This window comes from Pseudomonas sp. B21-015, from assembly GCF_024749285.1.
Lineage (GTDB): Bacteria > Pseudomonadota > Gammaproteobacteria > Pseudomonadales > Pseudomonadaceae > Aquipseudomonas.
Map to the genome: position 1 here is coordinate 687,248 of NZ_CP087196.1, position 56,571 is coordinate 743,818.

General features: G+C 56.4%; 55 protein-coding genes, 6 tRNA genes and 3 rRNA genes (2 of these 64 only partly in view). 54 read left to right on the forward strand and 10 right to left on the reverse strand.

Going from position 1 to position 56,571, the window contains the following annotated elements; all coding sequences use genetic code 11:
• From LOY38_RS03065 to trpE, 5 genes are all read left to right on the forward strand, one after another.
• Nucleotides 1-578 carry the 3' portion of an ABC transporter permease gene (locus tag LOY38_RS03065; RefSeq protein ID WP_258698808.1) on the forward strand. 247 nt of this gene lie to the left of the window's left edge, so 578 of the gene's 825 nt are visible here — the last part of the coding sequence; the start codon falls outside the window, past its left edge; its stop codon occupies nt 576-578.
• 220 nt (nt 579-798) lie between these two features.
• Complete coding sequence (locus LOY38_RS03070) at nt 799-1,947, forward strand: iron-containing alcohol dehydrogenase (protein ID WP_258698809.1); 1,149 nt, start codon at nt 799-801, stop codon at nt 1,945-1,947.
• A 79-nt stretch (nt 1,948-2,026) separates the two neighbouring features.
• Nucleotides 2,027-2,701, forward strand: a complete 675-nt coding sequence (rpe, locus tag LOY38_RS03075; RefSeq protein WP_007941649.1) for a ribulose-phosphate 3-epimerase — start codon at nt 2,027-2,029, stop codon at nt 2,699-2,701.
• Nucleotides 2,698-3,516, forward strand: a complete 819-nt coding sequence (locus LOY38_RS03080) for a phosphoglycolate phosphatase (protein WP_258698810.1) — start codon at nt 2,698-2,700, stop codon at nt 3,514-3,516. Before rpe ends, LOY38_RS03080 begins: the two co-directional genes overlap by 4 nt.
• 70 nt (nt 3,517-3,586) lie before the next feature.
• Complete coding sequence (gene trpE / locus LOY38_RS03085) at nt 3,587-5,068, forward strand: anthranilate synthase component I (RefSeq protein ID WP_258698811.1); 1,482 nt, start codon at nt 3,587-3,589, stop codon at nt 5,066-5,068.
• Between the two features lie 183 nt (nt 5,069-5,251).
• Here the strand turns inward: trpE and estP are convergent, their stop codons facing one another.
• Nucleotides 5,252-7,159 (reverse strand): esterase EstP, encoded by a 1,908-nt coding sequence (gene estP, locus LOY38_RS03090; RefSeq protein WP_258698812.1) that lies wholly within the window; start codon nt 7,157-7,159, stop codon nt 5,252-5,254.
• Between the two features lie 409 nt (nt 7,160-7,568).
• On the opposite strand from estP, the gene LOY38_RS03095 reads away from it, so the two are divergent.
• The 4 genes from LOY38_RS03095 to LOY38_RS03110 all read left to right on the forward strand — a co-directional run bounded on the left by LOY38_RS03095 (nt 7,569) and on the right by LOY38_RS03110 (nt 10,898).
• Nucleotides 7,569-8,162 (forward strand): aminodeoxychorismate/anthranilate synthase component II, encoded by a 594-nt coding sequence (locus LOY38_RS03095; RefSeq protein ID WP_008067458.1) that lies wholly within the window; start codon nt 7,569-7,571, stop codon nt 8,160-8,162.
• A gap of 9 nt (nt 8,163-8,171) precedes the next feature.
• Nucleotides 8,172-9,221: an anthranilate phosphoribosyltransferase gene (trpD, locus tag LOY38_RS03100; protein ID WP_258698813.1), complete on the forward strand. Its 1,050-nt coding sequence runs from the start codon at nt 8,172-8,174 to the stop codon at nt 9,219-9,221.
• Nucleotides 9,218-10,054: an indole-3-glycerol phosphate synthase TrpC gene (trpC, locus tag LOY38_RS03105; RefSeq protein ID WP_258698814.1), complete on the forward strand. Its 837-nt coding sequence runs from the start codon at nt 9,218-9,220 to the stop codon at nt 10,052-10,054. The genes trpD and trpC overlap by 4 nt, the downstream gene beginning before the upstream one ends.
• A gap of 145 nt (nt 10,055-10,199) precedes the next feature.
• A complete protein-coding gene (locus LOY38_RS03110) occupies nt 10,200-10,898 on the forward strand; it encodes a lipoyl protein ligase domain-containing protein (RefSeq protein ID WP_258698815.1) in 699 nt (232 codons plus the stop codon).
• 48 nt (nt 10,899-10,946) lie between these two features.
• On the opposite strand, the gene crp is transcribed toward LOY38_RS03110, so the two are convergent.
• A complete protein-coding gene (gene crp / locus LOY38_RS03115; RefSeq protein ID WP_258698816.1) occupies nt 10,947-11,591 on the reverse strand; it encodes a cAMP-activated global transcriptional regulator CRP in 645 nt (214 codons plus the stop codon).
• A gap of 221 nt (nt 11,592-11,812) precedes the next feature.
• Here crp and LOY38_RS03120 point away from each other — a divergent pair, with 221 nt between their 5' ends.
• Both LOY38_RS03120 and speD read left to right on the forward strand, forming a co-directional pair.
• Nucleotides 11,813-12,235 carry an OsmC family protein gene (locus tag LOY38_RS03120; protein ID WP_007941657.1) on the forward strand — a complete coding sequence of 141 codons (423 nt, stop codon included), beginning with the start codon at nt 11,813-11,815 and terminating at the stop codon, nt 12,233-12,235.
• A gap of 237 nt (nt 12,236-12,472) precedes the next feature.
• Complete coding sequence (gene speD, locus LOY38_RS03125) at nt 12,473-13,267, forward strand: adenosylmethionine decarboxylase (protein WP_258698817.1); 795 nt, start codon at nt 12,473-12,475, stop codon at nt 13,265-13,267.
• Between the two features lie 104 nt (nt 13,268-13,371).
• Here the strand turns inward: speD and coq7 are convergent, their stop codons facing one another.
• The 6 genes from coq7 to hemJ form a co-directional block, all read right to left on the reverse strand.
• Nucleotides 13,372-14,019 (reverse strand): 2-polyprenyl-3-methyl-6-methoxy-1,4-benzoquinone monooxygenase, encoded by a 648-nt coding sequence (gene coq7, locus LOY38_RS03130; RefSeq protein WP_258698818.1) that lies wholly within the window; start codon nt 14,017-14,019, stop codon nt 13,372-13,374.
• 202 nt (nt 14,020-14,221) lie between these two features.
• Nucleotides 14,222-14,560: a histidine triad nucleotide-binding protein gene (locus tag LOY38_RS03135; RefSeq protein WP_007906873.1), complete on the reverse strand. Its 339-nt coding sequence runs from the start codon at nt 14,558-14,560 to the stop codon at nt 14,222-14,224.
• A gap of 79 nt (nt 14,561-14,639) precedes the next feature.
• A complete protein-coding gene (locus LOY38_RS03140; protein WP_258698819.1) occupies nt 14,640-15,428 on the reverse strand; it encodes an SDR family oxidoreductase in 789 nt (262 codons plus the stop codon).
• A gap of 62 nt (nt 15,429-15,490) precedes the next feature.
• A complete protein-coding gene (locus LOY38_RS03145) occupies nt 15,491-16,447 on the reverse strand; it encodes a DUF805 domain-containing protein (RefSeq protein ID WP_258698820.1) in 957 nt (318 codons plus the stop codon).
• A gap of 92 nt (nt 16,448-16,539) precedes the next feature.
• The gene (locus LOY38_RS03150) at nt 16,540-17,508 is read right to left on the reverse strand and encodes a nitronate monooxygenase family protein (protein ID WP_258698821.1); all 969 of its coding nucleotides are present in this window, start codon (nt 17,506-17,508) and stop codon (nt 16,540-16,542) included.
• A gap of 34 nt (nt 17,509-17,542) precedes the next feature.
• A complete protein-coding gene (gene hemJ / locus LOY38_RS03155; RefSeq protein ID WP_258698822.1) occupies nt 17,543-17,974 on the reverse strand; it encodes a protoporphyrinogen oxidase HemJ in 432 nt (143 codons plus the stop codon).
• Between the two features lie 136 nt (nt 17,975-18,110).
• On the opposite strand from hemJ, the gene argC reads away from it, so the two are divergent.
• Together argC and erpA are read left to right on the forward strand one after the other, a co-directional pair.
• Nucleotides 18,111-19,145 carry an N-acetyl-gamma-glutamyl-phosphate reductase gene (argC, locus tag LOY38_RS03160; protein WP_007941665.1) on the forward strand — a complete coding sequence of 345 codons (1,035 nt, stop codon included), beginning with the start codon at nt 18,111-18,113 and terminating at the stop codon, nt 19,143-19,145.
• 168 nt (nt 19,146-19,313) lie between these two features.
• Nucleotides 19,314-19,664: an iron-sulfur cluster insertion protein ErpA gene (erpA, locus tag LOY38_RS03165; RefSeq protein WP_007906865.1), complete on the forward strand. Its 351-nt coding sequence runs from the start codon at nt 19,314-19,316 to the stop codon at nt 19,662-19,664.
• Nucleotides 19,665-19,736: 72 nt separating this feature from the next.
• Here the strand turns inward: erpA and LOY38_RS03170 are convergent, their stop codons facing one another.
• Nucleotides 19,737-20,828 (reverse strand): anhydro-N-acetylmuramic acid kinase, encoded by a 1,092-nt coding sequence (locus LOY38_RS03170; protein ID WP_258698823.1) that lies wholly within the window; start codon nt 20,826-20,828, stop codon nt 19,737-19,739.
• A gap of 3 nt (nt 20,829-20,831) precedes the next feature.
• Entirely contained in the window at nt 20,832-22,250 is a 1,419-nt protein-coding gene (locus tag LOY38_RS03175) for a peptidoglycan DD-metalloendopeptidase family protein (RefSeq protein WP_258698824.1), read from the reverse strand.
• Between the two features lie 210 nt (nt 22,251-22,460).
• Between LOY38_RS03175 and tyrS the strand changes: the two genes are divergently transcribed.
• From tyrS to rpsN, 41 genes are all read left to right on the forward strand, one after another.
• A complete protein-coding gene (tyrS, locus tag LOY38_RS03180; protein WP_258698825.1) occupies nt 22,461-23,660 on the forward strand; it encodes a tyrosine--tRNA ligase in 1,200 nt (399 codons plus the stop codon).
• Between the two features lie 542 nt (nt 23,661-24,202).
• Nucleotides 24,203-25,741: ribosomal RNA gene (locus LOY38_RS03185) — 16S ribosomal RNA — on the forward strand.
• A gap of 163 nt (nt 25,742-25,904) precedes the next feature.
• Nucleotides 25,905-25,981: transfer RNA gene (locus LOY38_RS03190), tRNA-Ile, on the forward strand.
• A gap of 30 nt (nt 25,982-26,011) precedes the next feature.
• Nucleotides 26,012-26,087, forward strand: a tRNA-Ala gene (locus LOY38_RS03195).
• 236 nt (nt 26,088-26,323) lie between these two features.
• Nucleotides 26,324-29,215, forward strand: a 23S ribosomal RNA gene (locus LOY38_RS03200).
• 144 nt (nt 29,216-29,359) lie between these two features.
• Nucleotides 29,360-29,475: ribosomal RNA gene (rrf, locus tag LOY38_RS03205) — 5S ribosomal RNA — on the forward strand.
• The 16S, 23S and 5S rRNA genes sit together here with 2 tRNA genes alongside, the layout of an rRNA operon.
• A 135-nt stretch (nt 29,476-29,610) precedes the next feature.
• Nucleotides 29,611-30,570: a bifunctional biotin--[acetyl-CoA-carboxylase] ligase/biotin operon repressor BirA gene (birA, locus tag LOY38_RS03210; RefSeq protein ID WP_258698826.1), complete on the forward strand. Its 960-nt coding sequence runs from the start codon at nt 29,611-29,613 to the stop codon at nt 30,568-30,570.
• A complete protein-coding gene (locus LOY38_RS03215) occupies nt 30,560-31,309 on the forward strand; it encodes a pantothenate kinase (protein WP_258698827.1) in 750 nt (249 codons plus the stop codon). The genes birA and LOY38_RS03215 overlap by 11 nt, the downstream gene beginning before the upstream one ends.
• Nucleotides 31,310-31,316: 7 nt before the next feature.
• On the forward strand, nt 31,317-31,757 hold the full coding sequence (locus LOY38_RS03220) for a hypothetical protein (protein WP_258698828.1): 441 nt from the start codon (nt 31,317-31,319) through the stop codon (nt 31,755-31,757).
• 143 nt (nt 31,758-31,900) lie between these two features.
• A tRNA-Tyr gene (locus LOY38_RS03225) sits at nt 31,901-31,985 on the forward strand.
• Nucleotides 31,986-32,010: 25 nt separating this feature from the next.
• A tRNA-Gly gene (locus tag LOY38_RS03230) sits at nt 32,011-32,084 on the forward strand.
• 26 nt (nt 32,085-32,110) lie between these two features.
• A tRNA-Thr gene (locus LOY38_RS03235) sits at nt 32,111-32,186 on the forward strand.
• A gap of 84 nt (nt 32,187-32,270) precedes the next feature.
• Nucleotides 32,271-33,464 carry an elongation factor Tu gene (gene tuf / locus LOY38_RS03240; RefSeq protein WP_003186103.1) on the forward strand — a complete coding sequence of 398 codons (1,194 nt, stop codon included), beginning with the start codon at nt 32,271-32,273 and terminating at the stop codon, nt 33,462-33,464.
• Nucleotides 33,465-33,517: 53 nt separating this feature from the next.
• Nucleotides 33,518-33,593 (forward strand) — tRNA-Trp (locus LOY38_RS03245).
• 45 nt (nt 33,594-33,638) lie between these two features.
• Nucleotides 33,639-34,007 carry a preprotein translocase subunit SecE gene (gene secE / locus LOY38_RS03250; protein WP_007896620.1) on the forward strand — a complete coding sequence of 123 codons (369 nt, stop codon included), beginning with the start codon at nt 33,639-33,641 and terminating at the stop codon, nt 34,005-34,007.
• A 9-nt stretch (nt 34,008-34,016) separates the two neighbouring features.
• Entirely contained in the window at nt 34,017-34,550 is a 534-nt protein-coding gene (nusG, locus tag LOY38_RS03255) for a transcription termination/antitermination protein NusG (protein ID WP_007933727.1), read from the forward strand.
• Nucleotides 34,551-34,667: 117 nt separating this feature from the next.
• Complete coding sequence (gene rplK, locus LOY38_RS03260; protein WP_007933726.1) at nt 34,668-35,099, forward strand: 50S ribosomal protein L11; 432 nt, start codon at nt 34,668-34,670, stop codon at nt 35,097-35,099.
• Nucleotides 35,099-35,794: a 50S ribosomal protein L1 gene (rplA, locus tag LOY38_RS03265; RefSeq protein WP_007933725.1), complete on the forward strand. Its 696-nt coding sequence runs from the start codon at nt 35,099-35,101 to the stop codon at nt 35,792-35,794. The genes rplK and rplA overlap by 1 nt, the downstream gene beginning before the upstream one ends.
• Before the next feature lie 198 nt (nt 35,795-35,992).
• Nucleotides 35,993-36,493: a 50S ribosomal protein L10 gene (gene rplJ / locus LOY38_RS03270; protein WP_095147408.1), complete on the forward strand. Its 501-nt coding sequence runs from the start codon at nt 35,993-35,995 to the stop codon at nt 36,491-36,493.
• 77 nt (nt 36,494-36,570) lie between these two features.
• Nucleotides 36,571-36,936 (forward strand): 50S ribosomal protein L7/L12, encoded by a 366-nt coding sequence (gene rplL, locus LOY38_RS03275; RefSeq protein WP_258698829.1) that lies wholly within the window; start codon nt 36,571-36,573, stop codon nt 36,934-36,936.
• Between the two features lie 220 nt (nt 36,937-37,156).
• Nucleotides 37,157-41,230: a DNA-directed RNA polymerase subunit beta gene (rpoB, locus tag LOY38_RS03280; RefSeq protein ID WP_018925655.1), complete on the forward strand. Its 4,074-nt coding sequence runs from the start codon at nt 37,157-37,159 to the stop codon at nt 41,228-41,230.
• A 64-nt stretch (nt 41,231-41,294) separates the two neighbouring features.
• Nucleotides 41,295-45,494 (forward strand): DNA-directed RNA polymerase subunit beta', encoded by a 4,200-nt coding sequence (gene rpoC / locus LOY38_RS03285; protein ID WP_105349125.1) that lies wholly within the window; start codon nt 41,295-41,297, stop codon nt 45,492-45,494.
• 215 nt (nt 45,495-45,709) lie between these two features.
• A complete protein-coding gene (gene rpsL / locus LOY38_RS03290; protein ID WP_003186084.1) occupies nt 45,710-46,081 on the forward strand; it encodes a 30S ribosomal protein S12 in 372 nt (123 codons plus the stop codon).
• A 119-nt stretch (nt 46,082-46,200) separates the two neighbouring features.
• The gene (rpsG, locus tag LOY38_RS03295) at nt 46,201-46,671 is read left to right on the forward strand and encodes a 30S ribosomal protein S7 (protein WP_002555493.1); all 471 of its coding nucleotides are present in this window, start codon (nt 46,201-46,203) and stop codon (nt 46,669-46,671) included.
• A gap of 30 nt (nt 46,672-46,701) precedes the next feature.
• A complete protein-coding gene (gene fusA, locus LOY38_RS03300) occupies nt 46,702-48,804 on the forward strand; it encodes an elongation factor G (RefSeq protein ID WP_258698830.1) in 2,103 nt (700 codons plus the stop codon).
• A gap of 30 nt (nt 48,805-48,834) precedes the next feature.
• The gene (tuf, locus tag LOY38_RS03305; RefSeq protein WP_003186103.1) at nt 48,835-50,028 is read left to right on the forward strand and encodes an elongation factor Tu; all 1,194 of its coding nucleotides are present in this window, start codon (nt 48,835-48,837) and stop codon (nt 50,026-50,028) included.
• Nucleotides 50,029-50,169: 141 nt separating this feature from the next.
• Nucleotides 50,170-50,481 carry a 30S ribosomal protein S10 gene (rpsJ, locus tag LOY38_RS03310; RefSeq protein WP_003186070.1) on the forward strand — a complete coding sequence of 104 codons (312 nt, stop codon included), beginning with the start codon at nt 50,170-50,172 and terminating at the stop codon, nt 50,479-50,481.
• A gap of 80 nt (nt 50,482-50,561) precedes the next feature.
• Nucleotides 50,562-51,197 carry a 50S ribosomal protein L3 gene (gene rplC / locus LOY38_RS03315; RefSeq protein WP_003186059.1) on the forward strand — a complete coding sequence of 212 codons (636 nt, stop codon included), beginning with the start codon at nt 50,562-50,564 and terminating at the stop codon, nt 51,195-51,197.
• A gap of 12 nt (nt 51,198-51,209) precedes the next feature.
• On the forward strand, nt 51,210-51,812 hold the full coding sequence (gene rplD / locus LOY38_RS03320; protein ID WP_003228735.1) for a 50S ribosomal protein L4: 603 nt from the start codon (nt 51,210-51,212) through the stop codon (nt 51,810-51,812).
• Nucleotides 51,809-52,108: a 50S ribosomal protein L23 gene (rplW, locus tag LOY38_RS03325; RefSeq protein ID WP_002555488.1), complete on the forward strand. Its 300-nt coding sequence runs from the start codon at nt 51,809-51,811 to the stop codon at nt 52,106-52,108. Before rplD ends, rplW begins: the two co-directional genes overlap by 4 nt.
• Before the next feature lie 14 nt (nt 52,109-52,122).
• Nucleotides 52,123-52,947, forward strand: coding sequence for a 50S ribosomal protein L2 (gene rplB / locus LOY38_RS03330; RefSeq protein WP_003186055.1), 825 nt, complete (start codon nt 52,123-52,125; stop codon nt 52,945-52,947).
• Nucleotides 52,948-52,963: 16 nt separating this feature from the next.
• Nucleotides 52,964-53,239 (forward strand): 30S ribosomal protein S19, encoded by a 276-nt coding sequence (rpsS, locus tag LOY38_RS03335; RefSeq protein ID WP_002555486.1) that lies wholly within the window; start codon nt 52,964-52,966, stop codon nt 53,237-53,239.
• 13 nt (nt 53,240-53,252) lie between these two features.
• Nucleotides 53,253-53,585 (forward strand): 50S ribosomal protein L22, encoded by a 333-nt coding sequence (rplV, locus tag LOY38_RS03340; protein WP_003103908.1) that lies wholly within the window; start codon nt 53,253-53,255, stop codon nt 53,583-53,585.
• A gap of 13 nt (nt 53,586-53,598) precedes the next feature.
• Nucleotides 53,599-54,285 carry a 30S ribosomal protein S3 gene (rpsC, locus tag LOY38_RS03345; RefSeq protein ID WP_003176422.1) on the forward strand — a complete coding sequence of 229 codons (687 nt, stop codon included), beginning with the start codon at nt 53,599-53,601 and terminating at the stop codon, nt 54,283-54,285.
• 12 nt (nt 54,286-54,297) lie between these two features.
• Complete coding sequence (gene rplP / locus LOY38_RS03350; protein ID WP_003228729.1) at nt 54,298-54,711, forward strand: 50S ribosomal protein L16; 414 nt, start codon at nt 54,298-54,300, stop codon at nt 54,709-54,711.
• Complete coding sequence (rpmC, locus tag LOY38_RS03355) at nt 54,711-54,902, forward strand: 50S ribosomal protein L29 (RefSeq protein WP_002555481.1); 192 nt, start codon at nt 54,711-54,713, stop codon at nt 54,900-54,902. The genes rplP and rpmC overlap by 1 nt, the downstream gene beginning before the upstream one ends.
• A 2-nt stretch (nt 54,903-54,904) precedes the next feature.
• Nucleotides 54,905-55,171, forward strand: coding sequence for a 30S ribosomal protein S17 (rpsQ, locus tag LOY38_RS03360; protein ID WP_003176419.1), 267 nt, complete (start codon nt 54,905-54,907; stop codon nt 55,169-55,171).
• A gap of 23 nt (nt 55,172-55,194) precedes the next feature.
• Nucleotides 55,195-55,563, forward strand: a complete 369-nt coding sequence (gene rplN / locus LOY38_RS03365) for a 50S ribosomal protein L14 (protein ID WP_002555479.1) — start codon at nt 55,195-55,197, stop codon at nt 55,561-55,563.
• Between the two features lie 11 nt (nt 55,564-55,574).
• A complete protein-coding gene (rplX, locus tag LOY38_RS03370; RefSeq protein WP_007896770.1) occupies nt 55,575-55,889 on the forward strand; it encodes a 50S ribosomal protein L24 in 315 nt (104 codons plus the stop codon).
• Nucleotides 55,890-55,909: 20 nt separating this feature from the next.
• Nucleotides 55,910-56,449: a 50S ribosomal protein L5 gene (gene rplE / locus LOY38_RS03375; RefSeq protein ID WP_003210069.1), complete on the forward strand. Its 540-nt coding sequence runs from the start codon at nt 55,910-55,912 to the stop codon at nt 56,447-56,449.
• Nucleotides 56,450-56,462: 13 nt separating this feature from the next.
• Nucleotides 56,463-56,571, forward strand: the 5' end (the start) of a protein-coding gene (gene rpsN / locus LOY38_RS03380) for a 30S ribosomal protein S14 (RefSeq protein WP_003176414.1). 197 nt of this gene lie beyond the right edge of the window; only the first 109 of its 306 coding nucleotides appear in the window; the start codon lies at nt 56,463-56,465; the stop codon falls past the right edge of the window.

Below are 56,571 nucleotides of genomic sequence, written 5' to 3' on the forward strand. Positions count from 1 at the left end.
TACTGGCGATGATCTTCGGTACGCTGGCGGCCATCGGCCTGACCCGGGGGGACTTCCCGGGCAAGGCGCTGGTGATGGCGCTGGTGATTTCGCCGATGGTGGTGCCGGTGGTGATCATTGGTGTGGCCAGTTACCTGACCTTCGCTCCACTGGGGTTCGGCAACAGCTATATCTCGTTGATCGTTGTGCACGCCGTGCTGGGCGTGCCGTTCGTGATCATCACGGTATCGGCGACCTTGCAGGGGTTTAACCAGAATCTGGTGCGAGCCGCTGCAAGCCTGGGCGCTTCGCCACTGACGACGTTCCGTCGGGTGACTTTGCCGTTGATTGCGCCGGGCGTGATCTCTGGTGCGCTGTTTGCCTTCGCCACCTCGTTTGATGAAGTGGTGGTGACGCTGTTCCTCGCCGGCCCCGAACAAGCGACCTTGCCTCGGCAGATGTTCAGCGGCATCCGCGAAAACCTCAGCCCGACGATCGCCGCTGCCGCGACGTTGCTGATCGCATTCTCGGTGATCCTGTTGCTGACGCTGGAATGGCTGCGTGGGCGCAGCGAAAAACTGCGCACTGCGCAGGTCTGAAGCCATAGGCGGTGAAAATGTGGGAGCGGGCTTGCCCGCGATGACGGTGCATCAGTCAGCACTGATGTTGGATGTCATGACGCCATCGCGGGCAAGCCCGCTCCCACAGGGATTTAGGGTGATTTCGGAATCTGCGGTGATTCATGATTTGAATAACAGACAAACCCCAATCCCCAGCTACTATTGTGCCCAGCTCCCCTATCTATAAGAGGCTGCGCACATGAGTCTTTCCTCTTTCAAAATCGCTCACAAACTGATCACTGGTGCAGGGGCCATCGAGCAACTGGCGGCTGAGCTCACGCGTCTGGACATCGACAACCCACTGATCGTCACCGACGCCGCACTGGTCAAGTCGGGCACGGTAGAGTTGGCGCTGGCGCAGTTGGGTGAGCGCAGTTACGAGATTTTCGACCGGGTGCTGCCGGACCCGGAAATCGCCATCGTCGAAGATTGCATGCGGGTTTACCGCGAAGGCGGGCATGACGGGCTGATCGGCCTCGGTGGCGGCAGTGCCATCGACATCGCCAAGAGTGTTGCGGCCTACGCCGGTTACCACGGCGCACTGGAGGATTTGTTCGGCGTCGATCAGGTGCCGCGCAAAGGCCCGCCGCTGATCGCCATTCCGACCACTGCCGGCACCGGTTCGGAAGTGACCAATGTGGCGATTCTTTCCGACAGGGTCGCGCAGCTGAAGAAGGGCATTATCAGCGATTACCTGTTGCCGGACGTGGCGCTGGTCAGCCCGCAAATGACCCTGACCTGCCCGCGCAGTGTCACCGCCGCCAGTGGCGTCGATGCGCTGGTGCATGCCATCGAGTCCTACCTGTCGCTCAGTGCCTCGCCCATCACCGATGCCCTGGCCATTGGCGCGATCAAGCTGATTACCAAGGCGCTGCCCAAGGCCTACGCCAATCCTTCCCATCTGCAAGCCCGCGAAGACATGGCCACCGCCAGCCTGATGGCCGGCATGGCGTTCGGCAATGCCGGGGTTGGCGCGGTGCATGCGTTGGCGTATCCCCTGGGTGGGCGTTTCAACATTGCCCATGGCGTCAGCAATGCCTTGTTGCTGCCGTATGTCATGACCTGGAACAAGATGGCCTGCGTTGAACGCATGCAGGATATTGCCGAGGCCATGGGGGTGAAGACCGCTCATCTGAGCGCCAACGAAGCGGCGGACAAAGCCGTGGAGGCGATGACCGAGCTGTGTGCGGTGGTGGAAATCCCGCTGGGGTTGCGCAGTTTCGGAGTGCCCGAGGACGCGATCCCGGCCATGGCCGTGGAAGCCGCCGGCATCGAACGGCTGATGCGCAACAATCCGCGCAAATTGACGGCCGTCGATATCGAGAAGATCTACCGAGCGGCCTACTGATCATCGCAGCACGGTGCGCGCGTCAAAGCATGAGGTATACAATGCGCGCCATCGTGATTCTGCTCAAAAAAGGTGCGTCATGCAGCCCTTCGTTATTGCTCCGTCGATTCTCTCCGCCGATTTCGCCCGCCTGGGTGAGGAAGTGGACAACGTCCTGGCCGCCGGCGCCGACTTCGTGCACTTCGATGTCATGGACAACCACTACGTGCCCAACCTGACCATCGGCCCGATGGTGTGCTCCGCGCTGCGCAAGTACGGCGTGACTGCGCCGATCGACGCGCACCTGATGGTCAGCCCGGTGGATCGCATCGTCGGTGACTTCATCGAGGCCGGCGCGACCTACATCACCTTCCACCCGGAAGCCACGCTGCACGTCGACCGTTCCCTGCAACTGATCCGCGAAGGCGGCTGCAAGGCCGGTCTGGTGTTCAACCCGGCGACCCCGCTGGACGTGCTCAAGTACGTGATGGACAAGGTCGACATGATCCTGCTGATGAGCGTCAACCCGGGCTTCGGCGGGCAGAAGTTCATTCCCGCCACCCTCGACAAGCTGCGTGAAGCGCGGGCATTGATCGATGCCTCCGGTCGTGACATCCGCCTGGAAATCGACGGTGGCGTGAACGTGAACAACATTCGTGAAATCGCGGCTGCCGGCGCTGACACCTTCGTGGCCGGTTCGGCGATCTTCAATGCGCCGAACTATCAGGAAGTGATTGAAAAAATGCGCTCCGAACTGGCGCTGGCTCGCCCATGAGCGGTTTTGAGCAGCTGTTCCCGGGGCGTCTGCCGCGGCTGGTGATGTTCGATCTGGATGGCACGCTGGTCGATTCGGTCCCCGACCTCGCGGCGGCTGTGGATAACATGCTGCTCAAACTCGGGCGCCAACCTGCCGGCATCGAATCGGTGCGTGAGTGGGTGGGCAACGGCGTGCAGATGCTGGTGCGCCGGGCCTTGGCCAATCACATCGATGCCGAGGGTGTCGATGAGGTCGAGGCCGAACATGCCCTGGAGTTGTTCAACGGCTTTTATGAGGACGGTCACGAGCTGACCGTGGTTTACCCCGGCGTGCGCGATACCCTGAAATGGCTGCACAAGCAGGGTGTCGAGATGGCGCTGATCACCAACAAACCGGAGCGCTTCGTCGCGCCGCTGCTGGATCAGATGAAGATCGGTCGTTATTTCCGCCTGATCATCGGCGGTGACACCCTGCCGCAGAAAAAACCGGACCCGGCCGCGCTGTTTTTCGTGATGAAAATGACCAACATTCCGGCGTCGCAATCGTTGTTCGTCGGCGACTCGCGCAGCGATGTGCTGGCGGCGAAAGCGGCGGGGGTCAAATGCGTGGCCCTCAGTTATGGCTATAACCACGGCCGGCCGATTGCCGAAGAGTCGCCGACGCTGGTCATCGATGATCTACGCAAACTAATTCCCGGTTGCCTGGATCCGGCCGCTGGGATAACGTTGCCCGACGCTGTTCAATCCCCTCCTGGAAACGCCATCGTGGTGGTCACTCGCAAACTCTGGATGAAAGTCATCAAGGCCCTGGCCCGCTGGCGTTGGCGCGCCTGACTTGTTCCTGGCCGGCGTACCGGCGCGTTTGCATACCTGACCGTTAGACCCTCAAGCCACGAGGCACCTCATGATCCGCGAAGAATTCCTGCGTTTGGCCGCTGCCGGCTACAACCGCATACCGCTTGCCTGCGAAACCCTGGCCGACTTCGACACGCCACTGTCGATCTACCTGAAACTGGCCGACGAGCCCAACTCCTATCTGCTGGAATCGGTGCAGGGCGGCGAGAAGTGGGGCCGTTATTCGATCATCGGCCTGCCGTGCCGCACTGTGCTGCGGGTTCATGATCACCACGTCAGCGTGACCCACGACGGCGTCGAGATCGAAAGTCACGATGTTGAAGACCCGCTGGCCTTCGTCGAAGCCTTCAAGGCGCGCTATAACGTGCCGACCATCGCCGGTCTGCCACGCTTCAATGGCGGTCTGGTGGGTTACTTCGGTTATGACTGCGTACGTTATGTGGAGAAGCGTCTGGGCAAATGCCCGAACCCGGATCCGCTGGGCGTGCCGGACATTCTGCTGATGGTCTCCGACGCGGTAGTGGTGTTCGACAACCTCGCCGGCAAGATGCACGCGATTGTCCTGGCCGATCCGTCGCAGGAAGACGCCTTCGAGCAAGGGCAAGCGCGTCTGCAAGCGCTGCTGGAACAACTCCGTCAGCCGATCACCCCACGCCGTGGCCTGGACTTCAGCAAGCAGCAATCGGCTGATCCGGTGTTCCGTTCGAGTTTCACCCAGAGCGATTACGAAAAAGCCGTCGACACCATCAAGGAATACATCCTGGCCGGTGACTGCATGCAGGTTGTGCCGTCGCAGCGCATGTCGATCGACTTCAAGGCTGCGCCTATCGACCTGTACCGGGCGCTGCGCTGCTTCAACCCGACGCCTTACATGTACTTCTTCAATTTCGGCGACTTCCATGTCGTCGGCAGTTCGCCGGAAGTGCTGGTGCGGGTCGAAGACAACCTGATCACCGTGCGCCCGATTGCCGGCACCCGTCCTCGGGGCGCCAACGAAGAGGCTGACCTGGCGCTGGAAAAAGACCTGCTGTCGGACGACAAGGAAATCGCCGAGCACTTGATGCTGATCGATCTGGGCCGCAACGATACGGGGCGTGTCTCGGAAATCGGTTCGGTGAAACTCACCGAGAAGATGGTCATCGAGCGTTATTCCAACGTGATGCACATCGTGTCCAACGTCACCGGCCAATTGAAGGCCGGGCTGACAGCGATGGACGCACTGCGGGCGATCCTGCCGGCCGGCACCTTGTCTGGCGCGCCGAAGATTCGCGCGATGGAGATCATCGACGAGCTGGAACCGGTCAAGCGTGGCGTCTACGGCGGCGCGGTCGGTTACTTCGCCTGGAACGGCAACATGGACACCGCGATTGCGATCCGTACCGCGGTGATCAAGAACGGCGAACTGCACGTACAGGCCGGTGGCGGCATCGTCGCCGACTCGGTGCCGGCACTGGAATGGGAAGAAACCCTGAACAAGCGTCGCGCCATGTTCCGCGCCGTGGCCCTGGCCGAGCAGACGCCGGACCAGTGATCCATAAAAAAACGCGGCGCCTGTGAGGGCGCCGCGTTTTTTTGTGCCTGCCATTTCCCCCGTAGGAGCTGCCGAAGGCTGCGATCTTTTGATCTTGTACCTCGGTCGCTCCCAATGCCGCCAAAAGATCGCAGGCTGCGCCAGCTCCTACACGAGCCGATGCGTCCTTTGGCGTGTGAAGGGTCAGAAGTCCAGCGTTACCCCAGCGTTGATGCCCTGCTGGGTAAAGTCATCATCCTTGCGCAAGGTATAGCCGCCACGCAGCGCCAGGTCGGCAGTCAATTTGTGGCTGACCCCCAGGCTTAAGCGGTTGAGATGGCTTTGCGGCGTGTAGCCCTGGAGATTGAAGTCCAGGGACGGCAGGCTGTTGAGGGCGATGTTGACCTTCTGAGCGTCATCTTCGTACTCGCGCTCATGGGCATATTCGCCAAACACCTGGGTCTGACGGGTGAAGTTGTATTTGCCTTGCAAACCGATGCCCAGACGTTTCGAGTCTCGGGTCTGATCATCAAAGGTCAGCGCGGTGGAGCGGTTGCTGTTCTCCGAGTAACCGTCGACTTCCACCTTTGCGTAATCGGCGCTGATGAACGGTGACAGGTGCCATTCGCTGCCTGGTTGGGCAATGTCGTAGCCAAGGCGAGTGCTGAAGGCCCAGAGATGGCCGTCGGTATCACCTTTTTCCGCCCCTTCGCTGACACCCAGGTCGAATTTGCGCTTGAGGTTGTCGTAATCCAGCTTGCCACCGGTCAATGCGGCATCGGCCCACCAGCGATTTTGCTGGAACTGGGCGAAGGCGGTCGCCAGGTAGCTGTTGAGTTTGTAGTCCGAATCGTTGTTGCCCGCTTCGAGGTTCTGACGATAGAAGCCGGCTGCCACGCCGACGCGCCAGGCTTCATTCAGGCGATAGCTGCCACCGATATTCAGGTTGTAGCCGCTGCCATCGGCACTGGCGCCGCTGCTTTGGCTATCGACATCCAGATGCTGACCGCCGCCGGCGACAATCGCGCGCCATTGGCCGACGGCCTGCCAGTTCTCCCAGTCGGATTGCCACTGGCTACGCAGTTCATCCTGGTGGGCGCGTAAGGTGGCGTGGGCCATTTCCGGCAACAGCGTCAGCTCCCAAGGTGCTGACAGCAAGGAATAGGCGTAATCGGATATCAGTTTTTGCCCGGCTTCAGTGGGGTGGACCGAGTCGTTGTAAATCAGCTTGCTCGGGTCCGGGGTAGCGCTGTTGATGCCATAGACAGCATTTTCCGTACAGCTGTTACCGCTGAAGCAGGTGGCTGTCAGGTTCTGGCCAGCGGCGAGGCCGAAGCGCGTCGGGTCGGCGACTGCTTCCTGCAACAGCAGTGGAATGTTCAGCGGAATGATTTCGGCGTTGATCCCCGCGAGGCGGGTGACCAACTGCTGATTAAAGTCGGTACTCAGCTGTGAGATCGAGGCTTGTAATGAGGTGCCATTGACGGCGGGAGTCAGTCCCAGATCGGGCAGCAGCCAGACCACGATGTATTTGGCGCCGGCGCTTTGCAGAGTCTGCACGCTGTCGGCCAGTCGATTCGCCGCGGCGTTAGCCTGGGTGGTATTGAGCACGAGGCCCTGAAGGAAATCGTTGCCGCCCCCGGAAATGTAATACAGCGCATTTGGATCGGCGCGGAAGTTGTTCGTTGGCAAATAACCTGCCCGAGTACGTTCGCCCGTGGCGGATTCGCTGGTGATCGAGTCCAGAATCTGGTCGGTACGGTAACCGCCGACGGCCCAGTTGTTGCCGTCCGCCAGCCCTTGGTTGGCTCGCGCAGCCGAGGTTGAAGCGGCTGTCTGGTCAGAGGTAAATCCGAATCGTCCACCCAGCAGTTGCGTGGAGTTCAGCGAGCGTAATTCACCACTGCCATCCAGGTAGAGCGGCCCGGTCCGGTTGGTAAAACGCTCTGTCGCGCCGGCAGGGCCACCCGAGTCGGTAAGCTGCCCGGCATCGTTGAGGCTGTCGCCGAAAACAACGAAATTCGAATAAGGATTGGGCGCGGCAATCGCCTGGGCGCAGGCCATGGTGAGCAGGCAGCCGGCAAGCGGTACAAACAATCTCTGTTTGATCATGAGCAAGTCCATTTATTTATTGTTGTGGTAAACGAAACGACAGTACCAAAAACTTTCGGCCTTTTGCCATCCGTCGCGAACCCTTCGATTGTTTCACGAGCTGTCGCCCCGGCCTTATTGCACGCTCTGCCCAGCTAAGTTACTGTGCCCAGACGTATGAATGAGACCTTCCCCGTGTTGATCGTCAGCAAACTCCTGGATCAAGTCATCAAGGCACACGCCCGTTGGCGTTGGCGCGCCTGAATCTTTTCTGCCGGCCTGGCCGGACCTGTACCGCTTTGCCTTCTTTACCTGTATGAAATGCCGCTTTGCTGGCGCCACTCCAGCACCTGACAAAGCGCAGTGCGCTGCGGGTAAATCATTCGAAGGCCGTATTAAAAGTCAGTGAATTCAAGAGGTTCTTAACGCCATGTTGCTGATGATCGATAACTACGACTCTTTTACTTACAACGTTGTGCAATACCTTGGTGAGCTGGGCTCCGAGGTCAAAGTCGTGCGCAACGATGAGCTCACCATTGCCGAAATCGAAGCCCTCAACCCTGAGCGCATCGTCGTGTCTCCCGGTCCTTGCACCCCGACCGAAGCCGGTATATCCATCGAAGCGATCAAGCACTTTGCCGGCAAGCTGCCGATTCTCGGCGTTTGCCTGGGGCACCAGTCCATCGGCCAAGCCTTTGGTGGCGATGTGGTCCGTGCCCGTCAAGTCATGCACGGTAAGACCAGTCCGGTGTTTCACGAGGACAAGGGTGTGTTCGAAGGCCTGAATCGCCCGCTGACGGTCACCCGCTATCACTCGCTGATCGTCAAGCGCGAGACCCTGCCCGATTGCCTGGAGCTGACCGCCTGGACCCAGCTCGAAGACGGCTCGGTGGACGAGATCATGGGGCTGCGCCACAAGACACTGAATATTGAAGGTGTGCAATTCCACCCTGAGTCTATCCTCACCGAGCAGGGCCACGAGCTGTTCGCCAATTTCCTCAAACAAACCGGCGGCACGCGCTAAGGACTTTCCATGGATATCAAGACAGCCCTGAGCCGTATTGTCGGCCACCTCGACCTCAGTACCGATGAGATGCGCGATGTCATGCGCGAAATCATGACCGGGCAATGCACGGATGCGCAGATCGGCGCGTTCATGATGGCCATGCGCATGAAGAGCGAAAGCATCGACGAGATCGTCGGTGCCGTGACGGCGATGCGCGAGTTGGCGGACAAGGTCGAACTCAACACCCTCGATGGCGTGGTCGATGTGGTCGGTACCGGCGGCGACGGGGCGAACATTTTCAACGTCTCCACTGCGTCGTCGTTTGTCGTCGCCGCGGCCGGTTGCACCGTGGCCAAGCACGGTAACCGTGCGGTGTCGGGCAAAAGCGGCAGCGCGGATCTGCTGGAGGCGGCGGGTATCTACTTGAACCTGACCCCGGTCCAGGTGGCGCGCTGCATTGATAACGTCGGCATCGGTTTCATGTTTGCCCAGACCCACCACAGCGCCATGAAGCACGCTGCCGGCCCGCGCCGCGAGCTGGGCCTGCGCACCTTGTTCAACATGCTCGGCCCGCTTACGAATCCGGCCGGTGTGAAACATCAGGTGGTGGGGGTGTTCAGTCAGGCGTTGTGCCGGCCATTGGCCGAGGTCTTGCAGCGCCTGGGCAGTAAGCACGTGCTGGTGGTGCACTCGAAGGATGGCCTGGATGAATTCAGTCTGGCGGCACCGACCTTTGTGGCTGAATTGAAGAATGATCAGATCACCGAGTATTGGGTCGAACCCGAAGACCTGGGGATGAAGAGCCAGAGCCTGCACGGTCTGGCGGTGGAAAGCCCGGCGGCCTCCCTTGAGCTGATTCGCGATGCCCTGGGCAAGCGCAAGACCGAGAGCGGTCAGAAAGCGGCCGAGATGATCGTGCTCAATGCCGGTGCCGCGCTGTACGCCGCCGACCATGCCAGCAGTTTGAAAGAAGGCGTTGCCCTGGCGCACGATGCGCTGCACACAGGCCTCGCTCGGGAAAAGCTTGAGGAATTGGGTGCATTTACCGCGGTATTCAAAGTGGAGAATGAGGGATGAGTATACCGACGGTTCTGGAGAAAATTCTGGCCCGCAAAGTTCAGGAAGTCGCCGAGCGTAGCGCCCGCGTAAGCCTGGCCGAACTGGAAACCTTGGCCAAGGCAGCCGATGCAACCCGGGGGTTCGCCAAGGCAATGATCGCTCAGGCCAAGCTCAAGCAGCCGGCGGTCATTGCTGAAATCAAGAAAGCTTCACCGAGCAAGGGCGTGATTCGCGAGAACTTCATGCCTGCGGACATTGCCAGAAGTTACGAAAAGGGCGGTGCCACTTGCCTGTCGGTGCTCACCGACATCGATTTCTTCCAGGGCGCCGATGTGTATCTGCAACAGGCCCGGGCGGCGTGCAAGCTGCCGGTGATCCGCAAGGATTTCATGATCGATCCGTACCAGATCGTCGAGTCTCGTGCCTTGGGTGCTGACTGCGTGCTGTTGATTGTCTCTGCTCTGGACGACGTGAAAATGGCCGAGCTGGCGGCCGTGGCCAAAAGCGTCGGCCTCGATGTGCTGGTGGAAGTCCACGATGGCGACGAGCTGGAGCGGGCCTTGAAAACCCTCGACACGCCGCTGGTGGGCGTGAACAACCGCAACCTGCACACCTTCGATGTCAGCCTGGAAACCACCCTCGACCTGTTGCCACGTATTCCCCGCGATCGTCTGGTGGTTACCGAAAGCGGCATTCTTAACCGGGCCGATGTCGAGTTGATGGAAATCAGCGATGTGTATGCGTTCCTGGTCGGCGAAGCGTTCATGCGCGCCGAAAGCCCGGGTTCCGAACTGCAGCGCTTGTTCTTTCCCGAGCGGGGCACTCCAGTGAGCGGTTCTACGCTCGACTGATTACACGCAGACCGAGTCGACCCCATCGCGAGCAGGCTCGCTCCCACAAGAGATCTACTAACATCAGAGATCCAATGTGGGAGCGAGCCTGCTCGCGATGGCGGCATAAGTAGCGCCACGGACTTCATGCCCAACGGAATACCTTATGACCTCACCAACCCTACTGACCATCGAAGCCGGCCTGCTCGCCGAACAGGACCTGTTGGCCCATGTGTGCGCCGGTGAGTCGGAGTTCGGCCTGCTGTTCTGGCAACCCACTGACCGCGCGCTGGTCATGCCCCGGCGCTTGAATCGTCTGCCACAGTTCGACGCCGCATGCGAAATATCCGCGGCCGCCGGTTGGCCGGTACTGCTGCGCGAAACCGGCGGTGAGCCGGTGCCGCAATCGGCGTCCACCCTCAACATCGCTCTGGTCTATGCGCCACCGCGCAGCGAAGGTGACCAGAATCGGATCGAAACCGCCTATCGCCGACTCTGCGACCCGATTTGTCAGCTGCTTGATGAGTTGGGCGGCGTGTCGTCCTTGGGCGAAATTGAGGGCGCGTTCTGCGACGGCCGTTTCAACGTCAACCTCGATGGTCGCAAGATGGTCGGCACGGCTCAACGCTGGCGCCAGAGCAAAGGCGGTCAGCGTCCGGTCGGCCTGGTGCATGGGGCGATGTTGATCGATAACGAACGAGACTCGATGGTCGCGGCAGTCAATCGCTTTAACGAAGCCTGCGGCCTGGACCAGCGGGTTCGCGCTGAAAGCCACATCGCCCTGCACGAAAAGTTTGCCGCTCCTGATGCGCTGGAACGGCTCGATGCGTTGTATCGCCAGTTGGCGGAAATGCTCGGGGCCTAAGTTTCGGAGCTTAAGCTTTCTGAGCTTTTCGAACTTAAGTTTCCGAGCTTAGCGCGTACCGAAGACCACCATGGTCTTGCCTTTGACGTCGACCAGGTTGCGTTCCTCCAGATCCTTGAGCACGCGGCCGACCATCTCACGGGAACAACCGACAATCCGGCCGATTTCCTGACGGGTCACTTTGATCTGCATGCCGTCCGGGTGAGTCATGGCGTCTGGCTGTTTGCACAGCTCCAGCAGGCAGCGCGCAACGCGCCCGGTCACGTCGAAGAACGCCAGGTCGCCGACCTTACGCGTGGTATTGCGCAGTCGTTGTGCGATTTGTCCGCTGAGCACGTAAAGAATGTCCGGATCCTGTTGGGACAGCTCGCGGAATTTCGCGTAGCTGATTTCCGCGACTTCACATTCGACTTTGGCGCGTACCCAGGCGCTGCGCTCCTGTTCCAGTCCGGCTTGCTCAAACAGGCCCAACTCGCCGAAAAAGTCGCCGGAATTGAGGTAGGCAATGATCATTTCACGGCCGTCGTCATCCTCAATCAGGATGGTCACCGAGCCTTTGATGATGAAGAACAGCGTGTCCGAGCGGTCGCCGGCACAGATGATGTTGCTCTTGGCGGCATAGCGACGACGCTGGCAGTGCATCAACAGCTTGTCGAGGTTCTTGATTCTGGGTGTGGGGGTAATAGCAACCATGGTTGTATCCCGAAAAGACTGCACGGTGTGTTTGTTTTTTTGTAGGGGTTGGCGCAGCACTGTGCGCCAGTGAATTGACGCCAGCTTAACAGACGCATTCCTTCAGGATTCGAGAATTTGCCCTACGCCGCAGATGGTTATGTCTTAGGAAGGCGAAGCGCTGCCAATCAAGGGCCCTGTGCTAAGCTGGCGACCCTTTTTTATACAGTGGAGTCTTGGCGATGAAGGCACGCATCCAATGGGCTGGCGAAGCCATGTTCCTCGGTGAATCCGGCAGCGGTCATGTCGTGGTCATGGACGGTCCGCCCGATGCCGGCGGTCGTAATCTGGGCGTTCGGCCGATGGAGATGCTCCTGCTGGGTGTTGGCGGTTGCAGCAATTTCGATGTGGTCAGCATCCTCAAGAAGTCCCGTCAGGCCGTCGAAAGCTGCGAAGCCTTTCTCGAAGCCGAGCGTGCGACCGAAGATCCGAAGGTGTTCACCAAGATCCACATGCATTTCGTGGTCAAGGGCCGTGGGCTGAAAGAAGCTCAGGTCAAGCGCGCCATCGAGCTGTCGGCCGAGAAGTATTGCTCGGCCTCGATCATGCTCGGCGCGGCCGGCGTGGCGATTACCCACGACTACGAGATCATTGAACTCGGTTGAGTCGACATTCAACTATCATAAAAGCGGTGCAGACTCTGGCGATCCATAGCTGACGTCTGCATAATGCGCCACTTTTTTCAGGGCAGTGATCGGTCAACCGACAGGTCGCTTGCCTGAACAGACAACCAAAATCGCCATCGCGAAGAGGTGTTAACCGTCCTACGCAGGTGCGTCGTTCGCATCTGACGGGCATGCTTGATCACGCGGCCAGCCCGCATACATAGAGAGTTTTTAACGGTGAAAAGCAAACTCAAGCTCCACGGGTTCAATAACCTGACAAAGACCTTGAGCTTCAACATCTATGACATCTGCTACGCGGAAACCCCGCAAGACCAACAGGCTTACGTCGAGTACATCAATAAAGAGTACAACGCCAAGCGCCTGACGCAGATCCTCACAGAAGTTGTCGATATCATTGGTGCCAACATCCTGAACATCGCCAGTCAGGACTATGAACCCCAAGGCGCCAGCGTCACGATTCTGATCTCTGAAGAGCCGGTGACCCCGACCGACAGTCAGATCGAAGAGTCTCCGGGCCCGTTGCCCGAAATCATCCTGGCCCACCTCGACAAGAGCCACATCACGGTGCACACCTACCCGGAAATCCATCCGGTGGACGGTATCGCGACGTTCCGTGTGGACATCGACGTGTCGACCTGTGGCGTCATTTCACCGCTCAAGGCGCTCAACTTCCTGATTCACCAGTTCGATTCCGACATCGTGACTGTGGATTACCGCGTGCGCGGCTTCACCCGTGACGTTGAAGGCAAGAAACACTTCATCGACCACGAGATCAACTCGATCCAGAACTACTTGTCCGAAGACACCCGCGACGCGTACCAGATGACCGACGTGAATGTGTACCAGGAAAACCTGTTCCACACCAAAATGCTGTTGAAGAACTTCGAACTGGATAACTACCTGTTCGGCGACGCTACCAACAACCTGTCCTCTGAGCAACGTGCCCAGGTGACTGAGCGTGTGAAACACGAAATGCTTGAAATCTTCTACGCACGTAACATGCCGAGCTAAGATTTTCGGGTACGAAAAAGGCGACTACCTTGCGGCAGTCGCCTTTTTTATTGCGGTCTGTCAGATAGACCGTGTGATGGCCTTCGCGAGCTGACGACGCTGCGTCAGATCCGATAAGTGCTCTTGGTCATGACCTTGGCCAACAGGCTCATCCCGAACTTCACCGGTGTCGGGAAGCGGAACCCCCCAGCATCGAGCGCGCTTTCAGCGTGGTGTTCTTCATCGATGCGCATTTGCTCAAGGATCGCACGGGACTTTTCGTCCTCGGCGGGCAGTTGCTCAAGGTGTTCGTTCAGGTGTTTGCAGACCTGATGCTCGGTGGCGGCAACGAAGCCCAGGCTGACTTTATCGCTGATCAACCCGGCCACCGCGCCAATCCCGAATGACATTCCATAGAACAGCGGATTGAGGATGCTGGTGTGGCTGCCCAACTGGTGAATGCGTTGTTCGCACCAGACCAGGTGATCGATTTCTTCTTCGGCGGCATGTTCCATGGCGGCGCGCACTTGCGGCAGCCTGGCGGTCAGGGCCTGACCTTGATACAGCGCCTGGGCGCAGACTTCGCCGGTATGGTTGATGCGCATCAAACCGGCGACGTGCCGGGTGTCCTCGTCGCTCATTTGCGCATCCGGCTGCACGATGGCAGGCGACGGACGGTAGGGCTGACCGCTGAAGGGCAGCAAAGTACGCATCGCGGCATCGGCTTGCAGCAGAAGACGGTCAATTGGCGAGTAGTGACGTTGGGTAGTCATGCTGACCTCCGGGAAGAATCTCGGCGGCCAGTTTAACCCAATCGGCGGGGGGAGGGTTTTCGCTGGATCATCTGTAGCGAGGGAGCTTGCTCCCGCTCGACCGCGAAGCGGTCGTAAATTCAGCCCATCGGTCGGGCTGAAAAATACGACTCATGGATTGGGGCTGCTGCACAGCCCAGCGGGAGCAAGTTCCCTCGCCACATCAGCCCGGCGGCCAGTGCATCTGGCGCTGCCCCAGCACGTGCATATGAATGTGATAAACGGTCTGCCCGCCCAATTCATTGCAGTTCATGACCACCCGGAAACCTTCTTCACAGCCCAATTCCAGAGCCAGGCGCTGCGCGGTGAACAGAATATGCCCGGCCAGTGCCTTATCGTCCTCGGTGAGGTCGTTCAGGGTGCGAACCGGTTTCTTCGGGACCACCAGGAAGTGCACGGGGGCCTGTGGCGCGATGTCGTGGAAGGCCAGTACCTGGTCGTCCTCGTAAATGATCTTCGCCGGGATTTCCCGGTTGATGATCTTGGTGAACAGAGTATCCACAGCTGTTTTCTCCGTTGTTTGGCTGGCTTGAGTGTACGCATGGGCCCTGCCTGAGCCCAGTTTTTTACCTAGAGGGCGGTCAGCGCGGGCAGTACGCCTTGTTGACCATGCCCGCGATTGTCCGGGTCAGCCAGCGCGAGCCGAGCCGCGGCAGGAAGGCGAACCAGCGATTCAGGCGGCCGGGAATGATAATGGCGCGATTTTTCTCCAGGGCCCGTACGGTATAGAGCGCGACTTCTTCTGGACTCATTAGCCGTTTGCTCTCGCCCAGTTTGTCGGCGTCCAGTTGCGCGGTGCGGAAAAACGCTGTGCGTGTCGGACCAGGGCAGAGCACCGACACCTTGACCGCGCATTTTTTCAGTTCAACACGCAAACCTTCGGAAAAATGCAGCACATAAGCCTTGCTGGCGTAGTAAGTGCTCATCCAGGGGCCGGGATGGAACGCCGCGACCGAGGCGACGTTCAGAATCTGCCCACCGCCCTGCAAGGCCATGCTGTTACCAATGGCATGGCACAAGCGAGTGAGGGCCAGGATATTCACTTCGATCAAGTCCTGCTCGGTCATCCAGTCCTGGGCCAGGAATGGGCCGCAGGTGCCGATGCCGGCACAGTTGACCAGCAAATCGATCTGTCGGTCGCCTTCCTCCAGTTCCAGCAGAAACCCGGACAGGCGCAACGGCTCGCCCAGGTCACAGGCACGAAACAACACTTCCACACCAAAACGTTGAGTCAGTTCAATCGCAATGCTTTCCAGCTGATCACGCTGTCGGGCCACCAGAATCAGGCTGCGGCCGCGCCGGGCCAGCGCTTCGGCCATCGCCAGGCCGATGCCGCTGGAAGCGCCAGTGATCAGAGCGTAACGGGTCATGCAGTTCTCCATCGCAACGGCTCCGCGCCGGCGACGCAGGTGTCACGGGCGGGGAGCGCTGTTCATTCTTTCGCAGAGTCTACAGGGGGCTTGGCTGCTTCGGCTGCATCATCGGTTGAATCCGCTGCCGAGTCGACCTCGACGGGCACAGCTTCGACTCCATCGGTGGTCACGGAGCTGCTTTGGTAGGCGCTATCAGTGGCGCTTTCATACTCATCCTGAATCGCCGTGAGACCTCCGGTCAGCCCGCCAACGAACATGATCGCGATAAACACCAGCCACAGCGAAGCCAGTACCCTGACCGCGTTGCTGTTGGGCGGTGGTGGTGCGCCATACCGGTTGGCAGTGTTGTTCCCCGGTACGATCATGATGACGAACGGAAAAGCGCTGCCCACGAACGGTACAAGGTTCAGCAGCCAGAGCCAGCCGGACCAACCGATATCGTGCAGGCGTTGCACACTGAACTGGATGCTGATGAACGCAAGTACCACGACCAGGATAACGGCCAGCAGACCCGCGAGAATCAGGCCGGCAGTCGAGTCGGTGCTGATGAGGGCGAAGCCGAAAACGGCGAGCACGGAACCAATGCCCAGTGTCACCAGCGTCAGCGCCATCGTCCAGGCCAGAAAGCGCAGCCGGCCGATGCGGCCATCGAAGCTGAATGCCTTGAGTGCGGCGAACTCCGGCAGTGCTTCGCCGACAGCGGCGCGGGGTGGCGCGTAGGGGGACTCTGGTTCTGCCGATAGGGGGCTGGCATGAACGTCGGCCAGGTTCAGCTCGATCGAGGGTTCGGTTTCGATTCGTGCATCGATGCCAGTTTTCGTCAGCGCCTGAAGGTAAGTCTGCGCGTCGGCGTGTGACAGGTCGCGTTTGAGTGCAACCGTGCGGCCGCTGAACAGGCGTTCGATGGCTGCGACATCGCTTTTGAACAGCTCGGCGAGATTGAGCTTCGCGGTGGTGGCGTCAACACCTGGCAGCAGAGCGCCATCGAAGACGATCTTGAAACGGTTTTCGCTCATGGCCGAGGCATCCTTGTCGCGAGAGTTTGTAATAGAAGATGTTGCAAGGGGCGGTGTAGGGCCAGCCGGGAGGGACTGGCCAAGTTTTCCTGTCAACGCGGCCAGCGCTTTGGCAGTGCAGCTGCCAGTTCCAGCGCCTTGCGGTATTCGGCTTCGAGACGTGCGACCAGTTGATCGACACTCGGCAAATCATCGATTTCTCCGACGCCCTGGCCTGCGGACCACACGGTTTTCCAGGCTTTGGCTTCATCGTTCAACGGTTTGAGCTTGGAGCCGAAGTCTACCTCGCCCTTGCGTTGCAGTGCCGCCATGTCGAAACCGGCGGCCTCCAAGCTCTGACGCATGAAGCTTGCCGGTACACCCGACACCGCTGGAGTATGGACGATGTCTGCGGCTCTGGAAGTCAGGAGCATCTCCTTATAGGCGTCAGGCGCATGACTTTCCGTGGTGCCGATAAATCGCGTGCCGAAGTAGGCCAGATCCGCACCGAGCAATTGCGCGGCGAGAATCTCGTGGCCATGGTTCAGGCAGCCGGCCAGCAGCAGGGTCTTGTCGAAGAACTGGCGAATCTCGGCAACCAGCGAGAACGGGCTCCAGGTCCCGGCATGACCACCGGCGCCCGCAGCCACGGCGATCAAACCATCCACGCCGGCCTCGGCCGCCTTTTCCGCGTGGCGACGGGTCGTCACGTCGTGAAACACCAGGCCGCCATAGCTGTGTACCGCATCGACCACCTCTTTCACGGCGCCGAGGCTGGTGATCACAATCGGCACTTTGTGCTCGATGCAGATCGCCAGGTCCGCCTGCAATCGCGGGTTGCTGTTGTGGACGATCAGGTTCACCGCGTAAGGCGCGGGGTTTTCCAGTGTCGCCAGCCCTGCTTCGATTTTTTCCAGCCAGGCCTTGAATCCGCTGCTCTCACGCTGATTCAACGCGGGAAAGCTGCCCACCACGCCATTACGGCAGCAGGCGAGCACCAGCTCAGGGTTGGAAATCAGGAACATCGGCGCCGCCACTACAGGCAGACGCAAACGTTGTTCAAGCAAGGCGGGCAACGACATTGGAAGTACCCCGGGTGAGTTGTGCCTGTTGGAGTCAGAACGGTCGGACGACGACCAGAATTACGATAGCCAGCAATATCAGAACCGGCACTTCATTGAACCAGCGATAAAAGACATGGCTGCGAGTGTTTTCGCCACGGGCAAAACGTTTTACCTGTGCGCCGCACATGTGGTGGTAGCCGATCAGAATCACCACCAGGGTCAACTTGGCGTGCATCCATGCGCCTTGGCTGAAATAGGCACTCGGGTTGAGGCTGATCAGCCAGATGCCGAACACCAGGGTGGCGATCATTGCCGGCCCCATGATGCCCCGGTACAGCTTGCGCTCCATGATGCTGAAGCGTTCCTTGCTGACGGTGTCTTCACTTTGGGCGTGATAGACGAACAGGCGCGGTAGATAGAACAGGCCGGCAAACCAGCAGACCATGCTGATGATGTGAAGCGCTTTGAGCCACAGATAAAGCATTTTTAGTTATTCCCAGGGTTCACGGTAGCGGGAATAGTAGAGGCTTGAGCCGCCACACGTCACCTTGACGGTTGTCGCAGGGCCGCGCGGCCCCTATTATCGACGGCTTTCCAGTGGGTTCGTTGAGGGCAGGTTTATGGTCAAGGTCGGTATCGTCGGCGGCACGGGTTACACCGGTGTCGAACTGCTGCGTCTGTTGGCACAGCATCCGCAAGCTGAAGTGGTAGTGATCACTTCCCGATCCGAGGCAGGCCTGGCCGTGGCCGACATGTACCCGAACCTGCGAGGCCATTACGACGGCCTGGCGTTCAGCGTTCCGGACATCAAGACCCTCGGGGCCTGCGACGTGGTGTTCTTCGCCACGCCGCACGGTGTCGCCCATGCCCTGGCGGGTGAGTTGCTGGCTGCCGGGACAAAGGTCATCGACCTGTCGGCAGACTTCCGTCTGCAAGACGCCGATGAGTGGGCCAAGTGGTACGGCCAGCCGCACGGCGCGCCGGAACTGCTGGAGGAGGCGGTCTACGGCTTGCCGGAAGTCAATCGCGAGCAGATCAAGCAGGCGCGCTTGATCGCTGTACCGGGTTGCTATCCGACCGCGACGCAATTGGGTTTCCTGCCGCTACTCGAAGCGGGCCTGGCCGATACCACTCGCTTGATCGCTGACTGCAAATCCGGTGTCAGCGGTGCCGGTCGTGGTGCCTCGGTGGGTTCGCTGTACTCCGAAACGTCGGAAAGCATGAAGGCTTACGCCGTCAAAGGGCACCGTCACTTGCCGGAAATTCGCCAGGGGCTGCGTCGCGCAGCGGGCAAGGACGTCGGTCTGACCTTCGTTCCGCACCTGACGCCGATGATTCGGGGTATTCACTCGACGCTCTACGCGACCGTCGTGGATCGTTCGGTGGATCTGCAAGCGCTGTTTGAAAAGCGTTATGCCAACGAACCGTTCGTCGACGTCATGCCGGCCGGCAGCCATCCGGAAACCCGCAGCGTGCGCGGTGCCAACGTTTGCCGTATCGCCGTGCATCGGCCGCAGGACGGTGATCTGGTGGTGGTGCTGTCGGTCATCGACAACCTGGTCAAAGGTGCGTCGGGTCAGGCGGTGCAGAACCTGAATATCCTGTTCGGCCTGGATGAGCGCCTGGGCCTGTCCCATGCCGGCATGCTGCCGTAAGGCTGTATCCCGCACAGCAAAAAGGCCCGTTGAACGGGCCTTTTTGCATTTCGGTCTGGCGATTGGGTTGGCTGATATACCGTAACAATAGTTGACCGATTTTCTGGGAGAAGCGGATAATGCGCGTCATCACGCATTATGGCGGCGTAACGCCGGGAGATAGTCAGCATGAGCGTCGAATCCTTCACCCCCACGGCTTTGCAATTCACCCACGGTGCCGCGCACAAGGTGAAGAGCCTGGTCGATGAAGAGGGGAATGATCGCTTGAAGCTGCGCGTATTCGTTACGGGCGGCGGTTGTTCAGGGTTTCAGTACGGCTTCACCTTCGATGAAGAAGTGGCCGATGACGACACCATCGTCGAGCGCGAAGGCGTCAGCCTGGTGGTTGATCCGATGAGCTTCCAGTACCTGGCAGGTGCCGAAGTGGATTACCAGGAAGGTCTGGAAGGTTCGCGTTTCGTGATCAAGAACCCGAACGCTACCACCACGTGTGGCTGCGGCTCTTCGTTCTCGATCTGATCGCACCTCACCGCATCAACAGGCGCCGCAGGGTTTCAAGGCTCTGCGGCGTTTTGCTGTCTGGGGTTTCGATCAGGCGGGGTAGATGGCGCCGAGAATGCGCAAGCCGCGGGCACCGGTGACGCTCGGGCGGTTGGCCGCGATGCCTTCCAGGCAGCAGTGAGCCAGCCAGGCGAAGGCCATGGCTTCGACCCAGTCTGGATCTATGCCATGAGTCGCGGTGCTGCTGACTTTTGCGTTCGGCAACAGGCTGGCCAACCGCTTCATCAACGTGGCGTTGTGCGCGCCGCCGCCGCAGACCAGCAACTCCCGCGTATCCGACTGGGCGCTTTGTAATGACTCGACGATGGTCAGCGCAGTCAACTCAAGCAGCGTGGCCTGTACGTCTTCGGCAGCGAAGGTCTGTAGTTGTGACAGATGCTGCATCAGCCACGGCAGGTTGAACACTTCACGGCCAGTGCTCTTCGGGCCTTGGGTTACAAAGAATGGATCACTGAGCAGCTCGTTCAACAGAACAGGTTCAACCTTGCCGCTGGCGGCCCATTGGCCGTCACGATCGAAGTTGTCGCCGCGTTGCCGGTGAATCCAGGCATCCAGCAGGACGTTGCCCGGGCCGCAGTCAAAACCCGCGACAGGCTTGCCGGGTTCGATCAGGCTGAGGTTGCTGAATCCGCCGACGTTCAGCACTGCACGGTTACCAGGCTGCGCATCGAACAGGGCTTCGTGAAAGGCTGGAACCAATGGAGCGCCTTGTCCGCCAGCGGCTACATCGCGGCTGCGGAAGTCGCTGACCACGGTGATGCCGGTCAGCTCGGTGAGCAAGGCGGGGTTGCCGATCTGTACCGTGAACCCGCGCGCCGGCTCGTGTCGAATGGTCTGGCCGTGGCTGCCAATCGCGCGAATGTCACCAGGCTTGAGGTTTTGTTGATCAAGAAGGGTATGAATGCCCTGTGCGGCCAGTTTCACCCAGTTCTGCTGGGCGATGGCGGAGCGGGCAATCTCGTCCGAGCCGCTGGCGCACAAGCCAAGCAGCTCGGCGCGCAGGGAGTCAGGCATGGGGATGTAATGGGTGGCGATCAGCTTGATCGCCGGGGTTTGCTCGATCAAGGCAATGTCCAGGCCATCTAGGCTGGTCCCGGACATCACACCTATATAGAGCGCCATGGCTCAGCGTTTACTCGAAGCCAGCTGGGTGGTTTTCTCTTGATCCATGCGCGCCATCAGCGGTTGGCTTTGCGCGAGGAAGCGTGAGCGTTCAGCTTTGGAGATCGGATCGGCCATCGCCACCTTCTGACCCAGCGGGTCGACGTGCACGCCATTGACTTGGAACTCGTAGTGCAAGTGCGGGCCGGTGGAGAGGCCGGTGGTACCGATGTAACCGATCACCTGACCTTGCTTGACGCTGCCGCCAGTCTTGATGCCTTTGGCGAAGCCCTGCATGTGGCCGTACAACGTGCGGTAGGTGCTGCCGTGCTGGATGATCACGGTGTTGCCGTAACCGCCGCGGCGACCGGCCAACAATACTTGACCGTCACCGGCAGCCTTGATCGGTGTGCCGCGCGGTGCTGCGTAATCGACACCCTTGTGGGCGCGGATCTTGTTCAGGATCGGGTGCTTGCGGCCCATGGAGAATTTCGAGCTGATGCGGGCGAAGTCTACCGGAGTGCGGATGAACGCCTTGCGCATGCTGTTGCCGTCAGCCGTGTAGTAGCTGCTATTGCCTTGTTTGTTGGTGTAGCGCACCGCGGTGTAAGTCTTGCCGCGGTTGGTGAAGCGTGCGGAGAGGATCGGACCGTTGCCGACCGCTTTGCCGTTGACGACCTTCTGCTCATAGATCACATCGAACTCGTCACCCTGGCGAATATCCTGGGCGAAGTCGACGTCATAGCCAAACACGCTGGCCATATCCATGGTCAGGCTGTGGGACAAACCGGCTCTGGCGGCGGATTGCGACAACGAACTGTTGATCACGCCATGAACGTAGGCGGAGCGAACGGTGGGCTTGGCGGTAATGCGGTTGAACGTAAAACCCTTGTCGTTCTTGGTCAGACTGATGCTTTCCATGTCGCTGACTTTACTGTGCAAATTGGTCAGCGTGCCATTCGGGCCCAGCTCGAACTCAAGCTTCTGGCCATGTTTGAGCTGGCTGAACTGCTTGGCCTGCTTGTCGCTGGCCAGCACTTCATGCACCGAAGTGGCCGGAAGGCCGACTTTCTCGAACAGGGTCGAGAGAGTGTCGCCTTTGGCAACGATCACTTCCCTGTGGCCTGGCGCCTTCTTTTCTTCGGCGACTGGCGCGGGTGCGACCTGGGCGGTTTCCTGAGTGTCTTCGGCGCTGTTTTCGATCTGCGCGAAAGGGGAGGCTGCCGGCTCATTTGTGGCTTGGACGGCGTCGGCAGCGTCTTGATCTTGTGTCAGTTGTTCTGCAGGGCTTTCCAGTTCAAGACTCAGGGTCGTCTTTTTTGCTTCAACATCACTGGAAGGGAACACCAGAAGCGCCAGGCTCAGAAGGGCGGCGATACCACTCGCCGCGAGCAGGTGGGTCTTCGGGTAAAGCGGTGGCGCTTTAGACGGTTCTGTGGTCATAAGTAATTTTGACTTTGAAAAAATGAATTGGAAAAGATGAATGACATGATGAAGACGAAATAACTGTATAAAATATAACCAAATCATCTCTGAAGCAAGCCTGCGGACGCTCTGTCTGTGGATTGGCGTCCGCGCGCCGGGCAAAACTTGTATTTGACGCCCGATCTTGTATGGTTGGTCCCCTTTGAATTCGAGCCTTGCGGGTCTGTTATGAAGTCGGTTGAAGAGCAGCTAGCGCTGATCAAACGTGGTGCGGAAGAACTGTTGGTCGAGTCCGAGCTGATCGAAAAGCTCAAGCGTGGCCAGCCGCTACGTATTAAGGCAGGCTTCGATCCGACTGCGCCTGATTTGCACCTGGGTCACACCGTGCTTATCAATAAGCTGCGCCAGTTCCAGGATCTGGGGCATCAGGTGATCTTCCTTATAGGTGACTTCACCGGGATGATCGGTGATCCGAGCGGCAAGAGCGCGACACGTCCTCCGCTCACCCGTGAGCAGGTTCTCGAGAATGCCGAGACCTACAAGACTCAGGTCTTCAAGATTCTTGATCCGGCCAAGACCGAAGTGGCGTTCAACTCCACCTGGATGGACCAGATGGGGCCGGCGGATTTCATTCGCCTGACTTCGCAATACACCGTGGCTCGCATGCTCGAGCGCGACGACTTCGACAAGCGCTACACAACCAATCAGCCCATCGCCATTCACGAGTTCCTCTATCCGTTGGTTCAGGGTTATGACTCGGTCGCCTTGCGCGCGGATGTTGAGCTGGGCGGTACCGATCAGAAGTTCAATCTACTGATGGGGCGTGAGCTGCAGCGTAGTTATGGTCAGGAGGCTCAATGCATTCTGACCATGCCGTTGCTCGAAGGATTGGATGGCGTGAAGAAGATGTCCAAGTCGTTGGGCAACTATGTTGGTATCCAGGAGGCGCCGGGTGTCATGTACGGCAAGCTGGTCTCTATTCCTGATGTGCTGATGTGGCGTTACTTCGAATTGCTCAGCTTCCGCTCCATGGAAGAGATCAATGCTTTGCGGGCTGACGTCGAGGCGGGTGCGAATCCGCGTGATATCAAGATCAAGCTGGCCGAAGAGATCGTTGCGCGCTTCCATGGTGAAGAGGCTGCGGCCAATGCTCACCGTGCGGCGGGCAATCGTATGAAGGACGGTGAGCTGCCGGATGATCTGCCAGAGATCGAATTGACCGCTGCCGAAGATATGCCGATCGCTGCCGTTCTTAATAAAGCAGGTCTGGTGAAGAATTCCGCCGTGGCGCGCGATCTTCTGGGCTCTGGTGGGGTGCGTATAGATGGTGAGGTTGTCGATCGCACCTTTATATACGTACTGGGTGCGACCCATGTTTGCCAGGCCGGGAAGAAGGCATTTGCGCGTATTACGCTTAAATCCGAATAAAGCTGAAATCAGCAGATTCTGGACGTCTATAATTCGCCCCACTTCCGGCGCAGTCGAAACGGAAAACTCCTTGGTAAACAATGAGTTACGCAGTTTTCGGCAGCGGTTACGCTTCAGTTCATCGAGGTCAGAAGGAGTTGGTAAGGCAGTGTGTTGTCGCCTTATTGACGGTTCGATCTTCTCGGTCGAAAGCGGAGAAAAACAGGTGTTGACAGCAGCGACTAACGCTGTAGAATTCGCCTCCCGCTAACGAGAGATCGGAGGCGCAAGTGGTTGAAGTTGCAAAGGAAACTTTGAAAACTTCTGAAAATAACCGCTTGACAGCAACAGAGGCTGCTGTAGAATGCGCGCCTCGGTTGAGACGAAAGATCTTAACCAACCGCTCTTTAACAACTGAATCAAGCAATTCGTGTGGGTGCTTGTGGAGTCAGACTGATAGTCAACAAGATTATCAGCATCACAAGTTACTCCGCGAGAAATCAAAGATGTAACCAACGATTGCTGAGCCAAGTTTAGGGTTTCTTAAAAACCCAAAGATGTTTGAACTGAAGAGTTTGATCATGGCTCAGATTGAACGCTGGCGGCAGGCCTAACACATGCAAGTCGAGCGGCAGCACGGGTACTTGTACCTGGTGGCGAGCGGCGGACGGGTGAGTAATGCCTAGGAATCTGCCTGGTAGTGGGGGATAACGCTCGGAAACGGACGCTAATACCGCATACGTCCTACGGGAGAAAGCAGGGGACCTTCGGGCCTTGCGCTATCAGATGAGCCTAGGTCGGATTAGCTAGTTGGTGAGGTAATGGCTCACCAAGGCGACGATCCGTAACTGGTCTGAGAGGATGATCAGTCACACTGGAACTGAGACACGGTCCAGACTCCTACGGGAGGCAGCAGTGGGGAATATTGGACAATGGGCGAAAGCCTGATCCAGCCATGCCGCGTGTGTGAAGAAGGTCTTCGGATTGTAAAGCACTTTAAGTTGGGAGGAAGGGCAGTTACCTAATACGTAATTGTTTTGACGTTACCGACAGAATAAGCACCGGCTAACTCTGTGCCAGCAGCCGCGGTAATACAGAGGGTGCAAGCGTTAATCGGAATTACTGGGCGTAAAGCGCGCGTAGGTGGTTCGTTAAGTTGGATGTGAAATCCCCGGGCTCAACCTGGGAACTGCATTCAAAACTGTCGAGCTAGAGTATGGTAGAGGGTGGTGGAATTTCCTGTGTAGCGGTGAAATGCGTAGATATAGGAAGGAACACCAGTGGCGAAGGCGACCACCTGGACTGATACTGACACTGAGGTGCGAAAGCGTGGGGAGCAAACAGGATTAGATACCCTGGTAGTCCACGCCGTAAACGATGTCAACTAGCCGTTGGGAGCCTTGAGCTCTTAGTGGCGCAGCTAACGCATTAAGTTGACCGCCTGGGGAGTACGGCCGCAAGGTTAAAACTCAAATGAATTGACGGGGGCCCGCACAAGCGGTGGAGCATGTGGTTTAATTCGAAGCAACGCGAAGAACCTTACCAGGCCTTGACATCCAATGAACTTTCCAGAGATGGATTGGTGCCTTCGGGAACATTGAGACAGGTGCTGCATGGCTGTCGTCAGCTCGTGTCGTGAGATGTTGGGTTAAGTCCCGTAACGAGCGCAACCCTTGTCCTTAGTTACCAGCACGTAATGGTGGGCACTCTAAGGAGACTGCCGGTGACAAACCGGAGGAAGGTGGGGATGACGTCAAGTCATCATGGCCCTTACGGCCTGGGCTACACACGTGCTACAATGGTCGGTACAGAGGGTTGCCAAGCCGCGAGGTGGAGCTAATCCCATAAAACCGATCGTAGTCCGGATCGCAGTCTGCAACTCGACTGCGTGAAGTCGGAATCGCTAGTAATCGCGAATCAGAATGTCGCGGTGAATACGTTCCCGGGCCTTGTACACACCGCCCGTCACACCATGGGAGTGGGTTGCACCAGAAGTAGCTAGTCTAACCTTCGGGAGGACGGTTACCACGGTGTGATTCATGACTGGGGTGAAGTCGTAACAAGGTAGCCGTAGGGGAACCTGCGGCTGGATCACCTCCTTAATCGACGACATCAGCTGCTCCATAAGTTCCCACACGAATTGCTTGATTCATTGAAGAAGACGATAAGAAGCAGCCTGTATCAGGTTGTAGCTGTGTTGGTTAGAGCGCACCCCATGCTGTGTGGTAAAGAGCAGGGTGAGGTCGGCCTTAGTAGCTCGAAATTGGGTCTGTAGCTCAGTTGGTTAGAGCGCACCCCTGATAAGGGTGAGGTCGGCAGTTCGAATCTGCCCAGACCCACCAATTTTGTGTGGGAAACGCCTGTAGAAATATGGGGCCATAGCTCAGCTGGGAGAGCGCCTGCCTTGCACGCAGGAGGTCAACGGTTCGATCCCGTTTGGCTCCACCACTACTGCTTCTGTTTGTTGAAAGCTTAGAAATGAGCATTCCATCGTGATGATGGTGAATGTTGATTTCTAGTCTTTGGCTAGATCGTTCTTTAAAAATTTGGGTATGTGATAGAAAGATAGACTGAACGTTACTTTCACTGGTAACGGATCAGGCTAAGGTAAAATTTGTGAGTTTAATCGCGAATTTTCGGCGAATGTCGTCTTCACAGTATAACCAGATTGCTTGGGGTTATATGGTCAAGTGAAGAAGCGCATACGGTGGATGCCTTGGCAGTCAGAGGCGATGAAAGACGTGGTAGCCTGCGAAAAGCTTCGGGGAGTCGGCAAACAGACTTTGATCCGGAGATGTCTGAATGGGGGAACCCACCTAACATAAGTTAGGTATCTTAAGCTGAATACATAGGCTTAAGAAGCGAACCAGGGGAACTGAAACATCTAAGTACCCTGAGGAAAAGAAATCAACCGAGATTCCCTTAGTAGTGGCGAGCGAACGGGGACTAGCCCTTAAGTGGCTTTGAGATTAGCGGAACGCTCTGGAAAGTGCGGCCATAGTGGGTGATAGCCCTGTACGCGAAAATCTCTTGGTCATGAAATCGAGTAGGACGGAGCACGAGAAACTTTGTCTGAATATGGGGGGACCATCCTCCAAGGCTAAATACTACTGACTGACCGATAGTGAACTAGTACCGTGAGGGAAAGGCGAAAAGAACCCCGGAGAGGGGAGTGAAATAGATCCTGAAACCGTATGCGTACAAGCAGTGGGAGCCCACTTTGTTGGGTGACTGCGTACCTTTTGTATAATGGGTCAGCGACTTATTTTCAGTGGCGAGCTTAACCGAATAGGGGAGGCGTAGCGAAAGCGAGTCTTAATAGGGCGTCTAGTCGCTGGGAATAGACCCGAAACCGGGCGATCTATCCATGGGCAGGTTGAAGGTTAGGTAACACTGACTGGAGGACCGAACCGACTACCGTTGAAAAGTTAGCGGATGACCTGTGGATCGGAGTGAAAGGCTAATCAAGCTCGGAGATAGCTGGTTCTCCTCGAAAGCTATTTAGGTAGCGCCTCATGTATCACTGTAGGGGGTAGAGCACTGTTTCGGCTAGGGGGTCATCCCGACTTACCAAACCGATGCAAACTCCGAATACCTACAAGTGCCGAGCATGGGAGACACACGGCGGGTGCTAACGTCCGTCGTGAAAAGGGAAACAACCCAGACCGTCAGCTAAGGTCCCAAAGTTATGGTTAAGTGGGAAACGATGTGGGAAGGCTTAGACAGCTAGGAGGTTGGCTTAGAAGCAGCCACCCTTTAAAGAAAGCGTAATAGCTCACTAGTCGAGTCGGCCTGCGCGGAAGATGTAACGGGGCTCAAACCATACACCGAAGCTACGGGTATCACTTAGGTGATGCGGTAGAGGAGCGTTCTGTAAGCCTGTGAAGGTGAGTTGAGAAGCTTGCTGGAGGTATCAGAAGTGCGAATGCTGACATGAGTAACGACAATGGGTGTGAAAAACACCCACGCCGAAAGACCAAGGTTTCCTGCGCAACGTTAATCGACGCAGGGTTAGTCGGTCCCTAAGGCGAGGCTGAAAAGCGTAGTCGATGGAAAACAGGTTAATATTCCTGTACTTCTGGTTATTGCGATGGAGGGACGGAGAAGGCTAGGCCAGCTTGGCGTTGGTTGTCCAAGTTTAAGGTGGTAGGCTGGAATCTTAGGTAAATCCGGGATTCCAAGGCCGAGAGCTGATGACGAGTGTTCTTTTAGAACACGAAGTGGTTGATGCCATGCTTCCAAGAAAAGCTTCTAAGCTTCAGGTAACCAGGAACCGTACCCCAAACCGACACAGGTGGTTGGGTAGAGAATACCAAGGCGCTTGAGAGAACTCGGGTGAAGGAACTAGGCAAAATGGCACCGTAACTTCGGGAGAAGGTGCGCCGGTGAGGGTGAAGGACTTGCTCCGTAAGCCCACGCCGGTCGAAGATACCAGGCCGCTGCGACTGTTTATTAAAAACACAGCACTCTGCAAACACGAAAGTGGACGTATAGGGTGTGACGCCTGCCCGGTGCCGGAAGGTTAATTGATGGGGTTAGCTAACGCGAAGCTCTTGATCGAAGCCCCGGTAAACGGCGGCCGTAACTATAACGGTCCTAAGGTAGCGAAATTCCTTGTCGGGTAAGTTCCGACCTGCACGAATGGCGTAACGATGGCGGCGCTGTCTCCACCCGAGACTCAGTGAAATTGAAATCGCTGTGAAGATGCAGTGTATCCGCGGCTAGACGGAAAGACCCCGTGAACCTTTACTATAGCTTTGCACTGGACTTTGAATTTGCTTGTGTAGGATAGGTGGGAGGCTTTGAAGCGTGGACGCCAGTTCGCGTGGAGCCATCCTTGAAATACCACCCTGGCAACTTTGAGGTTCTAACTCAGGTCCGTTATCCGGATCGAGGACAGTGTATGGTGGGTAGTTTGACTGGGGCGGTCTCCTCCTAAAGAGTAACGGAGGAGTACGAAGGTGCGCTCAGACCGGTCGGAAATCGGTCGTAGAGTATAAAGGCAAAAGCGCGCTTGACTGCGAGACAGACACGTCGAGCAGGTACGAAAGTAGGTCTTAGTGATCCGGTGGTTCTGTATGGAAGGGCCATCGCTCAACGGATAAAAGGTACTCCGGGGATAACAGGCTGATACCGCCCAAGAGTTCATATCGACGGCGGTGTTTGGCACCTCGATGTCGGCTCATCACATCCTGGGGCTGAAGCCGGTCCCAAGGGTATGGCTGTTCGCCATTTAAAGTGGTACGCGAGCTGGGTTTAGAACGTCGTGAGACAGTTCGGTCCCTATCTGCCGTGGACGTTTGAGATTTGAGAGGGGCTGCTCCTAGTACGAGAGGACCGGAGTGGACGAACCTCTGGTGTTCCGGTTGTCACGCCAGTGGCATTGCCGGGTAGCTATGTTCGGAATAGATAACCGCTGAAAGCATCTAAGCGGGAAACTAGCCTCAAGATGAGATCTCACTGGGACCTTGAGTCCCCTGAAGGGCCGTCGAAGACTACGACGTTGATAGGTTGGGTGTGTAAGCGCTGTGAGGCGTTGAGCTAACCAATACTAATTGCCCGTGAGGCTTGACCATATAACACCCAAGCAATTTGCTGACTCGAGAGAGCACCAGATTGCGGTGTGTGAAGACGCAATGAACCGAAAGTTCGCACAAACACACAAACTATCGCATACCCAATTTGCTGAAGCGTCGAAAGACGGTTCGGTACCCGAATTTCTTGACGACCATAGAGCATTGGAACCACCTGATCCCATCCCGAACTCAGCAGTGAAACGATGCATCGCCGATGGTAGTGTGGGGTTTCCCCATGTGAGAGTAGGTCATCGTCAAGATTAAATTCCGAAACCCCTATCTGCGTATGCAGGTAGGGGTTTTGTTTTGCCCGCAGGAAAGTTCACCTGCGGGGTTTCTATGCAACGGCTCGGGGCATGGCTATCATGCGGGCCTCATTGTGAGGCGAGGCTTGCATGCTGACGTTGTTAAAGCTTCTTAAGGATGGCCGATTCCATTCGGGCCAGGCCCTGGGCGTTGCCTTGGGCGTCAGTCGTAGTGCCGTATGGAAGCAGCTTCAACATTTGGAGGCTGAGCTCGGTTTATCTATCCACAAAGTGCGCGGTCGCGGCTATCAACTGGCTGCGCCATTGACGCTGCTTGATCCTGTTGAGATAAGCGCGAGGGCGCCTTCCTGCGAGTGGCCCATTTTAGTCTTCGACTCAATTGACTCTACCAACGCTGAAGCCTTGCGCGCCATCGGGCGTGGTCAGGCTGCGCCGTTTCTGGTGCTCGCTGAGCGACAGACAGCTGGGCGCGGGCGGCGCGGGCGCAAGTGGGTAAGCCCGTTCGCGGAAAACATCTATTACAGTCTGGTGTTGCGCATTGAGGGTGGGATGCGGCAGCTCGAAGGCCTGAGTCTTGTTGTGGGACTCGCCGTAATGCAAGCCTTGCGAGTGCTTGGCGTTTCAGCGGTGGGATTGAAGTGGCCTAATGATGTTCTGGTGGGTCGGAAAAAGATTGCTGGAATATTGCTTGAGCTAGTGGGGGATCCTGCTGATGTGTGTCACGTAGTGATCGGTGTTGGAATCAATGTAAACATGCAGATGACCGACGAGGTTGATCAGCAGTGGACCTCCATGCGGCTCGAGTCGGGTAAGGTGATTGATCGTAATCACCTGGTTGCGGAGTTGGGTTCGATGCTTCAGACCTACTTGAGTCGCCACCAGGCCAACGGATTTTCAGCTATCCAGGCAGAGTGGGAGCAAAATCATCTATGGCAGGGGCGGGCGGTGTCGTTGATAGCCGGTGTTAGTCAGATAGATGGAGAGGTGCTGGGTATCGATAGTCAGGGTGCCTTGCGCTTGAAGGTGGATGGTGTGGAAAAAGTCTTTAGTGGTGGTGAGCTCAGCCTGAGGTTGCGTGATGATTCTTGAGCTCGATTGTGGAAACAGTTTCATCAAGTGGCGTGTGCTCGGCGCGGATATTCGGCGGGTGGTTGGTGAGGGTGTCGTTGACTCGGATTTTGCGTTGCTGGAAAGTTTGAAAGGGCTTGCAGGGCTCGATCTCAAACATTGCAGGTTGGTCAGCGTCAGAACCGCAGAAGAAACCAATGCATTAATTTCTATGCTTGCAGAGGCTTTCGGCGTTTCCGTGGTGTGCGCGGTACCGGCTCGCGAAATGTCTGGAGTTCGAAATGGCTACGAGGAATTCGAGCGGCTAGGGCTCGATCGCTGGCTTGCAATGCTCGGAGGATTTCATCTGGCTTCGGGGGCTTGTCTGGTGCTGGACTTTGGTACCGCTGTTACTGCTGATTTTATTGCCAGGGATGGTGAGCATCTCGGAGGATTCATCTGTCCTGGGATGCCATTGATGCGCAACCAGCTGCGTACCCATACCCGTAGAATTCGCTATGGAGATCTTGCTGCCGAGCGTGCTCTGGAGAGTTTCGCGCCAGGACGTACAACCGTCGAGGCGGTCGAACGAGGTTGCTCGTTGATGCTGAGAGGTTTTGTTCTGACTCAGCTGGAGTTGGCGCGCAGCTATTGGGGAGAAGATTTTGCTGTATTCCTCACGGGGGGGGACGCTGAACTGGTGTCTGAGATTGTGCCCAAGGCCAGGGTCGTCCCTGATCTGGTATTCGTAGGTTTGGCTATGGCATGTCCCTTGTCCTGAGGTCTTTATGCGTTGGTTGTTCCTGTTACTGCTTGTTCTCAATGTGTTTTATTACGTCTGGCACCAACAGGAGGCCCCGCTTCGAGCGAAAGATGTAACCCCCTTGAGTTTGTACCGCGGTTCACAGCAGGACATTCGCTTGTTGAGCGAAGCGACTGATAAGAATCGAGACAAAGGAAAATCCGCGCAGGTGGACAGTGGTTGTCTCTATCTGGGAGGTTCTGTTCGGCAGGAAGTCGCTCAGGCCATCGAGCGTCGATTGAGTGGCATGGACATCAAGTTTCAGCCCTTGCCAAAGGATCTCCCTGAATATGCTGGTTACTGGGTGCGTGTGGTGCCGGAAAGCCGGCGTTTGCTGGATGACTCGCAGCTGCAAAACCTTTCTAAAGAATTCAATGAGTTAAAACATAAAATAATGCCGTGTGAGGGGGTTGCGCCTGCCGGATAGTTTGCATAGAATGGCGCCCGCTTCGCAGTGAAGACCTTCTGAAGGTTGACGGTGCAAGGCGAGGTCAACGCAGCTAACCTCAGGTTTTTAATGAGAAAATGCTTGACAGAAGGCTGGCATGATATAGAATGCCGGCTCGCTTAGGAGGGGTTCCCGAGCGGCCAAAGGGATCAGACTGTAAATCTGACGTCTACGACTTCGAAGGTTCGAATCCTTCCCCCTCCACCAGATTTTAGCGTGAGCTGCAAGCTCCGCGGGTATAGTTTAGTGGTAGAACCTCAGCCTTCCAAGCTGATGATGCGGGTTCGATTCCCGCTACCCGCTCCAAGTTTGCAGGTTGTGCAATGTGTTTCGCTCTTGTAGCTCAGTTGGTAGAGCACACCCTTGGTAAGGGTGAGGTCAGCGGTTCAAATCCGCTCAAGAGCTCCATATAACAAGGCAGATATGAAAATATCTGCCTTTGTTTTAATGGCTGATGTTACTTGCTTAATTCTTCTGCTAGGGGTGATTTCGATGGCTAAGGAAAAGTTCGAACGTAATAAGCCGCACGTCAACGTTGGTACCATTGGTCACGTCGACCACGGTAAAACCACTCTGACCGCTGCTCTGACTCGTGTCTGCTCCGAAGTTTTCGGTTCGGCCAAGGTTGACTTCGACAAGATCGACAGCGCCCCAGAAGAAAAAGCTCGTGGTATCACCATCAACACCGCTCACGTTGAATACGATTCGGCCGTGCGTCACTACGCACACGTTGACTGCCCAGGTCACGCCGACTACGTAAAAAACATGATCACCGGTGCTGCTCAGATGGACGGCGCTATCCTGGTTTGCTCGGCCGCTGATGGTCCGATGCCGCAAACCCGTGAGCACATCCTGCTGTCCCGTCAGGTAGGCGTTCCGTACATCGTTGTCTTCCTGAACAAGGCTGACATGGTAGACGACGCTGAGCTGCTGGAACTGGTTGAGATGGAAGTGCGCGATCTGCTGAGCACTTACGACTTCCCGGGCGACGACACTCCGATCATCATCGGTTCGGCGCTGATGGCTCTGAACGGTCAAGACGACAACGAGATGGGCACCACTGCCGTCAAGAAGTTGGTTGAGACTCTGGACAGCTACATCCCAGAACCAGAGCGTGCTATCGACAAGCCGTTCCTGATGCCAATCGAAGACGTATTCTCGATCTCGGGTCGCGGTACTGTTGTGACTGGTCGTGTTGAGCGTGGCATCGTCCGCATCCAGGAAGAAGTTGAGATCGTTGGTCTGCGCGATACTCAGAAAACTACCTGCACCGGCGTTGAAATGTTCCGCAAGCTGCTCGACGAAGGTCGTGCTGGCGAGAACTGCGGCGTACTGCTGCGCGGCACCAAGCGTGACGACGTTGAGCGTGGCCAGGTTCTGGTCAAGCCAGGCACCGTCAAGCCGCACACCAAGTTCACCGCAGAAGTTTACGTTCTGAGCAAGGAAGAAGGCGGTCGTCATACTCCGTTCTTCAAAGGCTACCGTCCACAGTTCTACTTCCGTACGACTGACGTGACCGGTAACTGCGAATTGCCAGAAGGCGTTGAAATGGTAATGCCAGGTGACAACATCCAGATGACTGTCACTCTGATCAAAACCATCGCGATGGAAGATGGTCTGCGTTTCGCTATCCGTGAAGGCGGTCGTACCGTCGGCGCTGGCGTCGTAGCCAAAGTCATCGAGTAAATAGTTGTAATGTCTTTTTCGGGCCGGCATAATGGTCGGCCTGATTTTGTTTTAGGTCAGTAGCTCAATTGGCAGAGCGACGGTCTCCAAAACCGTAGGTTGGGGGTTCGATTCCCTCCTGACCTGCCAGATTCACTTGGTGTGTCTGGCTTTCTTTTCACAGGATCTTCATAGATGACTCCTAAAGCTGAAGCTCAAGGCTCTCGCTTCGATCTGCTCAAGTGGCTTGTAGTAGTCGCTTTGGTGGTTGTTGGCGTTGTTGGCAATCAGTATTACTCTGCTTCGCCGATCCTGTACCGTGTACTCGCTTTGCTTGTCATTGCTGCTGTAGCTGCCTTTGTAGGCCTGCAAACAGTCAAGGGCAAGTCTTTCTTTGTACTGGTTAAGGAAGCTCGCACCGAGATTCGTAAAGTCGTATGGCCAACTCGCCAAGAAACCACGCAGACCACGTTGATTGTTGTGGCTGTTGTTCTGGTTATGGCGTTGCTGTTGTGGGGGCTTGATTCCCTGCTCGGCTGGCTTGTTTCCTTGATTGTCGGCTAAGGGTGTCCCGTGGCTAAGCGTTGGTACGTTGTGCATGCTTACTCGGGTTACGAGAAGCATGTCATGCGTTCGTTGATCGAGCGCGTAAAGCTGGCTGGCATGGAAGATGGCTTCGGCGAAATTCTGGTTCCCACTGAAGAAGTGGTTGAAATGCGTAATGGCCAGAAACGCAAAAGCGAGCGTAAATTCTTCCCTGGTTATGTGCTGGTTCAGATGGACATGAATGAGGGTACTTGGCACTTGGTCAAGGATACTCCTCGGGTGATGGGTTTCATCGGTGGTACTGCCGACAAGCCTGCGCCAATCACAGATAAAGAAGCAGAAGCGATTCTGCGTCGCGTTGCTGATGGTAGCGACAAGCCGAAGCCGAAGACATTGTTCGAGCCGGGCGAGTCGGTGCGTGTCAACGATGGGCCGTTTGCTGATTTTACCGGCACGGTTGAAGAAGTTAACTACGAAAAGAGCCGGATCCAAGTGGCGGTGCTCATTTTCGGTCGCTCTACTCCGGTAGAGTTAGAGTTCAGTCAGGTCGAAAAGGTCTAGCTGAGCAAGCATCCCAACCCCGCAGCCCTAGGCTGTGGGGTTTTGTCGTCACTGGGATAAACGCGCAAGTAACCGGGGAGCCTTTCGAGGCGTTTGAACCCGTAATTGGAGTGCCTCATGGCCAAGAAGATTACCGCTTACATCAAGCTGCAAGTGAAAGCCGCTCAGGCTAACCCAAGCCCACCTGTTGGTCCTGCTCTGGGTCAGCACGGCGTGAACATCATGGAGTTCTGCAAGGCTTTCAACGCCCGTACTCAGGGTCTTGAGCCAGGTCTGCCGACTCCAGTGATCATCACTGTCTACAGCGACCGTAGCTTCACTTTCGAAACCAAATCCACCCCTGCTTCGGTTCTGCTGAAGAAGGCTGCTGGTCTGACTAGCGGTTCCGCTCGTCCGAACACCGTTAAGGTTGGCACCGTAACTCGTGCTCAGCTGGAAGAAATCGCGAAAACCAAAAACGCGGATCTGACTGCAGCTGATATGGAGGCAGCCGTGCGTACTATCGCCGGTTCTGCTCGTAGCATGGGCCTTAACGTGGAGGGTGTGTAATGGCTAAGCTGACCAAGCGTCAAAAGGCTATCGCCGGCAAAATCGAAGCAGGCAAGGCCTACAATTTTGTAGACGCTGCTGCTCTGCTGTCCGAGCTGTCGACTGTCAAGTTCAGCGAGTCGTTCGACGTTGCTGTGAATCTGGGTGTTGACCCGCGTAAATCCGACCAGGTCGTTCGTAGTGCTACCGTGCTGCCGCACGGCACTGGCAAGACCGTTCGCGTTGCCGTGTTCACCCAAGGTCCTGCTGCTGAGGCCGCTCTGGCTGCCGGCGCTGACCGTGTAGGCATGGACGACCTGGCTGCCGAAATGAAAGGCGGCGACCTGAACTATGACGTAGTGATCGCATCCCCGGATGCAATGCGCGTTGTAGGTCAGTTGGGTCAGATCCTCGGTCCACGTGGTCTGATGCCTAACCCTAAAGTCGGCACTGTGACTCCAGACGTAGCTACCGCGGTTAAAAACGCCAAGGCTGGTCAGGTTCGTTATCGCACCGACAAAAACGGCATCATCCACACTTCCGTTGGCAAAGTCGGCTTTGATGCCGTCAAGCTGAAGGAAAACGTTGAAGCCCTGATCGCTGATCTGAAGCGTATCAAGCCAGCTTCCTCGAAAGGTATTTACGTCAAGCGCGTTACCCTGAGCACCACCATGGGTCCAGGTCTGGTCATCGACCAAGGCTCGCTCGACGCGTAAGACACCGGTTGGCGCAAGTGATTGCGCCAATTGAAAGATTGGGGTCCCTGCCTGGCGGGGGCTATCCAAGACCGTAGGCGACGCAAGTCTTAAACCTCAAGCCTACGCAGATGGTGCTCCCGGTTCCTTACCGAATCAGACACCAAAACGACATCCGGCCTCGGTTGGATGAAACGGTAACAAGCAGGAGTTAAACCCGTGGCAATTAAACTCGAAGACAAGAAGGCCATCGTCGCTGAAGTCAACGAGGCTGCCAAAGTCGCTCTGTCTGCTGTTGTGGCTGATGCCCGCGGTGTGACAGTAGGCGCAATGACCGGACTCCGTAAAGAGGCTCGTGAAGCTGGCGTTTACGTACGTGTCGTACGTAACACCCTGCTCAAGCGCGCAGTTGCTGACACTGAATACAGTGTCCTCAACGACGTGTTCACCGGCCCGACCTTGATCGCGTTCTCTAACCAACATCCAGGCGCTGCTGCCCGTTTGTTCAAAGAATTCGCCAAAGGTCAGGATAAGTTCGAGATCAAGGCAGCTGCGTTCGAGGGCAAGTTCCTCGCAGCTAATCAGATCGACGTACTGGCAACTCTGCCGACCCGTGACGAAGCAATTTCTCAGCTGATGAGCGTGATTCAAGGCGCTACCAGCAAATTGGCTCGTACTCTGGCGGCTATTCGCGACCAAAAAGAAGCTGTTGCAGCCTGAGGCTGAGCACTTCCTTTCGCGCTTTTTTGTTTATTTCGATGGTCGCGTAGGCCGTCCCCAAATCAGGAATTAGAGTCATGTCTATCTCTCAAGACGATATCCTCAACGCCGTAGCTGAAATGTCGGTTATCCAGGTTGTTGAGCTGATCAAAGCTTTCGAAGAAAAATTCGGCGTTACCGCTGCTGCTGCTTCCGCTGGCCCAGCTGTTGCTGCTGCCGTTGCTGAAGAGCAAACCGAATTCAACGTCATGCTGACCGAAGCTGGCGAGAAGAAAGTTAACGTGATCAAGGCTGTACGTGAACTGACCGGTCTGGGCCTGAAAGAAGCCAAGGCTGTAGTTGACGGCGCTCCTGCCATGGTTCTGGAAGCTGTTGCCAAAGACGCAGCTGACAAAGCCAAAGCAGCTCTGGAAGAAGCAGGCGCTAAAGTCGAGCTGAAGTAAGCATCGACTTTGCGTTTCCAGCCCGAGCGTTAAGCAAAAGGCTGATGGCTGGTGGCTCTTGCCACCGGCCTTTTTCCGTTATTGGCAGCCGACTGGGTCGGTGCTGGTAACGAGCTGTAACCACCCGATGCGGTGGCGCAAACCATGGGGTTTGCACGATTTTCTGGCTGCTCCCGTCGGGAGGGGCCAAACAAGCAGGTGACCAAGCTGGGGAACGCTGATGGCTTACTCATATACTGAGAAAAAACGTATCCGCAAGGACTTTAGCAAGTTGCCGGACGTCATGGATGTGCCGTACCTCCTGGCCATCCAGCTGGATTCGTATCGTGAATTCTTGCAAGCGGGAGCGACTAAAGATCAGTTCCGCGACGTGGGCCTGCATGCGGCCTTCAAATCCGTTTTCCCGATCATCAGCTACTCCGGCAATGCTGCGCTGGAGTACGTCGGTTATCGCCTGGGCGAACCGGCATTTGATGTCAAAGAATGCGTATTGCGCGGTGTAACTTACGCCGTACCTTTGCGGGTAAAAGTGCGCCTGATCATTTTCGACAAAGAATCGTCGAACAAAGCGATCAAGGATATCAAAGAGCAAGAAGTCTACATGGGTGAAATCCCCCTGATGACTGAGAACGGTACCTTCGTAATCAACGGTACCGAGCGTGTAATCGTTTCCCAGCTGCACCGTTCCCCGGGCGTGTTCTTCGACCACGACCGTGGCAAGACGCACAGCTCCGGCAAACTGCTGTACTCCGCGCGCATCATTCCTTACCGCGGTTCGTGGTTGGACTTCGAGTTCGACCCGAAAGACTGCGTATTCGTGCGTATCGACCGTCGTCGCAAGCTGCCTGCATCGGTATTGCTGCGCGCGCTGGGCTATACCACCGAAGAAGTGCTGGATGCGTTCTACACCACCAACGTCTTCCACGTGCAAGGTGAAAACCTCAGCCTGGAACTGGTGCCTCAGCGCCTGCGTGGTGAAATTGCTGTCCTCGATATTCAGGATGACAAAGGCAAGGTTATTGTCGAGCAGGGTCGTCGTATTACCGCTCGCCACATCAACCAGCTGGAAAAAGCCGGGATCAAAGAGCTGCAAGTGCCTCTGGACTACGTCCTGGGTCGCACTACCGCCAAGGTCATCGTGCATCCGGCTACCGGCGAAATCCTGGCAGAGTGCAACACCGAGCTGAACACCGAAATCCTGGCAAAAATTGCCAAGGCCGGCGTTGTTCGCATCGAAACTCTGTACACCAACGATATCGACTGCGGTCCGTTCGTCTCCGACACCCTGAAGATCGACTCCACCAGCAACCAATTGGAAGCACTGGTCGAGATCTATCGCATGATGCGTCCAGGCGAGCCGCCAACCAAAGACGCGGCCGAGACGTTGTTCAACAACCTGTTCTTCAGCCCTGAGCGCTATGACCTGTCTGCGGTCGGCCGGATGAAGTTCAACCGTCGTATCGGTCGTACCGAGATCGAAGGTTCGGGCGTGTTGTGCAAAGAAGACATCGTCGCGGTTCTGAAGACTCTGGTCGACATCCGTAACGGCAAAGGCATCGTCGATGACATCGACCACCTGGGTAACCGTCGTGTTCGCTGCGTAGGCGAAATGGCCGAGAACCAGTTCCGCGTTGGCCTGGTACGTGTTGAGCGTGCGGTCAAAGAGCGTCTGTCGATGGCTGAAAGCGAAGGCCTGATGCCGCAAGACCTGATCAACGCCAAGCCAGTGGCTGCGGCGGTGAAAGAGTTCTTCGGTTCCAGTCAGCTGTCGCAGTTCATGGACCAGAACAACCCGCTGTCCGAGATCACCCACAAGCGTCGTGTTTCCGCACTCGGCCCTGGTGGTTTGACTCGCGAACGTGCAGGCTTCGAAGTCCGTGACGTACACCCGACTCACTATGGTCGTGTATGCCCGATTGAAACGCCGGAAGGTCCGAACATCGGTCTGATCAACTCCTTGGCGGCCTATGCGCGCACCAACCAGTACGGCTTCCTCGAGAGCCCGTACCGCGTGGTGAAAGATGCTCTGGTCACCGACGAGATCGTGTTCCTGTCCGCCATCGAAGAAGCCGATCACGTGATCGCTCAGGCTTCGGCCACGATGAACGACAAGAAAGTCCTGATCGACGAGCTGGTAGCTGTTCGTCACTTGAACGAATTCACCGTCAAGGCGCCGGAAGACGTCACCTTGATGGACGTATCGCCGAAGCAGGTAGTTTCGGTTGCTGCGTCGCTGATCCCGTTCCTCGAGCACGACGACGCCAACCGTGCGTTGATGGGTTCGAACATGCAGCGTCAAGCTGTACCAACCCTGCGCGCTGACAAGCCGCTGGTAGGTACCGGCATGGAGCGTAACGTGGCTCGCGACTCCGGCGTTTGCGTCGTGGCTCGTCGTGGTGGCGTCATCGATTCCGTCGACGCCAGCCGTATCGTGGTTCGTGTTGCTGATGACGAAGTTGAAACCGGCGAAGCTGGTGTCGACATCTACAACCTGACCAAGTACACCCGCTCCAACCAGAACACCTGCATCAACCAGCGTCCGCTGGTGAGCAAGGGTGATCGGGTTCAGCGCAGCGACATCATGGCTGACGGTCCGTCCACCGATATGGGTGAGCTGGCTCTGGGTCAGAACATGCGCATCGCGTTCATGGCATGGAACGGCTTCAACTTCGAAGACTCCATCTGCCTGTCCGAGCGTGTGGTTCAGGAAGACCGTTTCACCACGATCCACATTCAGGAACTGACCTGTGTGGCGCGTGACACCAAGCTTGGGCCAGAGGAAATCACTGCAGACATCCCGAACGTGGGTGAAGCTGCACTGAACAAGCTGGACGAAGCCGGTATCGTTTACGTAGGTGCTGAAGTTGGCGCAGGCGACATTCTGGTAGGTAAGGTCACTCCGAAAGGCGAGACCCAGCTGACTCCGGAAGAAAAGCTGCTGCGTGCGATTTTCGGTGAAAAAGCCAGCGACGTTAAAGACACTTCCCTGCGTGTGCCTACCGGCACCAAGGGTACTGTCATCGACGTACAGGTCTTCACTCGTGATGGCGTTGAGCGTGATGCTCGTGCTCTGTCGATCGAGAAGACTCAACTCGACGAGATCCGCAAGGACCTGAACGAAGAGTTCCGTATCGTTGAAGGCGCAACTTTCGAACGTCTGCGTTCCGCTCTGGTCGGCCACAAAGCCGAAGGCGGCGCCGGTCTGAAGAAAGGTCAGGAAATCACCGACGAAGTTCTCGACGGTCTTGAGCACGGCCAGTGGTTCAAACTGCGCATGGCTGAAGATGCTCTTAACGAGCAGCTCGAGAAGGCTCAGGCCTACATCGTTGATCGCCGCCGTCTGCTGGACGACAAGTTCGAAGACAAGAAGCGCAAACTGCAGCAGGGCGATGACCTGGCTCCAGGCGTGCTGAAAATCGTCAAGGTTTACCTGGCAATCCGTCGCCGCATCCAGCCGGGCGACAAGATGGCCGGTCGTCACGGTAACAAAGGTGTGGTCTCCGTGATCATGCCGGTTGAAGACATGCCGCACGATGCCAATGGCACCCCGGTCGACGTCGTCCTCAACCCGTTGGGCGTACCTTCGCGTATGAACGTTGGTCAGATCCTTGAAACCCACCTGGGCCTCGCGGCCAAAGGTCTGGGCGAGAAGATCAACCGGATGGTCGAAGAGCAACGTAAAGTCGCTGAACTTCGCACCTTCCTGGACGAGATCTACAACCAGATCGGCGGTCGTAACGAAGATCTGGACAGCTTCTCCGACCAGGAAATTCTGGATCTGGCGAAGAACCTGCGTGGCGGCGTTCCTATGGCCACTCCAGTGTTCGACGGCGCCAAGGAAAGCGAAATCAAGGCCATGCTGAAACTGGCAGACCTGCCAGAAAGCGGCCAGATGCAGCTGACCGACGGCCGTACCGGCAACAAGTTCGAGCGCCCGGTTACTGTTGGCTACATGTACATGCTGAAGCTGAACCACTTGGTAGACGACAAGATGCACGCTCGTTCTACCGGTTCGTACAGCCTGGTTACCCAGCAGCCGCTGGGTGGTAAGGCGCAGTTCGGTGGTCAGCGTTTCGGGGAGATGGAGGTCTGGGCACTGGAAGCATACGGTGCTGCTTACACTCTGCAAGAAATGCTCACAGTGAAGTCGGACGATGTGAACGGCCGGACCAAGATGTACAAAAACATCGTGGACGGCGATCACCGTATGGAGCCGGGCATGCCCGAGTCCTTCAACGTGTTGATCAAGGAAATTCGTTCCCTCGGCATCGATATCGATCTGGAAACCGAATAACACGTGACGCGAATCGAGAGCGGGGCAGGATTGCCCGCTCTCTGCTCCGCCAGGAGGAAAGGCCTTGAAAGACCTACTGAATTTGCTGAAAAACCAGGGTCAAGTCGAAGAGTTCGACGCCATCCGTATTGGATTGGCATCGCCTGAGATGATCCGTTCGTGGTCGTTCGGTGAAGTTAAAAAGCCGGAAACCATCAACTACCGTACGTTCAAACCTGAGCGTGACGGCCTGTTCTGCGCCAAGATCTTTGGCCCGGTAAAGGATTACGAGTGCCTGTGCGGTAAGTACAAGCGCTTGAAGCACCGTGGTGTTATCTGCGAGAAGTGCGGCGTTGAAGTTGCACTGGCAAAAGTTCGCCGTGAGCGCATGGCGCACATCGAGCTGGCCTCGCCGGTTGCCCACATCTGGTTCCTGAAATCGCTGCCGTCGCGTATCGGCTTGCTGATGGACATGACCCTGCGTGATATCGAACGCGTTCTCTACTTCGAGAGCTACGTCGTTATCGACCCAGGCATGACCACCCTTGAAAAAGGTCAGCTGCTGAACGATGAGCAGTACTTCGAAGCGCTGGAAGAGTTCGGCGACGATTTCGATGCCCGCATGGGTGCCGAAGCTGTCCGCGAACTGCTGCACGCTATCGACCTGGAGCACGAGATTGGCCGTCTGCGTGAAGAAATTCCGCAAACCAATTCCGAAACCAAAATCAAGAAGCTGTCCAAGCGTCTGAAGTTGATGGAAGCCTTCCAGGGTTCCGGCAACCTTCCAGAATGGATGGTGCTGACTGTTCTGCCGGTTCTGCCGCCAGATCTGCGTCCACTGGTCCCGCTGGATGGTGGTCGCTTCGCGACTTCCGACCTCAACGATCTGTATCGTCGAGTGATCAACCGTAACAACCGCTTGAAGCGTTTGCTCGATCTGTCCGCTCCGGACATCATCGTGCGCAACGAAAAGCGTATGTTGCAGGAAGCCGTCGATGCACTGCTCGACAACGGTCGTCGTGGCCGCGCTATCACCGGTTCCAACAAGCGTCCTCTGAAATCCCTGGCTGACATGATCAAGGGTAAGCAAGGTCGTTTCCGTCAGAACTTGCTCGGTAAGCGTGTTGACTACTCCGGTCGTTCGGTAATTACCGTAGGTCCGACCCTGCGTCTGCACCAGTGCGGTCTGCCGAAGAAAATGGCTCTCGAGCTGTTCAAGCCGTTCATTTTCGGCAAGCTGGAAATGCGTGGTCTTGCTACCACCATCAAAGCCGCCAAGAAAATGGTCGAGCGCGAGCTGCCAGAGGTTTGGGACGTTCTCGCTGAAGTGATTCGCGAACACCCGGTTCTCCTCAACCGTGCACCGACCCTTCACCGTCTGGGTATCCAGGCGTTTGAACCGGTACTGATCGAAGGTAAGGCTATCCAGCTGCACCCTCTGGTCTGTGCTGCGTACAACGCCGACTTCGACGGCGACCAAATGGCCGTGCACGTACCGCTGACACTGGAAGCCCAGTTGGAAGCGCGTGCGTTGATGATGTCGACCAACAACATTCTGTCGCCAGCCAACGGTGAGCCAATCATCGTTCCGTCGCAGGACGTTGTATTGGGTCTGTACTACATGACTCGTGAAGCGATCAACGCCAAGGGCGAAGGTCGTGTGTTCGCGGATCTGCAGGAAGTTGACCGTGTGTTCCGTGCCGGCGAAGCCGCACTGCACGCCAAGGTCAAAGTGCGGATCAACGAAACCGTAAACGATCGTGACGGTGGCAGCGTCAAGAACACCCGTATCGTCGACACTACTGTTGGCCGTGCGCTGTTGTTCCAGGTTGTTCCACCTGGCCTGTCGTACGACGTCGTCAACCAGCCGATGAAGAAGAAGGCGATCTCCAAGCTGATCAACCAGTGCTACCGCGTGGTTGGTTTGAAAGAGACCGTGATCTTCGCTGACCAGTTGATGTACACCGGTTTTGCCTACTCGACCATCTCCGGCGTTTCCATCGGTGTTAACGACTTCGTTATCCCGGATGAAAAAGCCCGCATCATCGGTGCAGCCACCGATGAAGTGAAAGAGATCGAAAGTCAGTACGCCTCCGGCCTGGTAACCCAGGGCGAGAAGTACAACAAAGTGATCGACCTTTGGTCCAAGGCGAACGACGAAGTTTCCAAGGCGATGATGGCCAACCTCTCGAAAGAGAAGGTCATCGACCGTCATGGCGTCGAAGTCGACCAGGAATCCTTCAACTCGATGTACATGATGGCCGACTCGGGCGCACGGGGTTCTGCTGCGCAGATCCGTCAGCTCGCCGGTATGCGTGGCCTGATGGCCAAGCCGGACGGCTCCATCATTGAAACGCCGATTACAGCGAACTTCCGTGAAGGTTTGAGCGTACTTCAGTACTTCATCTCCACTCACGGTGCTCGTAAAGGTTTGGCGGATACCGCGTTGAAAACTGCGAACTCCGGTTACCTGACTCGTCGTCTGGTGGACGTGGCGCAGGATCTGGTTGTGACCGAGATCGATTGCGGCACCGAACATGGCCTGGTAATGACTCCGCACATTGAAGGCGGTGACGTTGTTGAGCCGTTGGGTGAGCGCGTATTGGGTCGTGTCATTGCCCGTGACGTATTCAAGCCAGGTACCGAGGAAGTTATCGTTCCTGCCGGCACGCTGGTAGACGAGAAGTGGGTCGAGTTCATCGAGCTGAACAGCATCGATGAAGTGATCGTGCGTTCGCCGATCAGCTGCGAAACCCGCTACGGCATTTGTGCCAAGTGCTACGGCCGTGACTTGGCTCGTGGTCACCAGGTGAACATCGGTGAAGCGGTCGGCGTTATCGCTGCCCAGTCCATCGGTGAGCCGGGTACCCAGCTGACCATGCGTACGTTCCACATCGGTGGTGCGGCAAGCCGGACCTCCGCAGCCGACAGCGTTCAGGTGAAGAATGGCGGTACCGTCCGTCTGCATAACCTGAAGCACGTTGAGCGGGTGGATGGTTGCCTGGTTGCTGTGTCCCGTTCCGGTGAGCTGGCGATCGCTGATGACTTCGGTCGTGAGCGCGAGCGCTACAAGCTGCCGTACGGTGCTGTGATTTCGGTTAAAGAAGGTGACAAGGTCGACGCTGGCGCAATCGTGGCCAAGTGGGATCCGCACACTCACCCAATCGTTACCGAAATGAAAGGTACCGTGACCTACGTGGGCATGGAAGAAGGCATCACGATCAAGCGTCAGACTGACGAATTGACCGGTATGACCAACATTGAAGTACTTGACGCCAAAGACCGTCCAGCTGCCGGTAAAGATATCCGTCCTGCTGTGAAGATGGTTGATGACAACGGCAAGGATCTCTTGCTGCCGGGTACCGACGTAATTGCTCAGTACTTCCTGCCTGCGAACGCCCTGGTCGGTGTAGCGGACGGTGCGAAAATCGCGATCGGTGATGTTATCGCTCGTATTCCGCAAGAGACTTCGAAGACCCGCGACATCACCGGTGGTCTGCCGCGTGTTGCCGACTTGTTCGAAGCCCGTCGTCCGAAAGAAGCCTCGATTCTGGCTGAAGTCAGCGGCACCATCGCGTTCGGTAAAGAGACCAAGGGCAAGCGCCGTCTGGTTATCACCCCGAACGACGGTAGCGATCCGTATGAAGAGCTGATTCCGAAGTGGCGCCACCTGAACGTCTTCGAAGGCGAACAGGTAAACCGCGGCGAAGTTATCTCCGACGGTCCGAGCGATCCACACGACATCCTGCGTCTGTTGGGTGTGAGTGCGCTGGCCAAGTACATCGTGAACGAGATCCAGGACGTTTACCGTCTGCAAGGCGTGAAGATCAACGACAAGCACATCGAGACCATCCTGCGTCAGATGCTGCGTAAAGTTGAAATCGCTGAATCCGGCGATTCCAGTTTCATCAAGGGCGACCAGATGGAGCTGACTCACGTGCTGGTCGAGAACGAGCGTCTGAGCACTGAAGATAAATTTGTCTCCAAGTTCACTCGCGTTCTGCTGGGTATCACCAAGGCGTCGTTGTCCACCGAATCGTTCATCTCGGCGGCTTCCTTCCAGGAAACCACTCGCGTACTGACCGAAGCGGCGGTAACCGGCAAGCGCGATTACCTGCGCGGCCTGAAAGAAAACGTAGTCGTGGGTCGTCTGATCCCGGCCGGTACCGGTCTGGCTTATCACAGCGAGCGCAAGCGCCGCCGTGATGCTGACAAGCCGTTGCGTGTAAGCGCCAGTGAAGTGGAAGCTGCACTGACCGAAGCGCTGAACTCGAGCGGTAACTGAGTTCTGCGGTAAATGAGTGCGGGCCCTGGTCGCTCCGTTCATCGAATCGAGGCATTTTGTCGAGGTTGGATGAGTGGGGAGGTCGGGGCCTTGCCTTGACTGGGGACAAGATCCTCTTTAGACTCTTGTACCCCTAAATTTGGCGGGAATTCGTTCCTGCCATTTTGCTTTTCTTGCAAGACAATAGCGTCGCAAGACAACAGTGGAGCTAGTAGATGGCAACTATCAACCAGCTGGTACGTCAGCCGCGTAAGCGTATCGTCGAGAAATCCGACGTGCCTGCGCTGCAGAACTGCCCGCAACGTCGTGGCGTATGCACCCGTGTGTATACCACTACGCCGAAAAAACCTAACTCGGCACTGCGTAAAGTATGCCGTGTGCGTCTGACCAACGGTTTCGAGGTTTCCTCGTACATCGGTGGTGAAGGCCACAACCTGCAAGAGCACAGCGTGGTACTGATCCGCGGCGGTCGTGTAAAAGACTTGCCAGGTGTTCGTTACCACACCGTTCGCGGCTCTTTGGATACTTCCGGCGTTAAAGGTCGTAACCAAGGTCGTTCGAAGTACGGTACCAAGCGTCCGAAGTAATAGCCGCTTGCAGCAAAAAAACCGATTTCTATTTTTCTGAGTCGATAAGAGTAAGGTCGGAGGCGTCCCGAAAGGGCACCGATTCCGAGCGAACCTGAAGACCGTTTGAGGGCTTATCCATGCCAAGAAGACGCGTAGCAGCCAAGCGCGAAGTGCTTGACGATCCAAAATACGGAAGCCAAATCCTGGCCAAGTTCATGAACCACGTAATGGAAAGCGGTAAAAAAGCCGTTGCCGAGCGTATCGTTTATGGCGCGCTGGAAAAGGTTAAAGAACGCAAGAACAGCGACCCCCTGGAAATCTTCGAGAAAGCTCTCGACGCCATCGCTCCGCTGGTCGAAGTAAAGTCGCGCCGTGTAGGCGGTGCTACTTACCAGGTTCCGGTCGAAGTTCGTCCGTCCCGTCGTAACGCGCTGGCAATGCGCTGGTTGGTAGACTTCGCCCGTAAGCGCGGCGAGAAGTCTATGGCTCTGCGTTTGGCTGGCGAACTGTTGGACGCTGCTGAAGGTAAAGGTGCTGCAGTTAAGAAGCGTGAAGACGTGCACCGTATGGCTGAAGCCAACAAGGCTTTCTCGCACTACCGCTTCTAATTTTAGCGTCACTAATTTTGCGAGGGCTTTATGGCTCGTACTACTCCGATTAACCGCTATCGTAACATCGGTATCGTTGCTCACGTGGATGCTGGTAAAACCACCACCACCGAGCGCGTCCTTTTTTACACTGGCGTAAACCACAAAATGGGCGAGGTGCATGATGGCGCCGCGACCATGGACTGGATGGTGCAAGAGCAGGAGCGGGGTATTACCATTACCTCCGCTGCTACTACTGCGTTCTGGGCTGGCTCCAACAAGCAGTTCGAGAAGCATCGCTTCAACATCATCGATACCCCGGGTCACGTTGACTTCACCATCGAAGTAGAGCGCTCCCTGCGCGTACTCGACGGCGCGGTCGTTGTGTTCTGCGGTACTTCGGGCGTTGAGCCTCAGTCGGAAACCGTATGGCGTCAAGCCAACAAGTACGGTGTTCCGCGTCTTGTTTACGTAAACAAGATGGACCGTGCTGGTGCGAACTTCCTGCGCGTGATCGGTCAGATCAAGCAGCGTCTGGGGCACACCCCAGTGCCAATCCAGTTGGCTATCGGTTCCGAAGACAACTTCCAGGGTCAGATCGATCTGATCTCCATGGAAGCGGTTTATTGGGATGATGCTGACAAAGGTATGGCTGCTCGCCGTGAAGCAATTCCTGCTGAGTTGCAGGAACTGGCTGAAGAGTGGCGCAGCAACATGGTTGAAGCTGCGGCTGAAGCCAGTGAAGAGCTGATGAACAAGTACCTCGAAGGTGAAGAACTCACCATCGCGGAAATCAAGGGCGCTCTGCGTCAGCGTACTATCGCTGGCGAAATCGTTCTGGCTGTTTGCGGTTCTTCTTTCAAGAACAAGGGCGTTCCCCTGGTTCTCGACGCTGTTATCGACTACCTGCCGGCACCAGTCGACATTCCTGCCATCAAGGGTACTGACCCGGATGACGAGACTGTTGAAATGGAGCGTCATGCAGACGACAACGAGCCGTTCTCGGCTCTGGCGTTCAAGATCGCTACCGACCCATTCGTGGGTACTTTGACCTTTGCTCGCGTTTACTCGGGCGTGTTGAGCTCCGGCGACGGCGTGATCAACTCGGTTAAAGGCAAGAAAGAGCGTGTGGGTCGTATGGTGCAAATGCACGCAAACACCCGTGAAGAGATCAAGGAAGTACGCGCTGGCGACATCGCGGCCCTGATCGGCATGAAGGACGTTACCACTGGTGACACCCTCTGCTCCGCTGACAAGCCAATCATCCTGGTTCGCATGGACTTCCCGGAGCCGGTTATTTCGGTTGCCGTAGAGCCTAAGACCAAGGACGACCAGGAAAAAATGGGTATCGCTCTGGGCAAGCTCGCTCAGGAAGATCCATCTTTCCGCGTCAAGACTGATGAAGAGACTGGTCAAACGATCATCTCCGGCATGGGCGAGTTGCACCTGGACATCCTGGTTGACCGGATGCGCCGTGAGTTCAACGTCGAAGCCAACATCGGTAAACCACAGGTTTCCTATCGCGAGAAGATCACGAAGGCCTGTGAGATCGAAGGCAAGTTCGTTCGCCAGTCCGGCGGTCGTGGTCAGTTCGGCCACTGCTGGATCCGTTTTGCTCCTGCTGACGAAGGTCAGGAAGGTCTGCAATTCCTGAACGAAGTTGTTGGTGGTGTGGTTCCTAAGGAATACATCCCGGCGATCCAGAAGGGTATCGAAGAGCAGATGAAGAACGGCGTTGTCGCCGGCTATCCGCTGATCGGCCTGAAGGCTACCGTTTTCGATGGTTCTTACCACGACGTCGACTCCAACGAGATGGCGTTCAAGGTGGCGGCCTCCATGGCGACCAAGCAACTGGCTACCAAAGGTGGCGGTGTTGTTCTTGAGCCGATCATGAAGGTTGAAGTTGTAACACCTGAGGACTACATGGGTGACGTGATGGGTGACCTGAACCGTCGTCGTGGTCTGATCCAGGGCATGGAAGACACAGTGTCCGGCAAGGTTATCCGTGCCGAAGTTCCGCTGGGTGAGATGTTCGGTTATGCGACCGACGTTCGTTCCATGTCTCAGGGTCGCGCGAGCTACTCTATGGAATTCTCCAAATACTCCGAAGCTCCGTCGAACATCGTCGAAGCTATCGTTAAAAAACAAGGCTGATCCAGCCCTTTAGGCAAGGAGTTAATTGTCGTGGCTAAAGAAAAATTTGAACGTAACAAACCGCACGTCAACGTTGGCACTATCGGTCACGTTGACCACGGTAAAACCACTCTGACCGCTGCTCTGACCCGCGTCTGCTCCGAAGTTTTCGGTTCGGCCAAGGTTGACTTCGACAAGATCGACAGCGCCCCAGAAGAAAAAGCTCGTGGTATCACCATCAACACCGCTCACGTTGAATACGATTCGGCCGTGCGTCACTACGCACACGTTGACTGCCCAGGTCACGCCGACTACGTAAAAAACATGATCACCGGTGCTGCTCAGATGGACGGCGCTATCCTGGTTTGCTCGGCCGCTGATGGTCCGATGCCGCAAACCCGTGAGCACATCCTGCTGTCCCGTCAGGTAGGCGTTCCGTACATCGTTGTCTTCCTGAACAAGGCTGACATGGTAGACGACGCTGAGCTGCTGGAACTGGTTGAGATGGAAGTGCGCGATCTGCTGAGCACTTACGACTTCCCGGGCGACGACACTCCGATCATCATCGGTTCGGCGCTGATGGCTCTGAACGGTCAAGACGACAACGAGATGGGCACCACTGCCGTCAAGAAGTTGGTTGAGACTCTGGACAGCTACATCCCAGAACCAGAGCGTGCTATCGACAAGCCGTTCCTGATGCCAATCGAAGACGTATTCTCGATCTCGGGTCGCGGTACTGTTGTGACTGGTCGTGTTGAGCGTGGCATCGTCCGCATCCAGGAAGAAGTTGAGATCGTTGGTCTGCGCGATACTCAGAAAACTACCTGCACCGGCGTTGAAATGTTCCGCAAGCTGCTCGACGAAGGTCGTGCTGGCGAGAACTGCGGCGTACTGCTGCGCGGCACCAAGCGTGACGACGTTGAGCGTGGCCAGGTTCTGGTCAAGCCAGGCACCGTCAAGCCGCACACCAAGTTCACCGCAGAAGTTTACGTTCTGAGCAAGGAAGAAGGCGGTCGTCATACTCCGTTCTTCAAAGGCTACCGTCCACAGTTCTACTTCCGTACGACTGACGTGACCGGTAACTGCGAATTGCCAGAAGGCGTTGAAATGGTAATGCCGGGTGACAACATCCAGATGACTGTCACTCTGATCAAAACCATCGCGATGGAAGATGGTCTGCGTTTCGCTATCCGTGAAGGCGGTCGTACCGTCGGCGCTGGCGTCGTAGCCAAAGTCATCGAGTAAGTTTCGATGAGTTGAAAAAGCCCCCGCCTAGCGGGGGCTTTTTTATTGGGTTGACACCTATCAGGGGCGTCTATAGAATTGCGCCTCCTTTTAACGGGCGTATTGCGCTCGGTGGGAATAGCAGCCGGAGTCTGAAATCCAATGCAAAATCAGCAAATCCGTATCAGGTTGAAGGCTTTTGACCATCGCCTGATCGACCAATCCACCCAGGAAATCGTGGAAACCGCGAAACGTACTGGTGCTCAAGTGCGTGGTCCAATTCCACTGCCTACCCGTAAAGAGCGGTTCACCGTTCTGGTCTCCCCGCACGTCAACAAAGACGCGCGTGACCAGTACGAGATCCGTACTCATAAGCGCGTTCTGGACATCGTCCAGCCAACGGATAAAACCGTTGATGCTCTTATGAAGCTTGATCTTGCGGCCGGTGTGGAAGTGCAGATCAGCCTCGGCTAAGACTCGGTCTTAGTCGTGTAACGCTCTGAAATGGGCGGCCATAGCGGGTGAAAGCCCCGTACACTCATGAGGTTTACAACATGACTATTGGTGTAGTCGGTCGTAAATGCGGTATGACCCGTATTTTCACCGAAGAAGGTGTCTCCATTCCGGTCACGGTCATTGAGATCGAACCGAATCGCGTCACCCAGTTCAAAACTGAAGAGACCGATGGCTATCGTGCAGTGCAAGTCACTGTCGGCGAGCGTCGTGCTTCGCGTGTAACAGCAGCTCAGGCTGGCCACTTCGCTAAAGCGAACGTTGCCGCTGGTCGTACCGTAATGGAATTCCGCCTTGAAGAAGGCGAGTACCAAGCCGGCGATCTGATCAACGCTGAAATCTTCGCCGCCGGTCAACTGGTTGATGTAACCGGTCAGTCCAAAGGTAAAGGCTTCCAGGGTACGATCAAGCGTTGGAATTTCCGCGGGCAAGATAACACCCACGGTAACTCCGTATCCCACCGCGTTCCAGGCTCTATCGGCCAGTGCCAGACTCCTGGTCGTGTATTCAAGGGCAAGAAAATGTCCGGTCATATGGGCGCTGAGCGCGTGACCGTGCAGTCCCTCGAAGTAGTGCGCGTGGACGCTGAACGCAATCTGTTGTTGGTCAAGGGCGCTGTTCCTGGCGCTACTGGCGGCAACTTGGTTGTACGTCCAGCAGCCAAGGCTCGCGGTTAAGGGGAAGCTGACATGCAATTAAATGTAAATGACGCTCAAGCGATCGAAGTTTCCGAACTGACATTTGGCGGCGAATTCAACGAGACGCTGGTTCACCAAGCAGTCGTGGCCTACATGGCTGGCGGCCGTCAAGGTAGCAAGCAGCAAAAGACCCGTTCCGACGTTCGTGGTGGCGGTAAGCGTCCATGGCGTCAGAAAGGTACTGGCCGTGCTCGTGCCGGTACTATCCGTAGCCCAATCTGGCGTGGCGGCGGTACCACTTTCGCAGCTCGTCCTCAGGATCACTCCCAGAAGCTGAACAAGAAGATGTATCGCGCAGCAATGCGTTCCATCCTTGCTGAGCTGGTGCGTACTGATCGTCTGGTTGTGGTTCAGGATTTCGCCGTTGAAACGCCGAAAACCAAAGACCTGCTGGGCAAGCTGAACAACATGAGCCTGACCGACGTTCTGATCGTGTCGGACGCTGTTGATCAGAACCTGTACCTGGCTGCTCGTAACCTGCCACACGTAGATGTACGTGACGTGCAAGGTTCCGATCCAGTTAGTCTGATCGCATACGATAAGGTGTTGATCACCGTGTCGGCCGTGAAGAAATTCGAGGAGCTGCTGGGATGAACCAGGAACGCGTATTTAAAGTTCTGCTTGGCCCGCACGTTTCCGAGAAGGCTACGGTTCTGGCAGACAAGAAAGGCCAGTTCGTTTTCAAGGTTGCGACTGACGCAACCAAGCTGGAAATCAAGAAGGCCGTCGAAAGCCTGTTCAGCGTGAAAGTAGAGCGCGTTACTACCCTGAATGTTCTGGGTAAGAGCAAGCGCACTGCTCGCGGTCTGGGCAAGCGTAATGACTGGAAGAAGGCAGTTATCTCCCTTCAGCCAGGCCAAGATCTCGATTTCAGCAGCAGTGCTGAGTAAGGAAGGGGTGCATCATGGCAATCGTTAAATGCAAACCGACTTCCCCTGGCCGCCGTTTTGTGGTCAAGGTGGTCAACCAGGAGCTGCACAAAGGCGCTCCTCACGCACCGCTGCTCGAGAAAAAATCGAAGTCTGGTGGTCGTAACAACAATGGTCGTATTACCACTCGTCACATCGGTGGTGGCCATAAGCAGCATTATCGTCTGGTCGATTTCCGTCGCAACGACAAAGATGGCATCGCTGCCACTGTCGAGCGTATCGAATACGATCCAAACCGTACTGCTCACATCGCTCTGCTGCTGTACGCAGATGGCGAGCGTCGCTACATCATCGCCCCTAAAGGCGTGAGTGCTGGTGACCAGCTGATCGCGGGTGCTCTGGCACCGATCAAGCCGGGCAACGCTCTGCAACTGCGTAACATTCCAGTTGGTAGCACCGTACACGGCATCGAATTGAAGCCAGGTAAAGGCGCACAGATCGCTCGTTCCGCTGGTGCTTCGGCTCAGCTGATCGCTCGTGAAGGTGTCTACGTGACCCTGCGTCTGCGTTCTGGTGAGATGCGTAAAGTGCTGGCTGAGTGCCGCGCGACCCTGGGTGAAGTCTCGAACTCCGAGCACAGCCTGCGTTCGCTGGGTAAAGCTGGTGCCAAACGCTGGCGTGGCGTTCGCCCAACCGTTCGTGGTGTTGCCATGAACCCGGTTGACCACCCACATGGTGGTGGTGAAGGTCGTACCTCTGGTGGTCGTCATCCGGTATCGCCATGGGGCTTCCCGACTAAGGGCGCGAAGACTCGTGGTAATAAGCGTACCGACAAAATGATCGTCCGTCGTCGCAAGTAAATAGAGGGATACGACAGTGCCACGTTCTCTGAAAAAAGGTCCTTTTATTGATCTTCACCTACTGAAGAAGATCGAAGTGGCGGCGGAAAAGAACGATCGCAAACCAGTTAAGACCTGGTCGCGCCGTTCCATGATCCTGCCACAAATGGTCGGTCTGACCATTGCTGTGCATAACGGTCGTCAACATGTTCCAGTTCTCGTGAACGAAGACATGGTCGGCCACAAACTGGGCGAGTTTGCCGGTACCCGCACATATCGTGGGCACGTGGCAGACAAGAAAGCCAAGCGTTAAGGGGTAAGGAACGATGGAAGTAGCCGCTAAGTTGTCGGGCGCTCGAATCTCCGCCCAGAAAGCCCGCTTGGTCGCCGACCAGATCCGCGGGAAGAAGGTGGGCGAAGCGCTCAACCTGTTGGCTTTCAGCAGTAAGAAAGCCGCCGAGATCATGAAGAAAGTGCTGGAGTCGGCCGTAGCCAACGCCGAGCATAACGAAGGCGCAGACGTTGATGACCTGAAGGTCAGCACCGTTTTCGTCAACGAAGGGCGTTCGCTGAAGCGCATCATGCCACGTGCCAAAGGCCGTGCTGATCGCATCGTCAAGCGGTCTTGCCATATCACTGTCAAGGTTGCTGACAAGTAACGGAGTCGAAGAGATGGGTCAGAAAGTACATCCCATTGGCATTCGCCTGGGAATCGTCAAGGAGCACACCTCCGTCTGGTACGCAGACGGTCGGACTTATGCGGACTATTTGTTCGCTGATCTGAAGGTGCGTGAGTATCTCCAAGACAAACTAAAAAGCGCGTCCGTAAGCCGTATCGATATCCATCGTCCGGCTCAGACTGCACGTATCACCATCCACACCGCTCGTCCAGGTATCGTTATCGGGAAGAAAGGTGAAGATGTTGAGAAACTGCGTCAGGACCTGACCAAGCAAATGGGTGTGCCTGTGCACATCAATATCGAAGAGATCCGCAAGCCGGAGCTCGACGGTATGCTGGTTGCGCAGAGCGTAGCTCAGCAGCTGGAGCGTCGCGTAATGTTCCGTCGCGCTATGAAGCGCGCTGTTCAGAACGCCATGCGCATTGGTGCCAAAGGCATCAAAATCCAAGTGAGCGGTCGTCTCGGCGGTGCTGAAATCGCACGTACTGAATGGTATCGCGAAGGTCGTGTGCCACTGCACACCCTGCGTGCCGACATCGACTATGCCAACTACGAAGCTCACACCACTTATGGTGTGATCGGTGTAAAGGTTTGGATCTTCAAAGGCGAAGTAATTGGTGGTCGCCAAGAAGAGCTGAAACCACAAGCACCAGCGCCTCGTAAAAAAGCTGCTAAGTAAGGGGTACGCCAAATGTTGCAACCAAAGCGTACGAAGTTCCGCAAGCAAATGACTGGTCACAACCGTGGCCTGGCATTGCGCGGTAGCAAAGTCAGCTTCGGCGAGTTCGCGCTGAAGTCTGTTGCTCGTGGTCGTCTCACCGCTCGTCAGATCGAGTCAGCGCGTCGTGCACTGACCCGTCACGTTAAACGTGGCGGCAAGATCTGGATCCGTGTATTCCCGGACAAGCCTATTTCCAAAAAGCCACTCGAAGTTCGGATGGGTAAAGGTAAGGGTAACGTGGAGTACTGGGTTGCCCAGATTCAGCCAGGCAAAGTCCTGTATGAAATCGAGGGTGTTTCTGAAGAGCTGGCGCGTGAGGCTTTCGCCCTGGCTGCTGCAAAGCTGCCGCTCGCCACCTCCTTTGTTAAACGGACGGTGATGTGATGAAAGCGAATGAACTTCGTGAAAAATCCGCACAGCAGCTGAACGAGCAACTGCTCGGCCTGCTGCGCGACCAGTTCAATCTGCGTATGCAGAAAGCAACTGGCCAGTTGGGGCAGTCTCATCTGCTCTCGCAAGTTAAGCGTGACATCGCTCGCGTGAAGACTGTGCTCAACCAGCAGGCAGGTAAGTAATCATGGCTGAAGCCGAAAAAACTGTCCGTACGCTGACTGGCCGTGTTGTCAGCGACAAGATGGACAAAACCATCACCGTTCTGATCGAGCGTCGCGTTAAGCACCCGATCTACGGTAAATACGTTAAGCGTTCGACTAAGCTGCACGCGCACGACGAAACCAATCAGTGCCACATCGGCGACAAAGTCACTATTCGTGAAACTCGTCCTTTGGCCAAGACCAAGTCTTGGGCGCTGGTTGATGTTCTCGAACGCGCTGTGGAAGTCTAAGGACTAGGGGTCGGAGAAATTATATGATTCAGACTCAATCCATGCTCGATGTGGCCGATAACAGCGGCGCTCGCCGCGTTATGTGCATCAAGGTGCTGGGTGGCTCCCATCGTCGTTACGCTGGTATCGGTGACATCATCAAAGTTACCGTGAAGGAAGCAATTCCTCGCGGTAAGGTGAAAAAAGGCCAAGTGATGACTGCTGTTGTGGTCCGCACTCGTCACGGCGTTCGCCGTGCAGATGGCTCCATTATCCGCTTTGATGGCAACGCTGCTGTTCTTCTGAACAACAAGCAAGAGCCGATCGGCACCCGTATCTTTGGGCCAGTGACCCGTGAACTTCGTACTGAGAAGTTCATGAAGATCGTCTCGCTCGCCCCAGAAGTGCTGTAAGGAGATCCGACATGCAAAAGATTCGTCGTGACGACGAGATCATCGTGATCGCCGGCAAAGACAAAGGTAAGCGCGGTAAGGTGCTTAAGGTTCTCGCTGATGACCGTCTGGTCGTTGGTGGTCTGAACCTGGTTAAGCGTCATACCAAGCCTAACCCGATGTCGGGCGTACAAGGCGGTATCGTCGAGAAAGAAGCGCCACTGCACGCTTCCAACGTTGCCATTTTCAACGGCGAAACCAACAAAGCTGATCGCGTTGGTTTCAAAGTAGAAGACGGTAAGAAAATTCGTGTCTTCAAGTCGACCCAAAAAGCGGTTGATGCTTGAACACTGCTAGGTAGAAGACCATGGCACGACTAAAAGAGATTTACCGGAAGGAAATCGCACCGAAGCTTAAGGAAGAACTTAAGCTGTCGAACGTGATGGAAGTTCCGCGCGTTACCAAAATCACCCTGAACATGGGTCTGGGCGAAGCGATCGGTGACAAAAAAGTCATCGAGCACGCTGTTGCTGACCTGGAAAAGATCACCGGCCAGAAAGTCGTTGTGACCTACGCTCGCAAATCCATCGCTGGCTTTAAAGTCCGTGAGGGTTGGCCGATCGGCGTCAAAGTGACCCTGCGCCGTGAGCGTATGTATGAGTTCCTGGATCGTCTGCTGTCGATCTCCCTGCCTCGGGTTCGCGACTTCCGCGGCCTGAATGCCAAGTCCTTCGATGGTCGTGGTAACTACAGCATGGGCGTTAAAGAGCAGATCATCTTCCCGGAAATCGACTACGACAAGATCGATGCTCTCCGCGGTCTGGACATTACCCTGACCACCACTGCCAAGAACGATGATGAAGGTCGCGCCCTGTTGCGTGCTTTCAAATTCCCGTTCCGCAACTGATTGGAGTAGGAAAATGGCCAAGATGAGCATGAAGAACCGCGAGCTGAAGCGTCAGCTCACGGTTGCCAAGTACGCCAAAAAGCGTGCAGCACTGAAAGCAATCATTGTTGATCTGAACGCAA

Coding starts and splice junctions, on each gene's coding strand:
- rplL (WP_258698829.1), top strand. CDS start 36,571: ATGTCTATCTCTCAAGACGATATCCTCAACGCCGTAGCTGAAATGTCG.
- fusA (WP_258698830.1), top strand. CDS start 46,702: ATGGCTCGTACTACTCCGATTAACCGCTATCGTAACATCGGTATCGTT.
- rpsQ (WP_003176419.1), top strand. CDS start 54,905: ATGGCTGAAGCCGAAAAAACTGTCCGTACGCTGACTGGCCGTGTTGTC.
- trpE (WP_258698811.1), top strand. CDS start 3,587: ATGATCCGCGAAGAATTCCTGCGTTTGGCCGCTGCCGGCTACAACCGC.
- rpoB (WP_018925655.1), top strand. CDS start 37,157: ATGGCTTACTCATATACTGAGAAAAAACGTATCCGCAAGGACTTTAGC.
- erpA (WP_007906865.1), top strand. CDS start 19,314: ATGAGCGTCGAATCCTTCACCCCCACGGCTTTGCAATTCACCCACGGT.
- LOY38_RS03080 (WP_258698810.1), top strand. CDS start 2,698: ATGAGCGGTTTTGAGCAGCTGTTCCCGGGGCGTCTGCCGCGGCTGGTG.
- hemJ (WP_258698822.1), bottom strand. CDS start 17,974: ATGCTTTATCTGTGGCTCAAAGCGCTTCACATCATCAGCATGGTCTGC.
- LOY38_RS03175 (WP_258698824.1), bottom strand. CDS start 22,250: ATGACCACAGAACCGTCTAAAGCGCCACCGCTTTACCCGAAGACCCAC.
- rplC (WP_003186059.1), top strand. CDS start 50,562: ATGACTATTGGTGTAGTCGGTCGTAAATGCGGTATGACCCGTATTTTC.
- rpsJ (WP_003186070.1), top strand. CDS start 50,170: ATGCAAAATCAGCAAATCCGTATCAGGTTGAAGGCTTTTGACCATCGC.
- rplN (WP_002555479.1), top strand. CDS start 55,195: ATGATTCAGACTCAATCCATGCTCGATGTGGCCGATAACAGCGGCGCT.
- LOY38_RS03170 (WP_258698823.1), bottom strand. CDS start 20,828: ATGGCGCTCTATATAGGTGTGATGTCCGGGACCAGCCTAGATGGCCTG.
- tyrS (WP_258698825.1), top strand. CDS start 22,461: ATGAAGTCGGTTGAAGAGCAGCTAGCGCTGATCAAACGTGGTGCGGAA.
- rplV (WP_003103908.1), top strand. CDS start 53,253: ATGGAAGTAGCCGCTAAGTTGTCGGGCGCTCGAATCTCCGCCCAGAAA.
- LOY38_RS03120 (WP_007941657.1), top strand. CDS start 11,813: ATGAAGGCACGCATCCAATGGGCTGGCGAAGCCATGTTCCTCGGTGAA.
- rplP (WP_003228729.1), top strand. CDS start 54,298: ATGTTGCAACCAAAGCGTACGAAGTTCCGCAAGCAAATGACTGGTCAC.
- LOY38_RS03145 (WP_258698820.1), bottom strand. CDS start 16,447: ATGAGCGAAAACCGTTTCAAGATCGTCTTCGATGGCGCTCTGCTGCCA.
- LOY38_RS03070 (WP_258698809.1), top strand. CDS start 799: ATGAGTCTTTCCTCTTTCAAAATCGCTCACAAACTGATCACTGGTGCA.
- crp (WP_258698816.1), bottom strand. CDS start 11,591: ATGGTTGCTATTACCCCCACACCCAGAATCAAGAACCTCGACAAGCTG.
- estP (WP_258698812.1), bottom strand. CDS start 7,159: ATGATCAAACAGAGATTGTTTGTACCGCTTGCCGGCTGCCTGCTCACC.
- trpD (WP_258698813.1), top strand. CDS start 8,172: ATGGATATCAAGACAGCCCTGAGCCGTATTGTCGGCCACCTCGACCTC.
- rplK (WP_007933726.1), top strand. CDS start 34,668: ATGGCCAAGAAGATTACCGCTTACATCAAGCTGCAAGTGAAAGCCGCT.
- argC (WP_007941665.1), top strand. CDS start 18,111: ATGGTCAAGGTCGGTATCGTCGGCGGCACGGGTTACACCGGTGTCGAA.
- rpe (WP_007941649.1), top strand. CDS start 2,027: ATGCAGCCCTTCGTTATTGCTCCGTCGATTCTCTCCGCCGATTTCGCC.
- coq7 (WP_258698818.1), bottom strand. CDS start 14,019: ATGACTACCCAACGTCACTACTCGCCAATTGACCGTCTTCTGCTGCAA.
- rplB (WP_003186055.1), top strand. CDS start 52,123: ATGGCAATCGTTAAATGCAAACCGACTTCCCCTGGCCGCCGTTTTGTG.
- rplE (WP_003210069.1), top strand. CDS start 55,910: ATGGCACGACTAAAAGAGATTTACCGGAAGGAAATCGCACCGAAGCTT.
- rpsC (WP_003176422.1), top strand. CDS start 53,599: ATGGGTCAGAAAGTACATCCCATTGGCATTCGCCTGGGAATCGTCAAG.
- secE (WP_007896620.1), top strand. CDS start 33,639: ATGACTCCTAAAGCTGAAGCTCAAGGCTCTCGCTTCGATCTGCTCAAG.
- rpsG (WP_002555493.1), top strand. CDS start 46,201: ATGCCAAGAAGACGCGTAGCAGCCAAGCGCGAAGTGCTTGACGATCCA.
- rplD (WP_003228735.1), top strand. CDS start 51,210: ATGCAATTAAATGTAAATGACGCTCAAGCGATCGAAGTTTCCGAACTG.
- birA (WP_258698826.1), top strand. CDS start 29,611: ATGCTGACGTTGTTAAAGCTTCTTAAGGATGGCCGATTCCATTCGGGC.
- LOY38_RS03140 (WP_258698819.1), bottom strand. CDS start 15,428: ATGACCCGTTACGCTCTGATCACTGGCGCTTCCAGCGGCATCGGCCTG.
- rplA (WP_007933725.1), top strand. CDS start 35,099: ATGGCTAAGCTGACCAAGCGTCAAAAGGCTATCGCCGGCAAAATCGAA.
- rplW (WP_002555488.1), top strand. CDS start 51,809: ATGAACCAGGAACGCGTATTTAAAGTTCTGCTTGGCCCGCACGTTTCC.
- LOY38_RS03215 (WP_258698827.1), top strand. CDS start 30,560: ATGATTCTTGAGCTCGATTGTGGAAACAGTTTCATCAAGTGGCGTGTG.
- trpC (WP_258698814.1), top strand. CDS start 9,218: ATGAGTATACCGACGGTTCTGGAGAAAATTCTGGCCCGCAAAGTTCAG.
- LOY38_RS03110 (WP_258698815.1), top strand. CDS start 10,200: ATGACCTCACCAACCCTACTGACCATCGAAGCCGGCCTGCTCGCCGAA.
- rplX (WP_007896770.1), top strand. CDS start 55,575: ATGCAAAAGATTCGTCGTGACGACGAGATCATCGTGATCGCCGGCAAA.
- LOY38_RS03220 (WP_258698828.1), top strand. CDS start 31,317: ATGCGTTGGTTGTTCCTGTTACTGCTTGTTCTCAATGTGTTTTATTAC.
- LOY38_RS03150 (WP_258698821.1), bottom strand. CDS start 17,508: ATGTCGTTGCCCGCCTTGCTTGAACAACGTTTGCGTCTGCCTGTAGTG.
- rpmC (WP_002555481.1), top strand. CDS start 54,711: ATGAAAGCGAATGAACTTCGTGAAAAATCCGCACAGCAGCTGAACGAG.
- LOY38_RS03095 (WP_008067458.1), top strand. CDS start 7,569: ATGTTGCTGATGATCGATAACTACGACTCTTTTACTTACAACGTTGTG.
- rpsL (WP_003186084.1), top strand. CDS start 45,710: ATGGCAACTATCAACCAGCTGGTACGTCAGCCGCGTAAGCGTATCGTC.
- tuf (WP_003186103.1), top strand. CDS start 32,271: ATGGCTAAGGAAAAGTTCGAACGTAATAAGCCGCACGTCAACGTTGGT.